The following is a 55613-nucleotide window of genomic DNA, read 5'->3' on the forward strand; positions in this document are numbered from 1 at the left end:
TTGGCGATGCCGACCAGCGGCACATCGGTGATGCCGAGCTCTTCCAGGGTCTCGCGCGCGGCTGTCAGCTGGCCCTGGCCGCCGTCGATCAGCACCAGATCGGGCCAGGCGGGCATGTCGGTGCTGGCCGGGGCTTGCTCAGGCGTGTCTTCAACGTCCTGGTCGTCTTCAGGCTCGGTGGCTGCCGCCTGCTGCGGACGGGCGTGTTCTTTCAACAGCCGGGAGAAGCGGCGTGTCAGCACTTCGCGCATCATGCCGTAATCGTCGCCTGGAACCAGATCTTCGGACTTGATGTTGAACTTGCGGTACTGGCCCTTGGTGAAGCCTTCCAGCCCGGCGACGATCATGCCGCCGACTGCGTTCGTGCCCATGATGTGGGAGTTGTCGTAGACCTCGATCCGGCGCGGCGGTGCCGGCAGGTCGAAGGCCTCGGCAACACCTTTCAGGAGCCGCGCCTGGCTGGAGGTTTCGGCAAGGCGCCGGCCAAGGGCCTCGCGGGCATTGGTCAGGGCGTGATCGACCAGTTCTTTCTTTTCGCCGCGCTTGGGCGCGTTGACCTCAACCTTGCGGCCGGTGCGCTCGCTCAAGGCTTCGGCGAGCAGGTCCTGTTCGGTGAGCGCGTGGCTGAGCAGGATCTGTCTCGGCGCGGGTTTGTCGTCATAGAACTGGGCGAGGAAGCTTTCCAGAATGTCGGCCTCTTCCAGCGACTTGTCGGCTTTCGGAAAATAGGCCCGGTTGCCCCAGTTCTGCCCGGTCCGGAAGAAGAAGACCTGGACGCAGGTCTGACCGCCTTCCTGGTGGATGGCGAAGACGTCGGCCTCCTCGACCGATTGCGGATTGATGCCCTGGTGGGCCTGGATGTGCGACAGGGCGGACAAGCGGTCCCGGTAGATGGCGGCACGCTCGAATTCCAGATCGGCAGACGCCGCTTCCATCTGTTCGGCAAGCTGCTTCTTGATCAACTGGCTGCGTCCGGAGAGAAACGCCTTGGCCTCGGAAACAAGACCAGCATAGTCCTCCGGATCGATCTCGCCGGTGCAGGGACCGGCGCAGCGCTTGATCTGGTATTGCAGGCAAGGACGGGTGCGGTTTTCGTAAAAACTGTCGGAACAGGTGCGGATCAGGAAGGCCTTCTGCAGCGCGTTGATGGTGCGGTCAACGGCGCCGGCGGAGGCGAAGGGGCCGAAATAGTCCCCCTTGCGCTTGCGCGCGCCGCGATGCTTGACGATCGCCGAGGACGCGTGATCGCCGGTCACCAGAATATAGGGGAATGACTTGTCGTCGCGCAGCAGCACGTTGAAGCGGGGGCGAAGCCGCTTGATCAGATTGGCTTCCAGCAGCAACGCTTCGGGTTCGGTCTGGGTGACGACGAATTCCATCGCGGCGGTTGCCAGGATCATGCGGATGATCCGGTTGGACTGGCCCTGCAGCCGTGTGTAGCTGGTCACCCGCTTCTTCAGGTTGCGGGCCTTGCCGACATAGAGAACCTCGCCATTCTCGTCGAGCATGCGGTAAACGCCCGGCCCGTTGGGCAGGCGCTTGACCTCGTCGGCGATGACTTCGACGCCCTTGCGCGCGGCCTCGGGGCTGTCCCCGGCCGCGGGCGGCTCTTCCTGGTGAGAATCAGACGTGTCCTGCATGTCTGCTATTTAAGCGTCTCTTCGCGAAGGGGAAAGGGCAGGGACGCGTGTGGCGCGGCCGGCGTTGGCGTCAGGCCGTGTGCCCGAGCATGTAGACGGTGGCAATGTAGAAGATATAGGCAGCAGTCATGGCAAGGCCGGAAATGCGGCCGAGGCAGATGCGTAAGCCGGCCAGAGCGGTCAACAGCACGGCGCAGGCGAGCATCACCCAGATGTCCAGCTTGAGCACTTCCGGCGGAACGTCGATCGGCACGACGACGGCGGTGATGCCGATGATCGCGAGCAGATTGAAGATGTTGGAGCCGATGACGTTGCCGATGGCGACGGCGCCATGCTGGCGGATCGCGGCCATCACGGTGGTGGCAAGTTCCGGCAACGACGTGCCGAGCGCGATTACGGTCAGGCCGATCACCGCCTCGCTGACGCCCCAGGCAGTGGCGATGGAGGTGGCACCGGTGATGGTGAAATGCGCGCCGAGCGGCAGGCCAACCAGGCCGAGGCCGATATAGATCAGCGCGATCCAGATGGAATCCGGCACATCCTCGACCTCGTCCAGCTCATCGTCTCCGCCAAGCTCGCAAGTCGGTTCAGCGACTGCGGCGCCGGCAGACGCGGCGGCAATGGCCTTTTGTTCCTTGCGGTGTTTCTGGGCAACCATGGTCGAAGCGGCCAGGAAGACGCCGAGCAGAACCAGAAGGATCAGGCCGGCCATCAGGTCGATCGGGGTGAAGAAACAAAGCGCAATGAAGGCCAGGGTCACCGCGACCATGAAAAGCGCGTTCCGGGTCGCGCCGTCTTCACCGCAAGGCGTGGCCGCAATCAGTGCCGGCAGGCCAAGGACAAGCAGAACATTGGCGATGTTCGAACCGACCACATTGCCGATCGCGATGCCGCCTGCGCCTTCCATCGCCGCTTTCAACGAAATCACCAGTTCCGGAGCAGACGTGCCGAAGGCGACAATGGTCAAGCCGATGACAAGATTGGGAATTCCAAGACGCTGGGCGACCCCCACAGAGCCTCTGACCAGGACATCGCCGGCAATAATCAGCACAACAAGTCCGCCTGCGAGGCTTATGTAGTCAAACAGCATTTATGAGTTCCGGTTCCGGTCTGATGTGATCGACGTGCACGTCTTAAGAGGATGGCCCAATTCCTGTTGGGCGCCTTATACGCAATAGATTGGTTCGGGGAAAGCCAGAGACAAGGATCTTTCTACCCGCCAAATGGATACGCCGATTGCAAATTGCAATGGCCTTAACAGGCTATTCAACCTGCCAGATTGTTGCCGCCATTTGTCACCAAATCTCCTAAGTCTCAATTCCGATCCGCCACAAACGCTCTCCATATCTCCTGACAGGGGGAGAGTGGGGACGCGGCTTAGCTCGTCCTGCTCGCAATGGGTCGGCCTTGGAAACCGGCCTTTCAGAAAGAGTATTGTGGATCTGGAGTATCTCTCATGAAACGTCTTGCACTTGCTGGCATGGCACTGACCGCCGCATCGGCCGCGACCGCGCCGGTGCTTGCAGCGGATTTGCCGCAGTCCCCGGCACCGGCCTATGAGGCGGTTCCGGCTCCGCAGCAATCGATTGACTGGTCCGGCATCTATGTCGGCGGTAATCTCGGCTGGAACTTCGGCAACTTCGACAATCAGTCCGGCAGCACCAGCCTGAGCACCAGCGCCAACGGTGTCGGTGGTGGCCTTTACACAGGCTACAATTTCCAGGTGACGCCGAATGTGATCGTCGGTGCGGAAGCCGACTTCAGTCTCACGGACCTGAAGGACTCGCGCACCAATGGCGGCTTGAATCTTGAATCCAAGTCCAACTGGAACTCCAATATCCGGGCGCGCGTCGGTTACAGCTTCGACCGCTACCTGGTTTATGGTGCCGGCGGTCTGGCCCTGGCCGATCTGGAACTTTCCGGCAACGGCGATTCCGATCGCAAGACAGCCCTTGGCTGGACGGTCGGCGCGGGCGGCGAGGCTGCCATCACCAACAATGTCAGCGCCCGTCTGGAATATGTCTACCAGGATTTCGGCAGCCAGGACTTCAACCTGAACGGAACCGGCGTCAGCTCGGAATTCAACAATTCCCAAGTCCGCATGGGCATTGGCTACAAGTTCTGATCAACGCCGCAAACGGCATTGCGGGCCCGGCACCTTCTGGTGCCGGGCTTTTTTGTGTTCAGAAACGTATTTTTGACGGCAGGCTTATGGGGCAGACGCATGTGCGGGATGCCGGGATGCAAACTGCATGGTTTGGAAGCCGCCGTGGAGATGGCGACCCGGGCCAGTCTTACTGCAGCAGGGCCGGGTCGTTGTCCGGCACGGGCGCCGGTGGTACCTTTGTGCCGGTGAAGGCCGGAACGGCGGCTTCGAAGGCATCCAGCCAGGCGACCAGTTTCGGATGCCCCGAGCGCCAGTCACCGCCGAACCTGATGTCCAGATAGCCGAGCGCGCAGGCAAGCGTCAGCGTGCCGGCGTCGATGTCGGCGGTCGTGGACGGTTCCGCCGGCACATTCGCCTCGAAATAGGCAAGGCCGCGCGCCATCTTGGCCGCCTGATAGGCGTCCCAGGCCGGGTCGCGGTACTTCGGCTCCTTGAAGCGCTTCTCATAGACCCGGAGAATGGCCGCTTCCATGATGCCGTCGGCCAGCGTCTGGTTGCGCAGCACCGCGAACCGGGCTTCACCCGCCGGGAACAGCTTTTCGCCACCGGCGAGGAAATCGAGATATTCCACAATGACGGCGCTGTCGTAGAGCACGTCGCCGTTTTCCAGGATCAGGGCCGGGATCTTGCCGAGCGGGTTTTGGCTGCGCAGGCTGTCGGAGGGATCGGCGGTGTTGGCGTCTTCGATCTCGATCCGGTCCTTGAGGCCCAGGATCGCCGCGGCGAGCTTGACTTTGCGGCCGAAGGGGGACGGGGGCGACGAGCGCAGTTTCAACATGATCAGACCTCCAGAAGGAAACGACGGGACGGGGGCGCAGCGCGCGTCAGCGGGCGCGGGGCGGGGGAACGGAGAGGCTGCCGGCCCGGCAACCGGAGCGGTCGACTTCGCGGCAGGCGCGGAACTCCAGATCCTTGGTCAGGCAGATCCGGACTTCTTCGAGTTCGCCGCGGTCGCAAGTGACCGCCATGGCGTCGTCGCTCAAGCCGGGATTTGCCAGCCGGAAGGCCTTTTCAACCGTCGCCGGCGCCGCCTTGCCACGCTTGTCGAGTGTGCGGAAGGCGCCTGGAATGGTGATCTTCTCGAAGGCTTCCCGGGTCAGTTCGAAATAGGCCTCCGGAGACAGTCCGGAGCAGGTGCCGTGTTTGCGCCACTCGTGAAAGACGAGGCTGTGGCTCGGCATGATGTCTTCCATGGAAGTGGCGATCCAGCGATCGATGCGCTGCGGCGCGCCGGGGCAGCTCTCCGGAAAACCGCGCTCATATTGCGGCCACAGGCCATGAACGACAAAGCGGAACGGCTTGCTGACATCGCACTGGTGAGGGTTGGCGTTGCCGCCTGCCTGCTTGCAATAGGTCGGCGACCAGGACAAGGCGAGAACGTAAAAGTCAAAGTCTCCGGCTTTGTCCGCGAACGCCGGCTGACCTGTCAACGCGGCCAGAATGACGGCGCAGCGGCTCCAGAAGCGGGTCGACAGCGCCATCCGGTGAAAACCTTTCGTCTGTGACGGTGTCAGTGAGGGCGCACGGTGCTGCAATGGGCGCCGTAGACGTGCCATTTGTCGAGCGGCGACAGGCAGGCCTCGACATTCCAGCTGACGCCGACAAAGCCGGCATGTTCTTCCACCATGTAGTGGACGGATTGCAGCGAGCCGTCGGACAGGCTGGCTTTGCCTCGGCAAAAGCGGCGCGCGACCGGGCTGATGCCGTTCTGCCGGTAGCGGACTTCGTTGATTTCGTCGACGCTCAGGATCGTGCGGCCGCCGTAATAGTCGCGGTTGGCCCGTGCGATCGATCCGGCAACTGCGCTTTTGACGGACGCGGCCGTGCAATCCGGAAGCCGGTTTTCACCGGAAAAGGAGAAATACACACGATGCTCGTCGGCCACGGCCGGCACGGCAAGGCTTGCGAAAACGGTCAGGGCCGACAGGCTCAAACGGGCAAAACGGGCAATACGCACGGCAGTAACTCCGGAAGGCAAACTGTGAGGGAGACGATGGGGGAGGCCGGTCTGAAGGTCAAGCTTCGATCCCGGCAAAAGTGACTTATTCGACGATCAGCTGTGTCACCGTAAAGCCGGCACCGGGACCCTGGTGCAACACATCTGCAAGCCACGGCAGGATGTGGCGCATTTCGTCGGCAAGCGTGAAGGGCGCGTTGACCAGCGTCATGCCGGAGCCGAGCATGCGGGTGTCGGGGCCGCTCTTGCCGGCATTGAGTTCCAGCGCAAGAACATCCCTGAGGCCCGCCGCCTCGAAATCCGCGTGCATCCGGCGGATCGCGCGGGCGTCCTTCAGCGGATACCAGAGCGCATAGGTGCCGCCCGGCCACTTCTTGTAGGCCTTGAGCACGGCATCGGTCATGCGGACAAACTCGTCGGTGACCTCGAAGGCCGGGTCGATCAGCACCAGCCCGCGCTTCTCCTTGGGCGGAAGAAAGCTGCCCATGGCCAGCCAGCCGTCCAGGTGGATGGTCTTGACCTGATGGTCGCCCGCATAACGGTCCGACAGGGTCTTGAAATCCTGCGGGTGAAGCTCGGTCAGGGTCAGGCGATCGGTCTTGCGCAACAGCTGGCGCGCGACCTGGGGTGAGCCCGGATAGACTTCGAGGTCATTGCCGGGGTTGAGATCCCTTACGACACCTAGCCAGGGCTCGAGAAGCTCCGCCACCGCCGCGGGCATGTCTGCCTCCAGAACCTTGGCGATGCCATGCTGCCATTCGCCGGTCTTGCGGGTTTCCTCGGATGTCAGATCGTAAAGCCCGATACCGGCATGGGTGTCGAGAATCCGGAACGCCTTGTCCTTGCGCTGGAAATAGACGATGAGACGCGCCAGAACGGCGTGTTTGAGGACATCGCCGATATTGCCCGCGTGATAGGCGTGCCGGTAGTTCATCGCGCTGTGCCAGTTGCCGGTTCTGCGGGGCGTTTCAGGTAAACCACGGCCTTGTCGCCGTGATCGGCCTTGCCGATTTCCTCAAAACCCAGGCGGCCGTGGAAGCGCATCGATCCGGGATTGGCCGGGCGTTCATTGACCTCGCACAGGAAGCTCTTTCCCGTGCCGGCATAATGCTGAAACAGGGCGGCATAGAGCGCGTCGCCGATCTTGCGGCCGCGCATGGCCTCGTCCACGCAGATCCGGTCCGTATAGGCGAAATTGCTCTCGCGCTCGCTCAGCCAGAGATAGTTGGGGCTGTCATAATCGACGCCGTCGCCCAGGCACAGCAGGAAGCCGGCCGGTGCGCCGTCGACTTCGGCCACGAGGCAGATCAGGGCGCCGTTGATCAGGTCGAGAAAGCCTTCCGCGGTGAGTTCACTCACCGCCGGAACGGCCGCGTTGTTCATGGTCAGCAGGGCACTGAGATCGCCGGGCAGAAACGGACGAATGGTCGAGGTCTGGGCTGAGGGCTGGTTGGACGCCATGAGTTCACCTGGTGGAATTGGGAGCAGCCTTATAGGCGGTGAGGCGGGTCGTGAAAAGCTTAACCGGCGGCTTCGGCAAAATAAACGAGGGCGCGGTATTTACCGCGCCCTGTCAAGCAGGTCATTGATACCTTTCAAAGGTCAGCCGGTCCGGCTTACTCTTCGTCGGGCTGTGTGTCCTCGGCGGGCTCGCTGCCATCCTCTTCGAGGACCTGCAGGTTGACAGCCTTCGGTCCCTTGCCGCGCCGGTCCGGCTCGGTTTCGAAAGAGATCCGCATGCCGCTGTCGAGGGCCGACAAACCGGACCGCTCGACGGCGGAAATATGGACGAACACGTCCGCATCGCCTTCATCCGGTGTGATGAAGCCGAAGCCCTTGTCGGACTTGAAGAATTTTACAGTGCCGGATTGACGCGGGCCACGTTCCACAGGCGGGCCGTCCCGGCGCGGGCGCTGCTGACCGTAGCCGCCGCCACCTTCACGCTGACCGTAGCCGCCGCCACCTTCACGCTGGCCGTAGCCACCGCCGCCTTCACGCTGGCCGTAGCCGCCGCCGCCTTCACGCTGGCCGTAGCCGCCGCCGCCTTCACGTTGGCCGTAGCCGCCGCCACCTTCACGTTGGCCGTAGCCGCCGCCACCTTCACGTTGGCCGTAGCCACCACGGCCGCCACCGCCTTCGCGATCACCGCCTCGGCCACCGCCATAGCCGCCACCGCCATAGCCGCCGCCGCCTTGACGGTCGCCGCCGTAGCCGCCGCTACGGCCGCCACCGTAACCACCGCCGCCGCCGCCGCCATCGCGATTGCCACCATAGCCGCCACCGCCACCGTCTCTGTCGTCGCGGCCGTAGCCGCCACCAAAATCATTACCGCGTCCGCCCCGGTAGCCACCATCCCGGCCGCCGCCATAGTCACCACCGAAATCGCTTCCGCCAAAATCACTGCCGAAGTCTTGCGGACCGCCAAACTCGCGCTTGCCGCCGCGCCGACCACGCGACCGCCGGTCCGAATCGCCATCGTGCATTACCAAATCACCCTAATCTCTGTGCCAGTCCGGCACATATCGACCAATCTCACCCGCCTTCACAGTCGAGTCACTTCACCCGGGCGCACCTTGTACGTCCGCTCAACACTCCAAGAGAGGTCAGCAACAAACATGCCGCATCCCCCTCCAGCCGCTGCGTTATCATCATAAGGTCGGCAGAGGCGAAATCGCAAGAGAATCCTTGGGCCCTGCCTCAATTCGAGGCGTTTTTAAGGGGCCAGGTGCTTGACCAATTGGACAAGTCGGGTTCGGTTGCGTCGCAGGTCGTTCTGGCTGCCTCTTCAAGCAGCACAAGCCCGGTGCCGTTCCAGACCCAGCGGTTCCAAAGGCCGCACTCGCCGACGCCCGAGCCCTTGAAGTAGGAGACGAGCTGCTGATCTGCGGGAATCCATCTGGCGTTGTAGATCAGATCCGTCGCAATCGGACCCTTTTCGGACATGCGGGCGACATGGACCTGGCGGGCCGCGCCGTCCTTGCCGGCCAAAACCGCAACATAGGGGCTGTTATAGGCGGTGGGGGCGCCGCACGGAATGATGTAGAGCGACGCGCTATCGGCGAGCGGCGCTCTGACGGCATTGAGGCTGGCAAAAATGGTTGGGTCGATATTGGAGCAGAGCCGGTTGGCGGACCAGACGGCGGCGACTTCCGGCGGCAATTGATCGGCACTCATAAGCGCTACGGCATGCGGGGCGTCCTTGGCCGGTTCCGTGCCGGGCGTGACGATGGCGGAGACCGTTCCGGTCCGGTCCTGCCGGTTGTCGAGCCACAACAGGCTGGCCTTCATGCCCTGAAGAGGCACCGGGACGGCAACCGGGTCCGTGCCACTGACGGACGGCAGGCCTACGGTCAGCTCCTTGCCAGAGCGCATGGCGTTCAGGAGGGTCAGGGTTGCGGGGCCGGTCGGATACCAGAAACCTTCGCCGCCCAGCGGCCGGAACCCGGCCGGCGCTTTGACCGCCGACTGCATTTCCCGGAGCTGTTCGATCGGCAGGGCCTCGATCTCCGTGCCGTCGACGCGGAAGGTCAACGTGCCGTCCTTGGGCAGTTCCGTGTTTGTGGTCAGGCGCACCAGCGGCTGGGCGTCTGCGTGCCAGTCCCGGACAATGCGCAGATCGACCCAGACCGACTGGCTGCGGGTGAAGGAAGAGGCAAAACAGACGCCCGTATTGCCGCAGTCGACCGTCCAGCTTTCAAAGCTGGGTACGGTTCTGCCGGGCTGCGCCAATGCGACCGCGGCGCTCAACAGTGCCACGGCGGCGGAGATCGGCAATGTCAACAGTCTTGGCGTCATAAGCTCCGGCTACCCGATTGTGTCTGGCATCTTCTCACAGGCCCTCTCATCTTGTACGAAATGCACGCGGCAAGGTGAAGCCGCTAGTGACCAGAAACACGACACCGGGTAGCGTTGTCCCGTATTTGTTACAAGCATCATTTGACCAATCCGGCCCGGGTGCCGCTGACGAGGAGGCGAACATGCCACAAGAAAACAACACTTCCGGCATGGACGGTTCCGCTGAAGGTGCGACGGAGGAGCAGCCGCCGATCCAGGTCATGGTGATCGTGGTGTCGGCCTTTCAGCAGAACTGTTCGCTGATCTGGGACCCGGCGACCATGCGCGGCACGGTGGTCGATCCGGGTGGCGACATCGACCGGATCCAGGCCGCCATCCAGAAACAGGGCGTGACGGTGGAGAAGATCGTCCTGACCCATGGTCATATCGATCACGTCGGCGGCGCCGCGGATCTCGCCGAGGCGCTGAAGGTGCCGGTCGAGGGGCCGCATGAAGACGATCGTCCGCTGATCGACCGGGTCGCCGAACAGGCGGCGCAATTCGGTGTCGACAATGTCAAGCCGGTGACGCCGGACCGCTGGATGGTGGAAGGCGACACCGTGGAGATTGCCGGGCGCAATTTCGAGGTGCTCCATTGCCCCGGTCATTCTCCCGGGCATCTGGTGTTCTTCGACAGGGAGCTGCGCTTCGCGATTTCAGGCGACGTGCTGTTTGCCGGTTCCATCGGCCGTACGGACCTGCCCGGGGGCGATCATGCCACCCTGATCAGGTCCATACAGGAAAAGCTGCTGCCGCTCGGCGACGATGTCGCCTTTCTGCCAGGGCACGGCCAGGCCTCGACCATCGGCCATGAGCGGGAAAACAACCCGTTCCTGGCTTAGTTGCTCCTCGCTCCAGGGATCAGAACAGGGCGCGGAGATCGTCGATCCGGTCGTTGACCAGCCAACCGTAATAGTTCTCCTTCGGCCAGCTCTGGCCACTGCGGCGGAATTTCGCGGCCCGGCTCCAGGGATCGCCGAGATTGTAGAGCGTGGCGGTCAGTCCAGGGTTTTTGGAGATATCGACCTTGCCGACCGACTTGTAGGCGGAGATGGCATCCTGAATGATTGCGGCCATGTAGTGCAGCGAGATATTCGGATCCATCGTGGCCTTGTAGACCTCTTTGGGGTTGGAGGCCTCAAGCTTGCGGTAGCTGCTCTGCCGCGCGACCCGGTCTGTCATTTTCAGGACGGTCAACGGGCTGAGCTGGCCGAGACCGAAGCTTTGCCCGGAAAACAGCGGCTGAAAGAAGGCTTCGTTGAAATTCTGCTTCGGGTAGCGAACGCCATCGACCTTGCGGCCGCGGAACTTGCTGTTCCAGACATTTTCATAGCAGGACCAGCGCCGGTCGCTGCTTTTCTGGATGTGTTCCTTGCGGCAGCGGTCGAATTGCGGCCGCTCGATGAACGTGTCGACATGTTCGCCATTGAGTTCGAAGTCAAAGCGGATGCCGGCATAGGACAGGGCCTTGACGTAATAGGACTGGGCGCTGTCGAGCGTGTCGTAATTGTAGGTGTGTTCGCCGACAATGGCGCCGACGATGTGGATCGGGTCGATGCCGTATTTGGAAGCGATGCGCTTGATGGAGCCCATCAGCTGGCGATCGCGCTTCAGAACAGCTAGAACCTTGTCGAATTTAGCATCATAGGAGGACTTCGATGCCGAAGTACGGCGCGACGACGCATATGGGATGCTCGGCTGAGACTTGTACCGGTTGCCTTCCGGGACGATGCGCACCGATTGGGCTTGCGCCGGAGCGGCTGTGGCCAGGGGCAGCGCAACTGGGCTGACCAGCACTGCGAAAAGCAGGCATCCTGTCACCAACCGGGTGGCGAAGTTAAGCTGATGGGTCTTCCTGCACATCATGACCGTTTTGCGCCTGGCTTTGTTGTGTGTGTGGCGCCGGACACATGCCGTTGCGCCAGCGAGCCATAGATGCCTCACATAGCTCGCCAATTGCGACTGTAAATAACTCATCTTTCAAAAAGCCCCCAGAAAAAACCATTGGCGCATCCAAGATGCAACCGGTTCCTTTTCCTAGGACGGAGCCATCAACAAAGAAGTGACATCTGTCACAGGCTCTCTTTTTTGTCCAATTTGCCGGGACTTCCCAAGCTGGAGGCGGGTCCCATACGCAGACGGACCGCCTTTGACACGCCGACAAAATCGTAAAAGGCCTTGTGCTCGCGCAGGCCGCAGAGTTCCCGCTGAATGGTGACATGCCACAAGGCTTCGCCGGCTTCCGCAAGCCGCATCTGCACGGCTTCCTCGGTTGTTCCGGCGTCGCTTTCTTCAGCTGCCAGGCGTGCCAGTGCTTCCTCCAGTTTCTTGTTGAGCCGTGCCAGCGTCCCGGCTTTTTCGCTGAAGATTTCATGTTCGAGCGCAGCCGCCAGCGGATCCTTGTCGGTCAGTTTCCTCAACTGAGGCGGGCGCACTGTCATGTCAAAGCCGGGGTCCTAAGCGGGGCACAAAGTGAGGTCTTTTTCGAAACGGATCAGGCCGATCAGCGCGGCCAGCTTCAACAGACAAGGTAACCCAGCATAGGTGACGCTCAAGAGAAAACTGAGCTCGATGGTCATGCTGGAACCGGGATGGTAGCCAAACAGTCCCAGAAGCGGCAGCGCCAGCCCGGTGGCGAGCGCCAGCGACGATTTCGACAAAAACGCCATGATCGAAAACAGACGCGCCGCGTCGCCCTGGCATCCATCGGCCTCGATATGATCCGCCAGCAGAGCAGGCGGCAGCGCGAGATCGGCGCCGAGCGCCAGGCCCGAGAGCGCGCAGACGGCCGCATAGGCCACAAGATCGCCTTCCTGCAGCAGTGCCGCCCAGCAAAAGGTGACGATGGCGGTGGCCAGCGACATCTGCCAGGTCCTGACCTTTCCAAATTTGCGGGCAAGTGCAGCCCAGAGGGGCATGGAGAGGGCGCCGGCCAGGAAATAGACCAGGAGAAACAAGCCAGTATAGGGTTCAGCACCGAGCCGGTCGCGGATGAAAAACAGCACAAGGACAGCGGGGATGGAACTGGCGAACGTGTTCAATGCCACCAGCGCGTAAAACCGGCACCGCCATCGGTTTTTGACCAGGCTCAGCCACCCGGTTTCACTCCGCTCGTTCTTGAGGCGCGTCAATGGCGCGATATTCATCCACCGGAGCAGCATCCAACAGGAAAGTGCCAACAGTGGCAGGTATCCCAGTGCCAGCCAGTGAAAGGCGGAAGACGGGCTGCCGATCCTCATCAGGAGGGGCGGCGTCACGGCCGCGACCAACAGGCCGAGCAAACCGAAGGCTTCCCGGCCGGCCGTCACGCGGGTGCGGTCGGAGGATGGAACCCGCCAAAGACCGCCAAGGGTCTGGAAGTTGATCGACACAATCGAAAACCCGGTGGTGCAGATCAGAACCGAGGCGGCAAACCAAAGCAGGGTCAGCGCGCCAGCCGGGTGAAACAGCATCCAAAAGCCGCCCCCCAACAATATCGCCCCGAAGACCAGAATGAAGCCGCGCCACTGGTGGAAACGGTCGCTCAGGCTGCCGATGACCGGATCCTGAAGCGCATCGACCAGACGCAGCAACAACAGCACTGCGCCAAGCGCAGCAACCGATTGCTGCATCGTTGAGGCGTAAAAGTCTGGTGCGTGCAAATAGATCGGCAAACCGGCGAAGGCGAGCGGGAAAGCCATGACACCGTAGGCCGCCAGCTGCTTCGCCTTCAAGGTGTTCCCAGCCAAAGTCCTGTCCGGATGCTCGGCGTCCTGTTGCGTGTCCCGAAAGGATAAACTCACGAACCGGTTCCGGTCAGACGTGCCCGCAACTGCGGGTTCCGGGTGTTGCTGCCGAGCCAGATCGCAAAGAATTTTCGGGTGAAGGCAGGGTCGGCGATCGTGCCGAGCTTGCGATTGCCACTATAAAAGACGGTGCTGCCATTCGAGGCACGGACGCCGGTCAGCGACTGACCCCTGGTGACGTTCGGAAAGATCGCCTGCATCTGCTTTCCCCAGCGGCTCAGCTGCCCGGCAGAGGCGCCTCCTTGCCGGCGGATCTCATCGACCGAGCTTTCCGCAATCGCCTTGCCTTCGAAATTGCGCAGATAGGTCAGTTTCAGGGCAAAGGGGGACGAGGCACTGTAGGTGCCGCCCGGTGCATAGAGTTCCGCGTCGAAGATCTTGAAGCCGAGATAGGTCATGCGGCCCTTGCCGACCAGTTCGGCCGAGGGAACGGATCTGGCCGCGGCCGCGAGATCCGCCTTGGCCGGACTTCCTGGAACGGCTGCTGCCAGCATCAGCGTCAGCAGCAGAGCAATTGTCGTTTTGGCGGCGGCCGGTGAGGCCACTTGAGACGTTGCCATATTTACCTCCGCAGGGCATCGTTTTTCATGTCACGCGGATTACGCGCGAGGAGGGGGGATGGATTGCCGTTGGAGGGTTGCGCACGAGAATGTGATCCCGGCAGCAGGCGCGCCGTTTGAACGCTCTTTCCAGTTCGTGCCGTTTCCTAATCGAGTGCTTCGGGTGTACCCGCAAAAAGTGCATCGGCAATACTGGCGAGGTTTCGCGTATTGGTAATTCTCTTCGCAGAATACATCATTTGTGAAAGGCACGTTGCGTAGAGGATTTTCAGCATTTTGCGCGTAAGACGCTCGCCAATTAAGACATTTTTTGGACAGTCCCCGTATAGATGAGACAAACCTTACTGGGGGATATTATGAAGTTCTGGCAATCTGTGAAATTCACCACCACGGTGCCAATTGTTGCTGTCGTGGCGGTCGCATTCGTCGCCTTTGCCTATATCACCTCGACCCAGCGTGTGTCGGCCGTGCAGGATGCCTTCGAACAGCAGATCAGCATGAGCGCCAACCTGACCAACCAGGCGCTCGGCAACGCGATCTGGGATTTTGACCAGGACCTCGCCAACAGCCTGCTGGCACCGCTTCTCGACAACAAGAATTTCGACTGGGCGGTGGTGCAGGAGACCAATGGCAAGGTGTTCGCCTCGTTGTTGCGCGACGAAGCAGGCGACGCGGATGCGATGGTGGCCCTCATTCCTGAAACGATGCGCGGTGAGAATGCCAGCGAGAAAACGGCGTATTTCACCGACGCGAGCTACCAGATCGGTATCAAGCCGATCACCCGCAGCGATGGCGACAAGGTCGACACCCTCGGTTACATCTATGTCGGGTTCGATCTTTCCGGGATTGAAGCCGCTCGTTCGGAAGCATTGATGACCGCTCTGGCGATAACGCTGGTCGCCATTGTTGCCGTGTCTCTCGTTCTTGTGGCCCTGATCCGCCGCATCACCGGCCAGATCGGAAACCTGTCCGAGACCATGACCGTGCTTTCCGGCGGCAATTACGACATCAACATCCCCTATGTCGAGCGTGTCGACGAAATGGGCCAGATGGCGCGCACCGTCGAAGTCTTCCGCGACAATGGTCTGCGCCAGCGCGAACTGGAAGACGAACAGCAGCAGAACATGGAAAACGAGCGCCGCCGTCAGGCGACGCTGGAAGAACTGATCTCCGGTTTCCGGGACGACAGCCAGCGACTGCTGCAGCCCGTTACCCAGTCGACCGAGAACATGGGCAGCATTTCCTCGATCCTGATGGATCTGTCGACCAGCAACACCGAACGTACCGCATCCGTGGCAGCCGCAACGGAACAGGCCTATGCCAGCGTTCAAACCGTGGCGTCGGCTTCTGAAGAGCTGTCGGCCTCGATCGGCGAGATTTCCCGCCAGATCGCGGAAACCAGCGAAGTGGTCTCCACGGCCAATGCCAAGGCGACCTCCGCCAACGAGCAGGTTGCCAGCCTGGCCTCCTCGGCGCAGAAAATCGGTGCGGTGTTGCAGCTGATCCAGGACATCGCCGAGCAGACCAATCTCCTGGCCCTGAACGCCACCATCGAGGCAGCGCGCGCCGGTGAAGCCGGCAGGGGCTTCGCGGTTGTTGCCGCCGAGGTGAAGGAACTGGCGACGCAGACGTCCAAGGCAACCGAAGAAATTTCGGCGCAGATCAACGCGATTCAGGGCGCTTCGTCGGATTCCGTTGAGGCGATCGAGGAAATCGCCAACATCATGGTCAAGGTGAACGAGTTCACCACCTCGATCACCGCCGCACTCGAGCAGCAGGGTTCCGCAACGACGGAAATCAGCAATTCCATCCAGGAAGTTGCTTCCGGCACCCGCGAGATCAGCGAGAACATGATCGGCGTGAAATCCGCCGTGGACGAGACGTCCCAGTCTGCCGGCGACGTGTCGCGGACCTCGTCGGAAGTCGCGGACAACACCCGCCAGCTGGCAGAGCGGATCGATGGTTTCCTCAACCAGGTTGCTGCTGCTTAAGTCCTTGGCAGGCTTAAAAAAATAAACCCCGCGCCACTCGCGCGGGGTTTTCTTTTGCCGATTGGACGCCGACTTCGCCGCAACGTCATGTTTCCTTCGATTTCGCGATGCATTATAGTGGCTGAAAACGCAGGCCCAGCCGGAGCGTAGCTCCATGTGTCTCCTTGAGACCGCCAACGGACAGGGCCGCAGACAACATGGCCGGAGGAAAGATCCGGCAGATCCAATCAAGACAGGTGACTTCGCGCGCTGCGCGACCTGAGGCGACCGCTTGGGCCAGTGCTATGAGCAACATTGATCTGAAACCGAAACTGAAGCAGAAGACCAAGGTCCAGCGACCGAAGCTGTACAAGGTCATCCTGCTGAACGACGATTATACGCCGCGCGAATTCGTCGTTTTGATCCTGAAGGCCGAATTCCGGCTGGACATGGCCCAGGCGGAAGTGGTGATGCTGACCGCCCACCAAAAAGGGGCCTGTGTCGTCTCCGTCTATCCGCGAGACGTCGCCGAGACCAAAGCCACTAGGGCGATCGATGCCGCCGGTCAGCTCGGCTATCCGCTGCAATTCACCGTCGAGCCGGAATAGATTTTCCAAATTTTGGTTGCTGAACTGATCCGATCCTCGTCGGATCACGCTTTGCGCGAATGCACCGACCTTCCGCTCCCGCTCCGGCCAAGCAAATCGCGAGCCGGGATCGGGGGCTTCTCACGCCTGTTGATGGTCCCCACTTCTCAGCAAATCTCTTGGCTCCCCGATCTCGGATCTTCGCTGCGCTGCGTCCGGGATGACGGCTTGCGAGGTGATCGCATGGTTTTACCTGCGCGGCGTCCCGGCGCGCACTGGCACGAATTCTGCTGATGATGCAATCAGATGCTGCATTTATCGGGAATTGTGCCAATATGAAACATTGTGCAAATTCAGTTGCTCCGAAACAGAACATTTCCTTTCGCAAGGTTGTCGTAACCGGCGGTCTGGGTTTTATCGGGTCGCGTGTTTTCAAGCGGATTGCCCGGATGAACACCGTCGAACAGGCGGTCGTGCTGGATTGTGTTTCCTATGCGGCTGATTTCCGCAGACTGGCCCCGGCCAGTGAGGCGGGCGACCTGCCTGTCATCCGCGGCGACATCCGCTGCGAAATCGATGTGGCCGCAGCGCTTCATGAAGCCGACGCCGTCATTCATCTGGCCGCGGAAACCCATGTGCCGCGCTCCTTTTCCGAGCCGGAACATTTCTTCGACGTCAATGTCAACGGCACAGAGACCTTGCTGAAAGGCGCTCAGGAGGCCGGTGTGAAACATTTCATTCACATCAGCACCGATGAGGTCTATGGCCCGGTGACCGACGATGTCCGAGAGAACGCCCCATTGCGGCCGACCTCGCCCTATGCCGTCTCCAAGGCCATGGCGGAAGAGGCGGTGATGATGGCTTCGCAAAACGGACTGAAGGCCACCATTCTGCGGCCGACCAACGCCATCGGGACCGGACAACACCCGGAAAAATTGTTTCCGCGCTTTGTGATGCGCGCCCTTCAGGGACAACGGTTGACCATTGAAGGCACAGGCAGACAGGAGCGGACGTTCCTGCCGGTCGGCGATCTTGCTGCGGCGATCGGTCTGATCCTGAGTAACTCGGGCGAAGACCGGCTGTCGATCTTCAACGTCTCCGGCGAGGAGGATCTGTCGGTGCTGGAGGTGGCGCGGCGCGTCTTTGAGGTGACCGGCAAGAACACCGGACTTCATTTCGTACGTGACCGGACCAGGAACGATGCGGCCTATCGCATCGACGACACAAAGCTTCGCGGTCTGGGCTACCGCCAGAAAAGCGCCGTCGATCAGGAGCTCAAGGCCATTCATGCGGAATTCAGCGCGCGGGTCCGCCGTCAGGCGGGGCAGTCACAAGCAGGGGCGGCATGATGCTGGACAGGCCGGTTGGGCAAGAGCCGATCCGCTTTCACGCCCCCCATATGCCGCCGTCCACCTATGACGCGGTTGCCTCCGCGCTCGGCAGCAAACACCTGCGCGCCGGTGGACGCTTCTCCCGCAAGGCCAGAGCACTTGTCGGTGCCCATGTCGGTCATGACCGGGTGTTCCTGACCAATTCCTGCACCTCGGCGCTCGAGGTCGCGGCTCTGGCGCTTGATCTCGGTCCCGAGGACGAGATCATCGTTCCGTCCTTCACCTTCTGCGCCACGGCGACCGCCTTCGCGCGCAAGGGCGCGCGGATTGTCCTGGCCGATATCGATCCAAATACCATGATGGTGAGCGCGGAGACGATTGCGGCGCGGATCACCAACCGGACCCGCGCCGTGGTGGTGGTACATTACGGCGGCGCAGCAGCGCGGATGGACGGGATCACCGCGCTGTGCGCGCACCACGGCATTGCCGTTGTTGAGGACGCCGCCCAGGCCTTCGGCTCGAAACAGACCGGCCGGGCGGTCGGCACGGCAGGGCTCTTTGCTGCCTATTCCTTTCATGAAACCAAGATCATCAGCAGCGGCCATGGCGGCGCCCTGGTGGTGAACAGTGACAAACCGGTGCTGCGGGAGCGGGTCGAGGAGCTGTTGGCACGTGGCACCAATTATCCCGCTTTCGCGCGCAGGGAAGTCAGCCACTATGAGTGGACGTCAGTCTCCTCCAGTTTCGAGATGCCCGACCTGAACGCGGCACTGCTTTACGGTCAGCTCAAGCACACAAGGGAAATCCTTTTCAAAAGCCGGGCTATCTGGGCCTTTTACGAAAAACGGTTGAACCGGCTGCCCGTGACCATCCTGCGTCCGGATGAAGCGACACAGACGAACGGGTATTCCTTTGCCTTTCTCTGCGCCGACAGGAGTTGTGCGCGGCGCATTCTGGAAAAAAGCGAGCAGCTCGGATTGGGCCTGCAGTCGCATTACAAACCCCTGCATCTGTCGCGATTTGCTGGCCAGATCCTGGCGGGCCATTGTCCCGCGGCGTCTGACAGCTGGGAGCGGCTGATCCGCCTGCCGGTGCACATGGACCTTTGCGCCGAGGACGCCGGACGGATCTGCGATTTCCTGACGTCCGAATTGGGATGAACTGCCTTATTCGCGGTGTTTTTCCGAGCCCAGCCGCTTAAGCAAAAGAGACGCGGTTCCCAGGATCAGGTGCAGATTGGCGCGCGCCGTTTCCTGGCGAAAATAGGCTGTGTCGAGCGCCAGACGGGTCGGCAGGATATCCCGTGCATAGGCTGTTTCCGGATCGGCCGCATTTTCCAGCAGTCGCACATTCTTCATGGCCCAGAGCGTGCCCGGACTGAAAAGCCCGGGCATGTATTCCAGCGACCTGCGCATCTCGTCATCATAAGAGCGCGCGACGATGCCGGGATCTTCAGGCCGGGGGCCGAAAAACGTCATGTCGCCGGATAAGATGTTGAAGAGCTGCGGCAGTTCATCGAGCTTGGCATTGCGCAGAAAACGACCGAGACCGGTTACACGGTCGTCGCCTACCGCCGCGATCGGGCTGTCTCCCGGCTGTTTCGTTCGCATTGTGCGGAACTTCACCATGCGAAACGACTGACCGTTCCGGCCGACCCGCCGGGCGAGGTAAAACGGCGGTTGCCGGTCGGCAATCCAGACCAGCAAGGCCAGCCCCGCGAGGAGCGGCGCCAGCAGAACCAGCAGGGTGGCGGCGGAGACCTGTGTCGCAAAAGGCATCATGGAACGGCTGAAGACAAGGGATCGAACGGCGGGATGAAAAACAACGGCCCCGGTAAGGTCTGCCGGGGCCGTTTCGAATTTTCAAATGGGGCCGGATCGGCCCCGGCCTCGGGGTCAGTCGCGCAGCTTGACGATCTTGTCGTCGCCGCCGCCCGGTGCATCATCGCCCGGGCCGTTGTCATCGTCGGAGCCGTCGGCGTCGATGTCCATCGGCTCGAATTCCGTCGGCAGCGGCTCGGTGATACCGAGTTCTGCCGCCAGATCGTTGCCTTCGGTCAGGCCGAGCTCTTCCGCAGGGCCCCGGCCTTCCATGGCCATCTGATAATTGGCGATGACGGATTTGAGCTGGACGATCTGCTCGTTGGCGGTGTCGACCTGGATCTTGTAGCGCTGCAGGCGCTTGTTTTCCTCGATGAGGTCTTCCAGGTTGTCTGCGAATTTCTGGTTCTGATTGCGCTGGTGGTTGAGGTCGGTCAGGGCCGAATTGTAGCGCAGGTTCACCTCGCGCAGCTTGGCGGTGGTCGCCATCAGCTCGTTGCGGTCCTTCTCGTGGTTCTTCTGGGCGCTGTCGAGCAGGTGTTCGATTTCCTGCATGCGCTTCAGAAGATCGCGGCTGCGCTCTTTCAGCGCGGAATTCTCGCGCGCCATTTCCTGCAGCGACTGGGCGCCGATGCGGCGCTGCGACGACAGGTTCTCGATTTCGGAATTGAGCGCATAGACCTCGTTGTCGTGCTTGCGCTGTTCTTCCTCCAGGCGGGTCTTGGCATAGACCAGTTCCTGGTTGGCTACGTCCAGATGGGACTTCAGGTCGATATTGTCGTTGCGGAACTCGCCGAGCTCGCGCTTGGCCGATTCCAGTTCGCTGGTGACCTGGTTGTTCTTGCGGACCTCGTCCTCGAGCAGCTTGGCGCTTTCGGAAAGGTTCTGCTGCAGTTCCTTTTCCCGGTGCCGGACGGCTTCCAGGTCCGAGCTCAGGCCCTCGGCGTGATTTTCCAGGGTCTCGAACTTGGCCTTTAGGTCGTTGAGCTTGCCGCTGAGATCGGCAACTTGCGAATTGGCCTCGACCAGCTTCGCGCTCTGGAGGCGGTATTCCTCGTTGACCTTCTTGTTGTTGTCGCGGATCGAGACAATGTCGTTGCGCGCGGTTTCCAGCGCGGTGCGGGTCTCGGTTGCGCGCTTGCGCAGGGAATGGACTTCCGCCTGGGCGTCTTCCAGCTGGGTGGTCAGCGTCTTCACCTTGTGCTCGGCATCGAGCAGGTCGGTGGAGATCTTGGCGTTTTCCGATTTCAAGCGAACTTCGGTTTCGACGCTGGAACGCGAAGCTTCCAGGAATTCCGACATCATGCGGATCGAGGTCTGGCTTTCCGCGGCAAAGGCCTGCATCTGCTCGAAGGTCTGATTGAGCCCGCCGACCCGGGATTTCAATCCGTCCAGCAGGTTCATCTTTTCCTGCATCTTCAGGGCGAAAGGCGACAGGTGCTCGACATTGGTCTTTTCGGGCGCCACAACGGCGTCCTGCACTTCGTTTGCCTCTGTCCCGGTCTCGACCCGCTGCTCCTGGCCGTCACCCGGGCGCGAGGATTTCGAGAAAATGCCCATTCCTGTCTCCTGACTTCCGCGCCGGCGCCGCCCGGCGAGAGATACGCAATACGTTTACGCTTTTTTAACCCATAAGGGCAGCCGGGTTCAACGACTCAGCGTACATGGCCGCCACAATACATTGGGAAGTGTTACCCCCAAAAGACAGATATCCCCGGCATTTTAGCGGAATTGCGCCTATGGTTAACGGCGTTCACCCACTTAAGCGTGTCGGAAAAAAATCGCATTCTTTGCTTGTGTCGTCCTGTCGGGGAGGTGGTGCCGCATTCACAGTTAAACTACGACGTGAAAATTCTCGGATCTTTTAAGAAATTCATAAGTAGTGTTACTGCAAGTCATTGATCTTTTTCTAGTTCGACGGCATCCTTTTTAAGTTGCTGGTTCCGTGTCAGGAGACCCGCCATGAATGAGCTTTCTCAACGACTTGAATCCTGCCGGCGAAAATTCGGTCATTGCCCGAGATGCATGCGCGTCGCATTCTGGGTAGCTTTCGCATGCCTTGGCGGAATGGCGCTTGCCATAGCGGCCGGTGCGGCCCAGGTGGCGGTGCTCCTCGGCCTGGCGGGCCTGGCGCTCGCGTTCCTCAGCCTGGCGCATATCATGAGTTACGCCCTGCGCAGGACACGGATGGTTGCGCGCGCTGCCACCGGACGCATCGTTCCGGTCGGGGATCACGCCGTTCTGCCGATCCCTGCAAGGGCTTCCGTCGCAGGGCTCTCACGGCGCCGGATGATGACGCTGATCTGCCATTATGCCGGGCTGGCGGCCATGGCTTCGATCGGTCTGCCGACACGTGCCCGGGCCGATTGCGGCGATTGCGCCGCCACCTATGGCTCCGGCTATCTCGACTGCATTACCTATTACTGCAACGACATCGGCCAGACCTGCTGCCCGCCAGGCTATCCTTATCTGAACCATTGCGATTGCACCTGTTACGACGGCACAGGCTTCGACTGCGGCAGCTATTCCAACTGCAATTACTGCGGTTAATAGCGGTGTCCGGTTGACGGCGCCGCTTGCGCGCGCCTGAAATGGGGACCGGCGCCTATGCGCTTTCCCTAGATCCCGCCGGAGGACTTCATGCGACTCCTTTTTGCACCGACCCTGCTTTGTCTCGCCCTGGGCTGCGCGCCCGCATCCGCCTATCAGCAGTTCCTGACCTACCGGATCGCCGGCAAGGACATTCTGTCGGTTACCCTGGCGCCGCATGTCGATGAGGATCCAGCGGCCATGACGCTGAAGCTGCGCCCGGGGGCAAACCAGGCGGACGAGATCCTGATCGAGTCCGACGGCGGCCTCGATGATTGCAGGACGGAACTGGAGTACATCATCGGCTCCAAGGACGGTTATGCGGAGATCGTCATCGACGTGAACGCCCAGACCATGAACGGTGTCCTGGTCCTGCAATGCGCGACATTTCAGGGGCTGTTCGGGGAGTGAGGGGGCGGCGGTAATGCCGGATCAAGGGACTGCCGCGCTGGCAATCTCTTCAGCGGTCATCCCCGACGTGCGCAGTGCCGGGATGACCGCGGTAAGGAGGTCAGGCGTGCCCTCCTCACGGCAGTCATCCCCGATAAGCGGAGCGCAGATCGGGGACCCATTGGTTCCTGAGACTTGGAGAACGCGCAGGGCGCGCGGATCGGTACTGCACCATACAGATTACCTGCCGGAATGCGACGTGGAATGAGTCCCGGCTCAGGGCCGGGATGACCATGGAGGGGAAGCGGGCTCTTTGCCCTGAGCAGTCAACCCGCAAAACCGCAAATCCCTCAATCGCCCATTTCGTCGATGGTCCAGTTGAGCGGCCAGCCTTCGGGCGGGCCTGTGACGCCGTCGCAGCTGCTCTTTTCCAGATATTCGACTAGAATGTAATTGCCGCTCTCCGCCTCGACCTCGTGGCGTTCGAAAGTGCCGCAATCGTAATTCGGCGAATAATAGGTGGTGCCGGTGACCTGGCCGCTGGAAGGGTCATAGAAGAGATTGTTGACCAGCGCATGATTGGGCTGGTTGAAGCCCGGTGGGGTCTCGAATTCCTTCCACTCGTCCAGCGACGGATTGAAGGGAATATGGGTCGCCATGTAGTAGGGCACATTGGCGTCGGCCATCTGGCAGGGCACGATCCAGGTCTCCACGTCGCCTTCGGCAAAATAGGTCGCGCCGAAGGCCGGGACGGTCTCTTCCAGCTGACAATCCAGGGTGCGATAGCCCATCATCTGGATCTCGTCCGGGATTTCGTTCACCGCATAAACCTGCCCCTGCGGGCCGCGATCGAGGCCGCTGTTGTTGGTCTCCTGCGACGGCATGATCGGTGGCGGCAGATCGTCCACCGGGGCGGCCGCCGCTGAGTCTGAAGCCGTATCCGGTGCGGGGGCGGGCGGTGCCGCCGCCGGAGCCGAGGCGACGGAAGGCGCCGCGATGCCGGTGCTTTCCCCGGCGGGCAGGCCGCCCCAGGCAACAATGGCATCGGTGCGGCCGATGCGGCCCTGCTCGCTGTCGATCTTCAGAAGTGCGTGAGTGAGACCTTTCAGCGAGATTTCATAGGTCAGCGTGCCGGTGCTGCCGCCGAATTCGATCTGGATCGCAGCCTCTTCGCCCATGCGCAGCTTTTCCATGAGGTCCCGGTCGGCATCGCCGCCGAAGGTCATCTCGTTGCCCTTGTAGACCTTCGAGACCTTGCCGAAATAGCCGTAATTGTCCTCTTCCAGGCTTTCGATCTCGATGCGTGCCGGCAAACCTTCCGACAGCGTCGTGGTCGGGTCGAAGGTGACATAGACATCGCCGTCCGCCTTGGCGCTGCGCTCGATCTTCAGGCGGAAGTCTTCGCCGTTGGAGGCGTCGCCCTCGGTCTCCGCGATGCAGTAATTCTTGGCATTGCAGGAGACCGACCAGTCACCGAAACCGGTCCTGGCCAGTTCGGCCGCGGCTGGGGTGACCGTCAGTCCTCCCATCAGAACAGATAAAACAAATCGCATAAGCACCCTCTTCCCCGGACGGTGCCGTTGGCGGCGCCGTCAGATCTCAACCCGGACCGTATCGCCGGTCCTCTTTTCCAGATTAGTCAACCGTTACAATGGCGTGGGCTTCGGGGAAGTCAATGAATACCTTGGAGGCAGGAAAGCGTTTCTGACCTAGCGTCATTTTGTGCGGGGGGCGGGTTTTCCGTGTAGACTACCGGTTCGTGGACTGAAGCGAAACCAAAAGCGTGGTGCTCATGAAACCTGTTCTTGTTCGTCTCTTGCTGCCGCTGCTCGCCGTCCTTCTGGCCGCGAGTGCCGCCCAGGCCGCCAGCACCGCGCTGATCATCGGCAACTCGGCCTATCAGGACGTGACCCCGCTCGACAATCCGGCGAGCGACGCGGCGCTGGCCTCGCGCACGTTTGCGGCGCTCGGCTTCGACACCGAGGTCGTTCTGGATGCCGACGCGGCGGCGATGCGCGCCGCCCTGGCGGCGTTCAAGGCAAGGGCTGCCGGGGCCGAGGTTGCCGCAATCTTCTATGCGGGCCACGGGGTGCAGGCCAACAACGTCAACTACCTGCTGCCCACAGACACCGGTGCGGCCACAAAGGAACAGTTCGAACAGACGGCAATCCGGATGGAGGAATTTCTGGACGCGCTCTCGGCCACCAAAGGGGTCAAGCTGCTCATCGTCGATGCATGCCGCGACAATCCCTTTGCCGCCGCCCGCGCCCTTGCCAGGGGTTTCAAGAGCGATGCCAAGGGCCTGGCCCGGGTCAATCACCAGCTCCAGGATCTGATGGTGGTCTATTCGGCCCAGCCCAATCACCAGGCGCTTGACGGGGAGGGCGACAACAGCCCCTTCATGGAGGCCTTTTCGGCCGTAATGACCGCCAAGGAAAACGTCCGCCTCACCGAGGCGCTGATCGACATCACCAACTTTGTGCGCACCAAGACGGCCGACAAGCAGCTGCCCTATACCGAAGGCACGCTGTCGGTGCATGTCCAGCTGACACGGCAGGAACCGTTGCAGACGGCAGCTGAACCGTCGGCCTGTCCGGCGGATGGCGAGGTCCTGTCCTTGCAGGATCTCGAAGACTACATGGAGTTCGACGACGGACCACCGGGCCTGGTGGTGAGCGATGCCGGCAAAAACCTCCTGGAACTTTGCCTGAAGGACGGCGCGATCCTGGTGCATGGCAGTTATGACGAGCGTTTCTCGCCCGCCGATCTGCGCAACAAGGAAAACGAGGGGGCCGGCTATTATTTCAAGACCGCCGACGGCGGCGATGCCCATCTGTGGTTCTATGCCGACGACGACGCCGAGGCCCCGGCCCAGCTCGGCATTTACGTGAACGGGGACGAGGTCACCTGGATCACCACCGGCTGGGTCTTCTGATTTTCTGATCGTGCGCGCGCGAAGAGCGCAGAAGTTTTTCCGAGCCCTGGAACAAATGCGGGTGGCGGTTGTTTACCAGATGGCAGCGTCCTCTCCGGTGCGCTCCGGAGAGGAAATTCAAATGACGCCGAAATTGCTCAAGAATTCGACCGCGCTGGCACTGGTCAGCCTTCTCTGCCTGCCCGTTCCGCACACCGCATCTCTGGCCCAGCAAGCCGACGTGGATTGCGCCACAAATCCCGGCCGGGAAGGCTGCCCGCCAGGCGCTGCGGCTGAAGGAGCGGTGGAGCAGAGCGAACCGGTGACGGACGCGGCCGGGCAAGGGCAGCCTCCGGCGGAAACGCCGGAGGCTGATCTCCCCTCCGAGGCGGCTCCTGTAGAAGAGGCGGCGCCCGAGCCGCAACCGGCTGCCGAAGAACCACCGCAGGCAGAAGCAGCGGCCCCTGCTACCGAGCCGCCCGCCGCGGAAATCCCGGAGCCAGCGGAAACGCCGGCGCCCGCCGAGAGCGTGCTTGAACCGGAGCCTGCACCTGAGGTGGAAGATGCGGCGCCTCCCGCAACCAACGACACCGCACCTGCCGAAGCCCCGGCTGCCGAGGAGATAGTGCCGGAGGCCCAGGAAGAAACCGCGGCCCCCGAAGCCCGTGAACCGGAAACACAGGAGCCCGCAACTCTGGGAACGGAAGCTTCTGCCCCTGAAGCCCCGGCGGAAAAGCCCGAGGCGCCGGCCGTGGAAACGACGCCTGAAGAAAAACCGGCGGCCACGCTGGAAGCACCTGCGGAAGCCCCCGCCGAGAAACCCGGGTCCTCGACCGAAGAGACGGTTCCCGACGAGAAGCCGGCTGCGGAAGAAACCCAGTCCGGCCAGGCGGACGGCGAGCAGCCGGCCGGAGAACCGGAGACACCCGCTGAGGCCGCTCAGTCCGAAGAGCAGCCGGCGGCTGCGGCAGAGCCGGAAGAGCCGACCGAGGCGAATGCCGAAGTGACCGGGGAGCCGGGTGAGCCGATCGAGGTGCAGCAAAGCGCAGAAGCAGAAGAACCGGCTGCCGTGGTCGACGATGATGCCAGCGAGGCGCAGCGCGCCGAAATCCGGCAGCGGGAGGAACGCCGCCGCGACGAGGCCCGGGACCGCCGTCTGGAGCTTCTCGGAGCCGCCGCGGTCGGCGTCGGCATCGGCATGCTGATCCCGGCGCTTGGCGGCAAGGTGGTCGAGGACCAGGGCGACCGCATCATCGTGGAACGGGACGGCGAGTATTACGTACGCAAGGATGAAAACAGCCTGCTGCGCTACGGTGACGCGGAATTCAAGGCGGAGCGCCTGCGCGGCGGCCGCACCCGCGAGACGGTGACCCGGCGCAATGGTGTCCGCATCGTCACCATCCGCGACGAGGGCGGTTACGTTCTCTACCGGTCGCGCATCCTGCCGGATGGCCGGGAATTCGTCCTGATCGACAACCGCGGCCATGACCGCCTCCGCCGCAACTGGGACCGCGAACTGCCGCCGCTGGACATCGGCATTCCGCGCGAGCGTTACATCGTTCCGGCCGGCCGGGCAGACTATGACCTGATCTACCAGACGTTTGCCGCACCGCCGGTGGAGCCTGTCGAACAGGCCTATTCCCTGCGCGAGGTGCGTGAAAGCGAGCGGCTGCGCGACAAGATGCGCCGGGTCGACCTGGACACGATCACCTTCGACACGGGCAGCGCCGTGGTGCGCCGCAGCCAGGTTCCGCTTCTGGAGGACATTGCCCGCGCGTCCGTCGCGCTTATCGAGCAGGACCCGACCACCGTTCTTCTGGTGGAGGGCCACACGGACGCGGTCGGCTCGGACATTTCCAACCTGGCGCTGTCCGACCGCCGCGCGGAGACCGTCGCCCGCATTCTGGCGGAAGTCTACGACGTGCCGCCGGAGAACATGGTCGTCCAGGGTTATGGCGAGGATTACCTGAAGATCGACACGCAGGCCGCGGAAGAACGCAACCGCCGCGTGACGCTCCGCAACATCACGCCGCTTCTAAGCGCGCGCAAATAGGCAACGGACAGCGCGGTGCCGCACAAGGCGGCACCGCGCCTCGATCTGGTTGCGGTGCGGGCCGACCGTGTTGTGGCCGGCTGAAACTGGCTTCAGTGGATGGATGCGCTCCTGTCACATCTGACATTGACATTCTTCACCGGCCTCGCTCATGTGAGCGCGCCGGACCGGCCGGGCAGCCAGAGCGCCGGGACGGCAGAAAACAGCGAATTCGACAAGCGCTCCCAAGGGCAGGGGCCGCGTTCGGACCACAAACAGAATTTTTCGGAGGCCATCATGCGACTGACACCCCCATCCCTCATCGTGTTCCTGATTTCCCTGGCGCTGTTCGTCGTCGCCGTCCTGCCGATGCTGGGCGTCGCCATCCCGAGCATCGGCATCTCCACGATCCACCTCCTGATCGGCTCCTGGGCCGTACTGGCGGCCGGGGTGCTGTTCAAGGGGATCTGAGGCAGGAAATGCGGAGCTCGCTGCGCTCGCGCTGATGCGCTGGTTTCCGGATCGGCGCGCAACTTCGCTGCACTTGTCCGGAAGGACGGAGTGGGTGGGAAGAAACGCTACTCCTCCAACGTCCTTCCGGATGGTCTGCAGCGGATGCTGCATGGCCATATCGGGAGCTTGTGCCCGGCTTAAACGGGCATCCAGCGCTTGAGAGTGAGCGCAGCGAACGCCTTATCCAAATCCCGTTGCCGTCAAATCACACCAATCGGGATTGCCGCCTTCGATCAACTCGATCTTCCAGGCCCGCTTCCATTTCTTCAGTTGTTTCTCCCGGGCAATCGCGTCACTGACGAGATCAAACGCCTCCGCATAGACAAGCCGTCTGACGCCATAGGTGCTGGAAAAGCCGTCAACCAACCCCTTCTGATGCTCGAACAATCGCCGAGGCAGGTCGCTTGTCACACCGACATAAAGTGTGCCGTTCCGTTTCGAGGCAAGGATGTAGACATGGGCGGGCATTCTGCAATCATTTCGCGAATAGCTAGATTGTGCAATCTGAATTGCATTTTCTGCCCTTGCAGCAACTCCACCCCCTCCACCGTCATTCCGGACGGTCTGCAGCGTCAGCTGCATGGCCAGATCCGGAACCCAGACATCTTTCGCGCCAAAGACGCGTCCTTCTTCAATTTGAAGAGATTGATTGGATTTGGAGTTCGCTGCGCTCACACTGACGCGCTGGGTTCCGGATCGGCGCGCAGCGTAGCTGCACTTGTCCGGAATGACGGGAGGAGAGACAGAACACCACCCTCTCCTCCGTCATTCCGGACGGTCTGCAGCGCAGCTGCATGGCCAGATCCGGAACCCAGACATCTTTGGCGCCAAAGACGCGTCCTTCTTCAATGTGAAGAGATTGATTGGATTTGGAGTTCGCCGCGCTCACGCTGACGCGCTGGGTTCCGGATCGGCGCGCAGCGTAGCTGCACTTGTCCGGAATGACGGGAGGAGAGACAGAACACCACCCTCTCCTCCGTCATTCCGGACGGTCTGCAGCGTCAGCTGCATGGCCAGATCCGGAACCCAGACATCTTTCGCGCCGCAGGCGCGTCCTTTTTCAATGTGAAGAAGCTGATTGGTTTTGGAGTTCGCTGCGCTCACACTGACGCGCTGGGTTCCGGATCGGAATGGAGCGGGCTGCACTTGTCCGGAATGACGGTGGAGAGCGAGGGACTCCCGCTCACCCGTTCAGCCAGATCACCCCGGCAATGATCAGAACGAAAACCACGGCAATCGCCACCAGCGTCTGGGTGTCCGGGCCGGGGCTTTTGCCGGGCGGCGGGCGGAAGAATTTCTCGTCCGGGTCCTCGTTCGGATCGGGTGCCGGTTCCGGCCGGGCCTTCGGCTTGACCAGCTTCAGCACCAAAAACAGGAACAGGATCGCCGTGACGATCGCCATGAGCGGCCCGACGGTCACGGCGACCCCCATGGCGATGCCGCCATTCATGTCCCGTCCCTCGATCGCGACGAAGATCGGATAGGCGGTGAAAAACGCGCCGACATAACCGACAACGGCCCCGACAATGGCACCCAGAATGGCCAGGATGGCGCGCATTTGTTGGTCTCCCCCAGTAACTGCGAGAGAAGGTTAGCCTGCGAAGGGGAGGCTGCAAAGCGGGTTGGTGCGACGATGCGGTCGAGCCGGTTTCATTGAAGGCATAGGCTGCGCCAACCCTCTGACGTCACCCCGGACTTGATCCGGGGCCTACTCGTTGCCAGAGCCTAAGCCGGTTCCTACCGCCCCGGTCGCCCACTCTTCTTCGGCCGGCCGCGCCGCCGTTTCTCCTCCGCCGGATCCTCGTAAGACCCCGCCCCGATCTTGCCCCGCACCACCGGTTTCGGATCGTCGGAACCCAGCGGGACTTCCGTCCGGCCCACCGTCATCTCGTCCAGTGAATTCTTGCGCACCCTGGCGCTGGGGGCGGGCAGGGCGTTCTTGTCCCTGGCGGCTTTCGCCTTGTCGCGGGCGGTGAGTTTTTTCTTGCCGCTTGCCCCTTCCTTGGTGCCGCCGGCGCCGAATTTGCGGTCGCCCCTGTAGCCGCCGGACTTGCCGTCGATGTCGGACTGGCGCGCCATGGCGTCGTCGGCCACCGCCAGTTCGGTTTCCTGGAGGCGCTTGATCTCGTCGCGCAGGCGCGCGGCGGTCTCGAAGTCGAGATCGGCGGCGGCGTCGCGCATCTGTTTTTCCAGGTCCTCGATATGGGCGGCCAGATTGTGGCCGACCAGCGAGCCCTGCTCGGCGAAACCGGCATCGACCGTGACATGGTCCTGCTCGTAGACGCTGTCGAGAATGTCGGCGATGTTGCGCTTGACGCTTTCCGGGGTAATGCCGTGTTCGGCATTGTAAGCCAGCTGCTTCTCGCGGCGGCGGTTGGTCTCCGCGATCGCCCGCTCCATGGAGCCGGTCATGTTGTCGGCGTAGAGAATGACCTTGCCGTCGACGTTACGGGCGGCGCGGCCGATGGTCTGGATCAGCGAGGTTTCGGAGCGCAGGAAACCTTCCTTGTCGGCGTCCAGAATGGCGACCAGGGCGCATTCGGGAATGTCGAGGCCCTCGCGCAGCAGGTTGATGCCGACCAGGACGTCGAAGGCGCCGAGGCGCAGGTCGCGCAGGATCTCGATGCGCTCCAGCGTGTCGATGTCGGAATGCATGTAACGCACGCGCACGCCGTTCTCGTGCAGGTATTCGGTCAGGTCCTCGGCCATGCGCTTGGTCAGGGTGGTGACCAGCGTGCGGTAGCCCTTGGCCGCGACCTCGCGCACCTCGCCCAGGAGATCGTCGACCTGGCTGGTGGCCGGGCGGATGTCGACCGGCGGGTCGATCAGGCCGGTGGGCCGGATCACCTGCTCTGCGAAGACGCCGCCGGACTGGTCCAGCTCCCAGGAGCCGGGGGTGGCCGAGACCGCGACCGATTGCGGCCGCATGGCGTTCCATTCCTCGAAACGCAGCGGCCGGTTGTCCATGCAGGAGGGCAGGCGGAAGCCGTATTCGGCCAGCGTCGCCTTGCGGCGGAAGTCGCCCCGGTACATGGCGCCGATCTGCGGAATGGTGACATGGCTCTCGTCGGCGAAGACGATGGCGTTGTCGGGCAGGTATTCGAACAGGGTGGGGGGCGGTTCGCCCGGCTTGCGGCCGGTGAGGTAGCGCGAATAGTTCTCGATGCCCTGGCAGGAGCCGGTCGCCTCCAGCATTTCCAGGTCGAACATGGTGCGCTGTTCCAGGCGCTGCGCCTCCAGCAGGCGGCCGTGTGTGTTGAGCTCCTCCAGCCTGTGCTTGAGCTCTTCCTTGATCGACTTGACGGCCTGGTTCAGTGTCGGCTTGGGCGTGACATAGTGCGAGTTGGCGTAGATCTTGACGCTTTTGAGCTCGCCCGACTTCTGTCCTGTCAGCGGATCGAACTCGGTGATCGACTCGATCTCGTCGCCGAACATGGAAATGCGCCAGGCCGTGTCCTCATAGTGGGCCGGGAACAATTCGATCGTGTCGCCGCGCACCCGGAAGGTGCCGCGCTGGAAGGCGGCGTCGTTGCGCTTGTATTGCAGGGCCACCAGGTCGGCGATCAGCTGGCGCTGGTCCATGCGCTCGCCGACCTCGATGGCGAAGGTCATCGCGGTATAGGTTTCGACCGAGCCGATACCGTAGATGCAGGACACGGACGCAACGATGATGACGTCGTCGCGCTCCAGCAGCGAGCGGGTGGCCGAGTGGCGCATCCGGTCGATCTGCTCGTTGATCGAGCTTTCCTTTTCGATATAGGTGTCCGTGCGCGGCACATAGGCTTCCGGCTGGTAGTAGTCGTAATAGGAGACGAAATACTCGACCGCGTTGTCCGGGAAGAAGGCCTTGAACTCGCCGTAGAGCTGGGCGGCAAGCGTCTTGTTGGGCGCCAGGATCAGGGCCGGGCGCTGGGTGCGTGAAATCACCTGCGCCATGGTGTAGGTCTTGCCCGAGCCGGTCACCCCGAGCAGCACCTGGGTCTGCTCGCCGCTGTTCATGCCCTCGACGAGGTCGGCGATGGCGGTCGGCTGGTCGCCCTTGGGTTCGTACTCGGATTTGAGCACGATCGGCACGCCGCCTTCGGATTTTTCCGGCCGTTCCGGCCGGTGCGGCACCCACAATTCGCCGTTCTTGTGCAGCGGGTTGCCGCTTTCGATCAGCGCCGACAGGGCTTCCACGGTGGCCGTGGCGCCCTGGTTGCCGGTCAGTTCTCCGAATTTAGATTCCTTGGCCTTCTTCTTGTTGGCCTTCTTGTGGGCCTTGAGCTCCGCCTCGAGCTTTTCCGCCTCTTCAAGCGTCATGTCGAGGCCGGCGACCGGGTTGAGCCCGCCGGACGCGCGTTCCCGGGCACTGTCGGCCTTGCCGATGGAGGTGCCGCGCGCCGACTTCGTCGGCTTGCTTTTCTTTGCGCTCACGGTCGCACCGGCCTTGCGGCCTGACCTCCGTGTGGGCGCGCCATCAGGCGCGGCGCCCGCTTGGGCTTGCGGGCCTTCGGCCCGGTCCTCTGTGTCCTTGCCAGCGGCCTTTGCCGCCTTCTTCGGCGCAGGCTTGTCGGCTTCCTCGGAGATTTCGGCGGCCCAGTCGCTGATCGAACCGCTCAAGGGCGCGCCGGAAAGCGGTTTCTGCGGGGCTTCGCCGAAGCCGTCCGGGGAAGACGTGTCATCGGAGGAGGATTTGGTGGGGCGCTTGCTCATGGCCGCAATATGGTCCGGTTGCGCGCGCGAGGAAAGGGGGTGGTTGCGGCTTTGTTCCGCTTAAAGGCACTTCCTGTCACTCTGCTGACAGAACGGTGTCAGGAGGGGGCTCGTTCACTTGAGACGGCCTGACTTTCCTAGAGCTGCAACCCTAATTCAATCATTAGCTGTATTTTCTCATTCTTCTCTTTTTGTTGATATTGTTGTTGCCTTCGATTTAGGATGAATAATTAATTTTCTGCAAACATTGCGCGAGTGGCCGAGTTGGCAGAGTGAATTTAGTGGGGCACATTAAAAATGGGATGTATTCAAGCGCAAGATGCGTTTGTGACATGGGCAAATGCAATAATACGAAACCTTCGTTCGGCGATCGCTATTGTCAGTTGTTTGGCGATTGGACTTGCGTCTTGCACCACATACAATGGTGTGGCCGAATTTGAACTCTATCGGCGGGCTTTTGATCAGTCTTACCAAACCGGAAATGCAATTCTGGATATTCTGGCGGGCCAAGAACGAAAAATTTTCCTCAATGCCCATCCGCCACAGACTTCCACCTTCAACCCGGACAATGCATCCTATTATGTCGATACTGTCGATCCTCCTGGGACCGCAGCCTTTCGGAGAGCACTCGAAAGCGTCAAGACATATAACGACATTCTTGCCGGACTGGCATCTGGCGAAGTTGTGGAGGCTTTGTCAGGAAAACTGCTCGGGCTCAACGAAACGCTGAATTCAGCTGCTGCGGAAACGAAAGCGCTGCTGAACAGCTCGCAACGTGCGAACATTGTTCAGGCAACTGGTTCGATAGGTCAACTGGACGCACGCATAAGGGCTGCCTCCGAGGTTGCCAAATTGGCACTCAAATACAAGTCGCGCGAAGACTTCAGGCGCTTCGTCAGAGAGTATAATCCGACCGTTATTGAGATCCTGAAGTCTCTTCGTGACGGTACGAGGATCATCTTTCCTTCTTTGACCCGTAGCGCACTGAATTCCATCGCCGGCGTCAACCATCAAAAAGTCTCTGCCTACCGGAAGCTTCTTGCCGATTGGGTGATCAGCTTGGATGCAACGATGGCGGCGTTGAAGCGGGTCTCTGTTGCCATTGAGGCCAATGCGTCTCTCGACAGTACGATATCCGCTTTCAGTAAATCAGCAATCGAACTTCAGATTGCGTCGGAGGCAGCTCGAAAGCATTTGGCGGAGGTCGCTGCAAATTAGTTTGTTTGATCATTTTTATGGAGGAGCGGTGTTATGTCATCGGAATTGGCAAAGATTGACCAGGCTCTTGATGAGTTGAGGGCGGCATATGCTGCCGCAGCAGGCAATGCGAGCGTGCAAGCGGAGGTGAAATCCCGGTTCGACAAGGTCTTCCAACAAAGAGACCGTTATCTGATTGCGGAGCTTAACCGCCGAGCGGCCGTACTCAACGCATTGACCTCCCAGCTGGAAGAAGCGGTCATGCTCATCCAAACACATATCGCAAATTTCCCGATTGGGGGACTATTGAGCGTCCTGAAAGACCTGGGAGGTGGTACTGCTGAGGGGCAGCATTCAGGTGCGGGACAGCCGGTTGGCAGTGCCTCCAATGGACAAGCGATCAGCAGCGCCGGCAGTCAATCCGGTGCTGGCGGGAATTCCGGTACGGGGGCTCCATCAGTCAGCGCAGGTAGTACAGGGGGTCTTATAAGCGTTTCTGTCTCGCCGACTGATTTCGATGCGCTCTGCCGGGTCGCGCAAAGTGAGGTCGGCGGATTTATCAAGTATGGCAACTCGGAACTCAAGGGCGGTCTGGCCGCGGTGGTCGATACGATCATCAACCGGGTAGCGCACAAACAATACCCCAATTCAATACAAGGAGTTGTCGATCAGCCTTGGCAGTTTTCCGCGATCAACAGCACGGGCAGCTGGACAGGGTTACCTGTGGCTAACGCAACCGTCACTGAAATCGTTGCAGAACATCTAAAGTATCGAGTGAATGGCGGTGCTTGCACCGTAAAAGGCGCGACCCATTTTCTAAATCCTTATACTTCCAGCTCAACAGCGCTCGCGCAGTGGGGAAATCATGTCAAGGAAAACCCTGTCGCGGTCTGGGGGAATGATGCCGAGAAATTCGTGCACTACCACGGATTTGCACCGGGAACACCACGCACGCGTGATTATCTGCTTTCCTATGAGGGAAGTTCGTCCGGCTTTACGGCAGCGGGCGCGTCGATTGGGCAAGCGCAGGCAGTCGGGTCGCTGGCGGAAAAAATTGCGACAATCTGCAACGAGGAATTGGCCTATTTTGGAGACGGGAGCAAGAAGGAAGGAGACAACCCGCAATACCTGCGGGTTGGGGAATACTGGGCTTCAATTGGCCTTCCCTACGACGGTAGAACTCAAATCGTCAATCATGCCACCGGCAAATCACATAACCCGCCCTGGTCTTCTGCTTTTATCAGCCATGTTCTGAAAAAGGCCGGTGCTGGCGACGGGTTCAAATACAGTCAGGCTCATTGCCACTACGTCCAAGACTTCATTAACGGGCGCCCCAATGGCGTTTACGAAGCCATGCATCCCGATCACTATGCTCCCAAAATCGGCGATATTCTTCACTACGGCAGAGGGGATGCAAAACAGCATGACTACAATGCTGCCAGAGGAGACTATCTGGGGGATAGCTTCTATTCGTCACATTCGGACATTGTGGTCGACGTCGATCTCGCGAGCGGCAAAATCACGACGGTCGGTGGCAATGTAAGCAATTCGGTGAAAACCAAAACAATCAATATTGGTACCGATGGGAAACTGAAGCCCCGTAGAGAAAACGGCTCCGACTATCCTTGGATTGCTGTTCTCAAGCTGGTGAAATAGGCGCGGAGGGTGCATTAGCCCGATCGTTTGCCGCAGATGGATTTCTCAAACAAAAAAATCGGCCCGCAAGGTTGGGTGATGTGCGCGCCGATGGAAAGTTGGACAGTGCCTCCGGAGCCGGGGGAGGTTCCGGAAGGCGGATCGGGTGGGCCGGGTGTGGACCCGGGAATCTAGTCGATGTGTTCCAGGGCGGTAGCGACGAGGGCGCCGGTTTCGCTGGCGGTGAAGATGACCAGGACTTCCATCCCGATCATAAGCTCTTCCGGTGCGATCTCGTCGACAAGCTGGAACTCGGTGCCGTCCTCCAGCGCGAAACGGCTGTTGAACGGGTCGATGGACAGGATTGTGCCGGCGACTTCATCGGCGTGAGCATGCGTGGCGCCGACCGGAGGCAGATTGGTCAGCAGGCAGGCCGTCATCAGCGCGATGAGCCATTTGGTCATCTGGTGTTTTCTCCAATGGGGAAGCGGCGAACCGGTAGCCGGTGGGGGGCAGGCCGTCCAGTCGCCGTTTCACCGGTTACGGCTGGATTTCGACAGAAAGAACGGAAGCGACGCCGTCTTCGGTGCCTTCATAGGTGATGGTAACGGTTTCTCCGTGAGACAGGTCTTCCGGGATGAAGATGTCTTCGGAAATACCCTGGAACTGAGACATGTCGCCGAGCACGAGGGTGCGGCTGTCCGGATCCCAGCTGTCTACGGTGGAGGTCACGCTGTCGGCGGCTGCCGGCAGCAGGCCGATTGCGAGGAAGGCAGCACCAAGAACAAAGCCGCGAAGGGCCATGGCAAGTATCCTTTCAAGGACGATAGATGTTGGAGTGCAGAGGTGTCGCGGCCATGACCCGAAACGTCATGACGGCTTGGGTTCTCTATCCATCTGGTGTCTTTTGGAGCCTTGGAGGCGGATCGCCAAAAGCATTGCCTGGTGAGTGGCTTACGCGGAGCGCGCTTGACCCTGCTGACGTGGAATTAGCGCCCGGATTGCGGCGGAAATTTGTCCACTGTGACATTACTTGAAAATATTTGTTAGAGTACTTGAGATAGCCCAGATTCAATGGTCCCGCGCAAGGGCATGTAAAGCATTGCTACGCGTGTTGCGTGATTCTCCCAATGTTTTGACGAGCCGTGAAATGGTATAATGAGAGCCATCCGAGAAGGGGAGAAGTAAAAGACATCTTGCGCGGAGGAGGCGAAAGATGAGCATGAGACATTTCCTGAAGGCAGCGATGCTTGTGAGTGCCATGAGCTGTGCATTGCCGGCGGCCGCGGACCCGGCCGACCGGAACAACCAGACGGATCTGACGGCGGCCCGGATTGTTCTGGCCAGCCTGCACCGGGATCTCACAGTACCGGTTCTGCCGAACCTGTCGCCATGGGTTTCCAGCCGGGAATTCGTTGAGGAGCCGAAAGCGGAGCCGGCCCCGCTGCTGCAATTCGCCGGACGCTGCGGTTCGTCGGACTATTATTGCGACTCGCCCGGCTACACCTATTGCTGCGGCAACTCGACGGACGGGTTCTATTGCGCGGCGGATGTGAACGGGTGTTAGGCGCGCGCGACTAGCGGCATTCGCATACCGACATCTGGCCCTGGATCGTGGTCTTCCACTGACCGGACCAGCTGAGACCGTTGCCAAAACAGATGCCTGGGCACTTGTTCTGGGCATCGGCATTGTTCCAGATCGGCCCGGCCTCGATGGCTTTGCCGGAGCTCGTCGATCCGGAGCCCCCTTTCTCGCAGGAGCAGACCGACATTTCGCCCTGTCTGGTCGTGTGCCACTGACCGTTCCAGTTCGCCCCCAGACCGCCACATACGCGCGGACATTTGGATTGGGCGTCTGCATTGTTCCAGATCGGCCCGGCTTCGACATTGTAGGAGGCCGCCTGAACCGGTGCGGTGACGGCGAGGGACAGGATGAGAGCGAGGGAGAAAGGAAGTCGCATATCGAGCGTCCCTGAAATTGAAGCGGGAGATCCAGTCTCGCCAATCGCTCGCGCTCTGTCGAGAGGCCGATGCCATTCGAGCCGGTTCCCCTCACTCCCCCCGTGGATACCGCTGGCCTTCCTCGACCTCGTTCAGGTCCATGTGGTTGCGCATGTAGCGTTCGGAGGCCTTTTGCAGGGGCTGGTAGTCCCAGGGGAAATAGGCGCCGTTGCGCAGAGCCTCGTAGACGATCCAGCGCCGCGCCTGGGATTGGCGGACCTCTGCGTCATAGGCCGCCATGTCCCATTGTTTGCCGGTCATCTCGGCAAAGCGCACAGCGGTGTCGGCATGGACCGGGTCGGCGGCCAGGTTGGTGAGCTCATGCGGGTCGTTCTCGAGATTGAACAGAAGCGGCGGGTCCAGTTCGCAGCGTGTGTATTTCCACGGACCCTGGCGGATGCCGACAAGCGGCGCGTAGGAGGCTTCGGCGGCATATTCCATCAGCACCGGGGCGGTCCGGTCCGTGCCGCCAGCCAGCGGCACCAGCGACATGCCGTCTGTCCAGGGCATGATCTCGCTCATATCGATGCCGCCGAGCTCGCAGACCGTCGGCAGCACGTCGAGCGTCGAGACCGGGGTGGTGATGTGCGCCGGGGCGAGGTCTTTGTCTGCGATCATCAGAGGCACGCGCGAGGAGCCCTCGAAGAAGGACATCTTGAACCACAGGCCGCGTTCGCCGAGCATGTCGCCGTGATCGGAGACGAACAGGATGGTGGTGTCGTCGGCCAGGTGCATGGCCTCGAGCGCATGCAGGATCTCGCCGATCTTGTCGTCCAGGTAGGAAATGTTGGCGAAATAAGCGCGGCGCGAACGGCGGATGTTGTCCTCGGTGATGGTGAAGCTGCGCCAGTCATTGGCGTCGAAGATGCGCTTCGAATGCGGATCATGGTCGTCATAGTCCATGGCCGGGACAGGCGGCAGCAGGTGTTCGCAGTCCTCGTAAAGGTCCCAGTATTTCTTGCGGGCGACATAAGGGTCGTGCGGATGGGTGAAGCTCACCGTCAGGCAGAAGGGGCGGTCATATTTGCCGCGGCCGTAATCATGCAGCTTGCGCACGGCCTGGAAGGCGACATCGTCGTCATATTCCATCTGGTTGGAAATCTCGGCGATGCCCGCGCCGGTGACCGAGCCCATGTTGTGATACCACCAGTCGATGCGCTCGCCCGGTTTGCGGTAATCCGGGGTCCAGCCGAAATCGGCCGGGTAGATGTCCGTGGTCAGACGTTCCTCGAAGCCGTGCATCTGGTCGGGGCCGACGAAATGCATCTTTCCGGAGAGGCAGGTGGTGTAGCCGGCCCGGCGCAGATGATGGGCATAGGTCGGAATGTCGGACGCGAATTCGGCGGCATTGTCATAGACGCCGGTGCGGCGCGGCAGCTGGCCCGACATGAAGCTGGCCCGGCCCGGCGCGCAGAGCGGCGAGGCGGTGTAGGTGTTCTCGAAGCGGACAGAGCGGCTGGCGAGTTTCTTCAGGTTCGGGGCGTGCAGAAAGTCGGCCGGACCATCGGGAAACAAGGTCCCGTTCAGCTGATCGACCATCAGTATCAAGATGTTCTTGCGCTTCGCCATGCTGCACCTCCACTGCCGGAAAGACCTGTTTCGTGAGTGTTAGCTTTTTTTTGATTGAGCGATCAATTAAAAACGTCATAGTATGAAAAACAGACGTCGTCCTGTTGGTGAGCTACTGGCAGGGCATTTGGGCGTTCAGGGCAGATTTCTTACGCGTGATCGCTTTTCTCAGCGTCATTTTCGAATGTGAAACACCAACAAGAGGGGACATGAAAATGGGAAATCTTATCAAGCCGAGCTTGCAGGGCGGGGTCTCGCGCCGCAGTATTCTTCAGGGCACGGCGGCCATTGGCGCAACGGCTTTTGCCAGCCAGTTCGGCATCAGTCCGGCGGCAGCCCAGCCCAAGAAGGGCGGCACGCTGCGCATCGGCATGGCGCATGGCAACACCAACGACAACTACGATCCGGGCACCTGGGACAATGCCTATGTTCAGGTCTTCGGCACGGCGCGTAACGGCTATCTAGTCGAAATCACGGCAGATGGTTCGCTGACCGGTGAAGTGGCGGAAAGCTGGGAAGCCTCGCCGGATGCAAAAACCTGGACCTTCAAGATCCGTAAAGGCATCGCCTACCATGACGGCGGCACCGTCACGCCGGAAGACGTGGTCGCGTCGATCAACTATCACCGCGGTGAGGACAGCACCTCGGCGGCAAAACCCTTTGTCGATCCGATCGAGGACATCTCCGTCGACGGCGACAATGTCGTCTTTACCCTGGAAGCCGGCAACGCTGACTTCCCGTTCGTGGTCAGCGACTATCACCTGCCGATCCTGCCGTCGAAGGACGGCAAGATCGAGCCGAGCAACGGCATTGGCTGCGGTCCTTACAAGGTCACAAACTATACGCCGGGTTATATCGCGGAACTGACCCGCAATCCGGACTACTGGAAAACCGACCGGGCCCATTTCGACGGTGTTGTGCTGATGGCCATTGTCGATCCCGCCGCGCGTCAGGCCGCCCTGATGACCGGCAATGTCGACGTCATCGACGGCGTTGACCTGAAGACGGTCGCCCTGTTCCAGCGCGCGCCGAATGTCAGCATCCTGTCGACGACGGGAACGCAGCACTACACGTTCGCGATGGACACCCGGGCCGCGCCTTTCAGCGACAACAATGTCCGCATGGCGCTGAAACACGCGATCAATCGCCAGGAACTGGTCGACAAGATCCTGTTCGGCTACGGGTCCGTCGGCAACGACCACCCAATCAGCCCGTCCAATCGCTTCTACGCGGGAGATCTGGAACAGACGACCTATGATCCGGACAAGGCAAAATACTACCTGAAGCAGGCGGGACTCGACTCGGTCAAAGTTCAGCTCTCCGCGGCCGACGCCGCCTTTGGCGGTGCAGTCGATGCGGCCGTTCTCTTCTCCAGCTCCGCTGAAAAATGCGGCATCGACATCCAGCCGGTGCGCGAACCCAATGACGGTTACTGGTCCGATGTCTGGATGAAGAAGCCGTTCAGCGCAGTCTATTGGGGTGGCAGGCCGACGGAAGACTGGATGTTCACCGTGGCTTACGCCTCGGGTGCGCCGTGGAATGACACGTTCTGGGAAAATGAACGCTTCAACAACCTGCTGGTGACCGCCCGCTCCGAGCTGGACGAAGGTAGACGCGCGGACATGTACCGCGAGATGCAGAACCTTGTGCGCACGGATGGCGGCGTGATCATTCCGATGTTCGCCAGCTATGTGATGGCGCATACGGACAAGGTGCAGCATCCCGAAAAGGTTGCCGCCAACTGGACGCTTGACGGCTTCCGTGCCGTCGAGCGCTGGTGGTTCGCCTGATCGGGACCATTCGGCAGAGATAAACCGAAGCCGGGCCTGGCGATCCGCCTGGCCCGGTCAGACAAGATCCAACTCTGCTCACACCGAGCGTGTCCTACGGCCAGCGGTCCAACCTCCGCTGGCCGATTTTTTTGCTTGACCTGGAGTGCACTCCAACCGGTAGGTGAGGGAAATCGTTCCGTTCGGAGACAGACATGCGGATTGGCGATCTTGCCGAAAAATCGGGGCTCAGCACCGATACACTGCGCTACTATGAGAAGATCGGCCTGTTGCCGCGTCCTTTAAGGGATGGCGGCGGGCGGCGGGTCTATGATGCGGCGATCCTCCGCTGGATCGACTTCCTCGACCGGCTGAAATCCACCGGCATGGGCATCAAGGACCGGCTGCGCTATGCGGAGCTGCGCGGCAAGGGCGTGGCGTCGCTGACCGAGCGCCGGGAAATGCTCGAGGCGCACCGGGGGAAAGTGGCCGATGATATCGGCCGGCTGACCGAGATGCTGTCTGTTCTGGACGATAAAATCGACCTCTACAGAAGGATGGAAGCGGGCGAGACCGTCGATCCGGCCTTCGAGAACTGCGCCCGGACCGAACACGGCGCACCGTCCAGACAGGAACAAAACCATGAGCACAGCCCTGGAACGCGGCCGCGCGCTGACGCAGAAGCTTAACCCCGATCTGGAGAAGATCCTTTCGGATCGCTATGACGGCCTCTTGCCGGAGTTCAGTGAAAGCCTGATCGAATGGGCCTATGGCCGGCATTATGCCCGTCCCGGTCTCGATCTGAAAACCCGGCAATTGTGCACCATCGCCGCCCTCACGGTATTGGGCGGTCAGACAGGTCCGCAGCTCAAGATCAACATAGAACACACTCTGGCGGCCGGCGCCGGCCGGACCGAGATTGTCGAGGCAATCTGGCAGATGGCGGTCTATGGCGGTCTGCCGGCGGCCATCAACGGCCTCAATGCGGCGCGAGAGGTGTTCGAGGCTGAGGACGGGAACGTGACCGCTACCGCCCAGTAATTAAACCGGCAGGGCGTGGTGGCGGCTCAGGCCGCCGCGACATCCTTCAGGAACCGGTCGATACGTGTCGTGACCTCGGCCAGCTGGCTCGTGGCGGCGCCGGCAATGTCTTCCACCGCCTTGGCAGACTGGCTGGTCTCGTTGGACCCGCGCGAGACATCACCGATGTTTTCTGAGACGCTGGCGGTCTGGCCGGCGGCCTGGGAAACACCACTGGAGATTTCCGCTGTGGCGTCCGCCTGCTGCTCGACCGAACTGGCCATGGCGGCGGCTGTCTCGTTGACCGCCTCCATCATGCCCATGATCCCGCTGATCGCCTCGACGGCGGCGTTTGTGGCCTGCTGGATCTCGCCGACCTGGCTGGAGATCTCATCGGTGGCCTTGGCGGTCTGACCCGCGAGCGATTTGACTTCCGAGGCGACCACCGCAAAGCCCTTGCCGGCCTCACCGGCGCGCGCTGCCTCGATCGTGGCGTTGAGCGCCAGAAGGTTGGTCTGCTCTGCGATTTCCTGGATCAGCTGAACAACGGCGCCGATGCGCTCGGCGGCGGCCGAGAGGCCTCGGATCTGTTCGTTCGAGGTCTTGGTGGCCCCGGCCACTTCCTCGACACGGGTGAGCGTGTCACCGACCTGGCGGCCGACCTCCTGGACCGAAGCGCTCAGTTCCTCGGTGGCCGCTGCAATGGTCTGGACATTCTGGCTGGCCTGGCTGGACGCAGTGCTGACATCCTCGCTGCGGGTGGTGGTGGTGCGGGCGATTTCGGACAGCTGCTCGGCGGTGTTGTCGAGGTCATGCATGTTGCCGGTGACCGTGTCGAGCGCGGCTTCGATGTCCTGGCGGAAGGCGGCGACCAGCGCATCGACCGTGTCCTGACGCCGGCGCACTTCTTCCTGGCTGGCTTCGGTTTCTTCTTCCAGACGCAGGCGCTCGCGTTCCCGGTCACAGAAGGTTGCAACGGCCTTTGCCATATGTCCGATCTCGTCCTTGCGCACGGCGGCCGGCAGGTCGAGCTCGGTCTCACCGTCCTTCAGTTTCAGCATGGCGTCGGTCAGGCTACGGATCGGCCGCACGATGGCGATCGTCAGCAGGACGACAAAGGCAACGCCGAGGGCAATGGCGAGCGCGAGGGTCAGGGAGATCTGGGTCTGTGCCGCGGCGGCGCTGGAAACGGCGGTTTCACCGGAAGAGGCGCTGATGGTTTCTGCCTGCTGGGTCAGGGTCGCTGCGGCGGTGGCGAAATCCTGCTGGCTGATCAGCAGAGCGGCCGTTGCCGACTTGACGTTCTCAAACGCCGCGCCCAGTTCGGGCAGGTCGCCATTGCCTGCTTCAACAAGCGTTTTCAGCGGGCCATTCAGCAGATCGGTCAGAGCCTTGTCGGCCGTGTTCTTGCTTGCGGCCTTGCGCACCGTATCGAGAGCCTCCAGCTCCGTGCGCGCGTCTGCCAGGTAGAGTTCGAAAGCTTGTGCCGCCTCATCCGCCGGTGTGTTCAGGTAATCGGCATAGGCACTGCGCACACCCAGGACGTTGCGCGCCACGCTCTGCGTGTAATTCGACAAAAGCGCGATGTCCGCGGAGGCCTTGTCGAAATCACGCAGCTCCTTGGTCAATGCATCGATCGGTTCTTCCGCGGCCTTGATGATGCCTTCGGTCAGGGCGACCAGCTCCAGCGTTGCCGGTTTTATACTTTTCTCCCAGGCGTCCGCGTCCGCTGCCTTCAGATGGTCTTTCAGTAGCTTGGCGTAGCCTTTGGATCCCTTTGTCAGGGCCTTGACGTCGTCCTTGAGTTTCTTGGTTGTCACGGTTCTCCGGACTGCCTTGGCATCCTTCTCGAGGTCCTTCACCCGGTCGCCAAGGGCCTTGGCCAGGGCCTTGTCGGGATTTGCGGCGAAAGCCTGGGCTTCCTGTGCCAGCACAATGGTGGCAATGCGCATGTCGCCAAGGCGCGGGGCAACCTTGGACAGATCATTCATCTTGCCCTGGTTGATGTTGACCAGGGCTGACCGGTAGGCGGCAAGTTTCTTGAATTCCTCAAACGCCTGATTGGTTGTCGCCACCAGGGACGCCGTCAGCGTATCGAGGCTGGCGGCCGCCGCGTCTCGGTCGGTTCGTTTCAGGCGGAGGCCGGAAAAGCTGTCGTTCAGGTTGGTCACGATGGTTTCCAGCTCCGCCGCGGCCTGAGGCCGGTCTTTGGCGAGCTGACGGCTCTCGGTTGTGATGGAGGCGATCTCTGCGACCACGGCGTCGGCGGCGGCGCTGCTGCCGTCCCGGCTGAATGTCTGCGCATGGATCTGCAGCTGGGGCACGCTGCCCAGCAATTCATTGGCCGCCTTTGCAGTCGTGACGGAGCTTTTAACCTGAGACCCGGCGATCAAACCACCGGCGCCGACACCGAGCGCGCAGAGCAGCATGGCGCCGAAGCCGATCTGCAGCTGTGTCTTGATCGGCCAGTCCAGGAACGGCCGCTGTTTGGGAGGCGTCTTGCCCCAGCCGGTCTTCTCGGCTGAGACCTGATTCTTTGTCTTCCTGAAGGGAAGCTTCACGAACGTCATGCTGCTGCTCCGGACGGTGTGTCGTCGACGTCAGTTTGCCGTGAAACACTTAAGAAGACCCAAAGGAAAGGCGCTTTAAATATAGGCGGAGTGCTGAATATTTGTTGGGCAAGTTGATTGTTGTTAAGTCTAGATCGGGGTGTGGCTTGAGATTGCGTTCTCTTCTCCCCTCTATTTATGGGGGTATCGTTCGTCATTGTGTCATCCGGTTCGGGTTCTCCGGAGGAAGCCTGTTCTTGTGGGCAACAAGCGCTTCCTGGAGCCGATCTGTGAGGGCCTTGTCCATTTCCGGGTTACAGGCAAGCGACAGGTCGACCTCCTGAACGGTAAGGACAGTCTTGACCTCGATACCGGCTTGTTCAGCGAGATAGGGTGTTGAGATCAGTCCCCCAAGCCAGAGCCTGATATGACCCTTTGCCAGCATGTTCGCGTTCAACCCGTCCTGGTCCACGAGCACCAGGTGCGGGTGGCCGGCTTTCTCCAGTTCCAGCGTGCTGGTCCAGCCGGCCACGGCCCCGGTGTAATATTGAAAGCTGTCTTCAACCGAAGACAGAGTGATCTCGCTGTCTTTCAAGGCAAAGAGTGCGAAGCCATCGATTTCCAAAGGTCCGACCCAGGTGAAGTTGGGCTCGCGTGAAGCCGTACGCCAGAGCGCCAGGAAACAATGGTCGGCATTGTTGCGAACAGCATTCAGGCCGCGCTTGAACGGCCTGAGGTGAAGATCAACGTCGATGCCAGCGGCATCGGCGATCTGTCTGAGCAAGTCCGTCGCCGTGCCAAGAATCTGGCCACTCTCATCCTGAAAATAGAGAGGTTTGTAGTCTTCGGTATAGACGACAATCTTTGATTGAGAATGCTCTTGTGAAAATGCAAGGTTCAGTCCCGCGCAAGCCAGTAATCCTGTAAGAATTACAGACAAGGCTGCACGCATGGGACATCCCCCTCGTCTTCTTGGCCGATTTTAATTCGCCAAGACTGGTCTATCCATGCTGATTATATCCGCATACAAGTTTATGAAAAGTATTAGTCGTCAGACCAGTTGCCGCTTTCGGAGTGATCGCTGTGCCCCAGGTCCTTTTCCGGCCATAGCTGATCGCGCAATCTCTGTTTCAGGGTCTTCGCTTCGGGAAAGCCACCATCGATTTTGCGGTCCCAGACCGTCTTGCCGTCGCAGGTGATGGTGAAGATGCCACCCGTGCCGGGAACAAGCGTGACTGCGCCGGCTTCTTCGGAGAACGTGGACAGGATCTCCTGGGCCATCCAGGCCGAGCGCAGCAGCCAGTTGCATTGGCGGCAATAGGTAACGATGATATGCGGGGCGGGGATGTTGGTCACGGCGTCCAGCCTTTTCATTTTGAGACATGCCGCTTGTGCCACAGCTTCATCCCGATGTAACCGCTGCTTTCGCCGCGCATCCCGAACTCTACAATCTGTGCGGCAGGCCCATAGAAGCTGATGCCCAGTCAGGCCTGACCAACCGGGTGTTCCGCGTTGGGGCGGAACGGGGCGTTTTTTTTCTGCGCTTACCCTGCCCGGAGGCGGCAGGCGTGATCGACCGGGTGGCGGAAGCGCATAATCTGAACCTTGCCTCAGCAAATGAGCTGGCCCTGCCACCGATCTATTGCGACGTTGCGAGCGGCATCCTGGTGACCCGGGCGGTTACGGTTCTGGAACCGCCGCCGGCGGACCTGCCTGAGCAATTGGGGGCAGCGCTGGCCAGGCTGCACACGTCCGGGACACGCTTTCAGGGACACATCGATCCGCAGGCAATATTCCGCGCTCAGGCGGCGCGGCTGCCGCTGTCCAGCACGCTCTCGGCGGAATGGAGGGAGCTTTGCCGGACGATCGAGGCCTTGGCAGAGGCCAAGAGGCCGGACACGCTGCTGGTGCCGAGCCACGGCGATCCGTCTCCGGGCAATTGCCTGCCTGTTGCGGGCGGGGTCTGGCTGATCGACTGGGAGTATTCGGCCATGGCCGTTCCGGCCTGGGACCTTGCTTATGCGCTTGTGGAACACGATTTTGGCGAGGTGGAAGAAGGCTCGTTTCTGAAAAGCTATTGCATGGCCGGGGCGGCCGACCTGTGCCCCGCGTCGGCCCAGCTTGCCCTGATGAAGGCACGGTGTGACGCGGTGTCCGCGCTTTGGGCCTTTGAGCAGGTGGCTGCGGGACGGGACCGGAGCGTCTTCCTGCCTTTTGCCAGAGCGCGGCGGGATCGCGCGCTCCGCCGATTGCAGGACTTTGCCGGCAGATCAGTCGACCTCTGGCACCTGTGACGGGTCTGCGAGACACTGCCGGTAGCGATCGCTCATCTGGCCGCGCAGCACCGGGTCGGTGGGGTCCTGCCGCAGGGCTGTCCAGATGTTATCGGATTTGAGGTGGTTGAGCGTGCAGGCGCAGGTGCTTTCGCAGGTAGCGGCGGTTCCCAGATTGGTGTGGCAACTGACCGAACAGCTGCGCATGAAGGCAAATTCGGGGGCCAGAGTGACGCTTGCCCAGACCAGGCCATAGAGCGCAGGCTGGTGCAGAAGATAGATGATCAGGGAATGACGGCCGCAAAAGCGGGTGGCAATGCCCGGCCACCCCGAGAAACGCAAATGCGCCATCAGCTCCCAAAGGCCCAGTCTGCGGGCGGTACTTGAAAAGGCGAGCCCTGCCAGCGTCACGCCCGCCCAAGGAGCCAGCGGCACGTAGTCGACGCTGCCGAAATCCGGCAGCCCAAGTCCGGTCCACAGCCAGACCTGGCCGTCGAAGACGGACGAGGTCGCCCAAAGCGGCGATGAGAGTACCAATGCCGATGCTGCAATCACCGACCACAGCGGCAGGCGGGCAAAGGGCAGGGCAATAAGACTGGACAATGCGATGCAATGCAGGATGCCGAAGCGGACATAACTGTCGCCGAAGGTGAAATAGGTCACGAGCGAGACGGAGACGGCCGCGGCGACAATGACGGCCAAGCGGCGCCAGAAGGCGCGCCAGCGAATGCCGTTATGATGGGCGAGATCAAGGCTGACGCCGGCGAGAAACAGGAAGCTGCCGGCGATGGAGCCGGCAAAGATCCGCCAGTTGGCGCCTTGTGCGACAGGCCAGTCGACAAGGCCGAACCACGAAAGATCCCAGGAAAAATGGTAGATCGCCATAGCGACGACAGCGAGGCCGCGGGCGAGGTCGATCACGGCCAGACGCGTTGCAGGCATCTCTGGGTCTTTCCGATTGGGCTTGAGGTCCGGCGAATGGTGCGCCCGTCCATGAATGGCCGCGGCGAAAGAGCCGGATGCGAGGCTAACTGCTGAAAGCGACGACCAAGGCGGTGATCAGCGCCGAAGCGGCTATCATGGCGCCGACAAAGGGCCAGGGGGACGGACGGTGAGCGGTAAATAAATCTTGGTTCGCCGGGTCTTGCAGCATTGCCCTCAACTCCCAGGATCGGCGCACGCTCTTCCCGGAGGATCGAAAGCACGCCGGTCGTTTCAAAGTGAGAGAGCGCATTTCTGAGCCAGGTCTTTGCGCCCGGCGGGTCAGACGTCGCTCTCATCCCAACCAACAGTTTGGCAAGACTGCGGCAAACGCCCGGCGCCGAAAAGATGGTAAATCATTTCCTAACCGGTTTTCCCAAGGAAAGCGTCAAGTTGTGGAGGAACCGGCAAAGTTTTCCTGCTCTGCTTGACGTTTCAGAACGTGTTGAAAGTCCAGGTGTGGAAGCCGCCGCTCAAAGGTCCAGCGCGTCGAGGCCGGCTTCCAGGTGATCCGCGAGCAGCGGCATGCCGAGAAGGTATTTGGCGGTGGGACCGACGGCGCGTTCACGTGCTTCGTCCACAGCCTGGTCGAAGTCCTCGGCATCGAAATCGCCGCGGCCGATCCAGGTGATCGCCACCAGCTCCGCGGCTTCGTCGACATTCAGGTCTTCAATCAGCTCACGCAGCTCTTCATCGGACAGATCGTCGTTTTCTTCTTCCGCGAGGCCATCGTGATTGTGGCCTTCCTCCAGAGAGTCTGCATCGAACTCGACGTCACCCTCGTGGCCGTCCTCAAACGTGTCCTGCAGGGACGAGGCAACAGCGCGGGCTTTCTGCGCAAGCAGGCGGATCGTGTCTGCGGAAAGGGTAAGGTTGATGTCCATTGCTGCCTCCGACAAACCTGACTTATCTTTATCGATCCACTTTTGGCCGTTGGCAATGGTCATGATGCGAATTCCCTTTCCGCTGCCTCTGGGGCTTTCCCCAGGGTTATCCCCGATATTCCGTCGCCGTGAACGGGATTTGAGTTAATTTCTCAGAAGCAGCCCCGGCGTGTGGCATCCGGTCTTGCGGCCGGAAGCCTCCGTTGCTTTACTTGAACGGCAGACACAGTCCTGTCCTTGATCGGGATCAACGCAAGACCGGTGCGGGTGGCAAGCCGCGCGGGCGGATTTCAGGCGAGGCGGGGAATGTTATCCGGGGGCGGACCGGGCACTCGAGGCTCGGCTTTCATGCAGACCGCATGAAGCCGGGCCTCGGCTCCTTTGGCAACAGCAAACCTGTTTCCGGTGGGGGCGGGCGGTCAATGGCCCCAGTGTTGCAGCGGACCTATTTGCCGGAAGTCGGTCCGGGCACCTGGCTTTCAGCGACCGGCCGGTGATGGGCATTCGCGGCGTTGGACGGGTTGGCCATCACGGCCGCGGCGACCAGGGCGGTCGCCAGCACAATGCCGAGCAAAATCGCCTGCAGCAACGGACGGGCTTCATGCAGGTCGCTCTTATGGGCGCTTTTCCCGCGGGAATTTGGCGTTTCGGCTTGGGACATCGTTGAGATCTATCTGAAAAGTCGTGTTTGTGTGGCAGGTGTGCCTGAGACCGGAGGGGCTCCGGTCCCGATACCTCAGTCGGCCTGGCCGGGAGCGGCGGTCAGATCCCGAAACAGGCGCAGGCCAAGCTGGCGGGTCAGGGTGACCATGGCCGCAAATGCCAGCAGGGGCATGGCGAGCGACGGTGCCATCGCCGACATGAGCATCAAGACACCCATGGCAAGCACAAACAAGATTGCCAGTGGGAACGTCACGTTCAACGCCTTGGGCGCTTGCAGGTCATTCTGTCTGTCCACCATCGGGGCCTCCATCCACTTTGGATAGCCTCAATGTCGGTTGCAATTGCGCCTGGACGCGGACGTGAATCGGACATGCGCAGTGTGATTTCGTGACCATTTTGCGGCAAATGCGAGCGGTTGGCGTTGAGGTGTCTTGCGGTTCTTTACAGGTTGTGCCGAGTCTTCCCAGTTTGAGGTAGAACTGCCTCTCCCAATGAGAGAGAGCTCATTTCTGCTATGTGCGAATGCCTGGCCGACAAGTGAGGAAAACGGGCAGGTAACCCGGTACTGACCCAAAGGATGAAGTTCCTTAACGGACAGAGAATTGGACTGTTCGGCGAAAAATTTATTTCCAATTTTCACAGTTAAAGAATGGTTAAAGTAAAAATACAGCTTTAAACATATTTTGAATTTACATCATTCGGCTTGCTGAATTTGACAATGCTCCAAGATTTTAAGGCTCGATTTTAGTGTTTGTTTGGACTTTCCACCGATACTTTGGTTTGGGAGAGACTTTGGCCGTGCGGACCTCGCCACGGCCTCACAAACAGACCGGGCAGAGAATGACAAGCAACGCAGCTCAGAGCGCAATGGCTGAAAAGCCGACCGACCCTGTGGCAACGCCGGAGCCGTCAAAAAAGCAGGCCGGCGAAACCCCGGCGCTGTCGCTGGCCGGCCTTCAGTTCTTCATTGCCGATATCAGCAAGAAGACCATCCTCTGGCACGAAATCGGCTCGCAGAATTTCAACAGCGAGGTCAAGGATTTACAGGAAGCGCCCTCCAACGAGGCGCTGAGGCATCTGTCTCCGGAAGACCGCAAGACCATTCTGCACCTGGTGCAGGGCGCCATTCGTGAGGGCCAGGCCGGTCCGTTCGATGTCGGCGGCGGCCCCGATCACCGCATTCCCGGCATACCGATTGTCTCCTATCGTTACGAGTTGCCCGACGGGCGTGTGCTGGCGATCTGTTTTCCGTCGATCGGCGAGAATGACGACAATCCGGGACGGGTCGCGCTCGGCCTGGCGCCGATCCTGCAGCATTTCGTGGCCTCATCGACCCGCGTCGTGCTGCTGGTCGACAATTTCGGTTATGTCCGGTTTGCCAGCGACGGTTTTCTGAAGACTTTCCAGATCGAGGATTCCCGCCTGATCCTGGGGCGGAACATTGCCCATATTCAGGGCCGTGTCGGCCGCACGATCGTTTCCCTGGCGCTGGCTGCGCTCACACGGCGCGCAAGCGCAACCGGCAGCGGCAAGTTCCTGCTGGCAAGTGGTGAAGGCACCGACCTCAAGTATGAGGCCATGTATTTCCGTGTCGGCGGCACGGTTGGCGGTGTTCTGTTCTCCGCCGGGCACATGGGCGGAGACGTCGACTTCACCAAGGTGTTCGAGGTTTGCAGTTCGCCCATTCTCGTGGTCAACGCAAAGTCGCGCATGATCATTGCAGCCAACAGCGCCGCGATGAAGACCTACCATCTGAAGCACGATCTGATGGAAAGCAAGCCAATCACGGAATTGCTGCTGCATGCCAGCAACTACACCGAGCTGGTCAATTCGGCCAAGCAGAAGTCGGAAGTGCCGGTTTCCGTTCCGGTGACGATCCTCAACGGCCAGACCAAGAAAAAGCGCTTTAAATGCAGCCTGATCGACGAGGACACGAAAGAACCCAAGCTGGTTCTCGAAGCCCGGATGTGACAGGCGACCGGACACGGCAGCGTCTGTGACAGGGCGGACGAGAAAACTGCTTTGCCAGCTTGATTGAATCACCCATTTGGTCTTGTTTTCCGCAGCGCACGGTTCTACGGTCCGCGCGCTGTTATTCCCCGTTTCCCCTTGGAGGACATTATGGGCTTTCTTGCTGACGCATTGGCGCGTGTACAACCTTCTGCGACCATCGCCGTCACCAACAAGGCGCGCGAGCTGAAAGCCGCAGGCCGTGACGTGATCGGCCTCGGTGCTGGCGAGCCGGATTTCGATACCCCGGACAACATCAAGGCGGCCGCCATCGCGGCAATCAACGACGGCAAGACCAAATACACCGCCGTCGACGGCATTCCGGAGCTGAAGGCCGCCATTGTCGAGAAATTCAAGCGGGAAAACGGCCTCACCTACGCGACCAACCAGATCACCGTTGGCACGGGCGGCAAGCAGGTGCTTTATAATGCCCTGATCGCCACGCTGAACCCGGGCGACGAGGTCATCATCCCGACGCCTTACTGGGTCAGCTATCCGGACATGGTGCTTCTGGCGGGCGGCGAGCCGGTGATCGTGGAAGCCGACAAATCGACGTTCAAGATCACGCCGGAAGCCCTCGATGCAGCGATCACCTCGCGCACCAAGTGGCTGATCTTCAATTCGCCGTCCAACCCGTCGGGTGCGGCCTACACCGAAGCCGAACTGAAGGCGCTGTGCGAGGTTCTTAAGAAACATCCGCAGGTCTGGATCCTGACCGACGACATGTATGAGCATCTCGTCTATGACGACTTCCAGTTCACGACACCGGCACAGGTCGAGCCGTCGCTTTATGAGCGTACTCTGACCGTCAACGGCGTCTCCAAAGCCTATGCCATGACCGGCTGGCGCATCGGCTATGCCGGTGGCCCGGCCGACCTCATCAAGGCGATGGCCAAGGTGCAGTCCCAGTCGACCTCGAACCCTTGCTCCATTGCTCAATGGGCGGCGGTCGAGGCGCTGAACGGCCCGCAGGACTTCATTCCGAAGAACAACGAGATCTTCAAGGGCCGCCGCGATCTGGTCGTGTCCATGCTCAACCAGGCCAATGGCATCACCTGCCCGGTGCCGGAGGGCGCCTTCTATGTGTTCCCGTCCTGCGCCGGAACCATCGGCAAGACCGCACCGTCCGGCAAGGTCATCGAGAGCGACGAGGATTTTGTCTCCGAACTTCTGGAAGCCGAAGGTGTCGCCGTGGTCCATGGATCGGCTTTCGGTCTCGGGCCGAATTTCCGCATTTCCTACGCAACCTCGACCGAGGCCCTTGAAGAAGCCTGTACCCGTATCCAGCGCTTCTGCGGCAATCTGAAATAGACTTTTCCGGAACAGACCGGAGGAAAGGGCGGCTTCGGCCGCCTTTTTTGTTGTGCGGAATGACGGGCTGAGGCTTTGTCATCCTCAGCCGGAGGAAACGCATTGGTTGGTCCGCCTCCGGTTTGCAGCTTTGCCGCAAGCGCTTATCTTGTGCGTGGTTAGGCGGAGGAAAGATGATGGCACAATCCCGGCAGACGCAGCTCATTCTGGATCTTCTTGAAGGTCTGCCCTCGATCGGCTTCATTCTGCTGTGGCGGCAGACAGGGGATCTGGAACTCGCCGGCTGGATCGGCAGCGGGTTGGCTGCGACCGTGTTCGCCGCTTTTGCGCTGTTGAAGGGACGCATGCATCCGGTGCTGCTGGGTGTGAACTGCCATATCTTGCTGGTGACGCCTTTGATCGTCGGTCTTTTCCGGTTCGGCGGCAGCGAGATTGCCACGCTGTTGGTGCCCTATTCCTATGGAGCCGTGCTGTTGACCGTGACACTGGTCGGGGTGCTGCTGACACTTTTTACCCGCTCGGGCTTTGCCGGCATTCCGGAACTGACCGCAAGGTTGAGGTTGCGCCTCTCCCTGATGATGATTGCCGTTTCGGCGGCCGGAACCGCCTGGGCGCTGTCCGCGCCGGACAAGGCCTTGCTGCCTGTGGTGGCAACGCTGACGCTGCTGATCGTCGGCCGCCGGTTTCTGTTGGCGCGCTGGGCGGATGGTGCGGCGGGCGCCGTGGTGCTGGCGGGGAGCGCCCTGGCCGGCACCGGGCAGCCGGATAGCCTTGCTTGAAGTGCCCGTGCCGTGAATTTGTCGCGATCAGTGTCTAATCACGAGAACGGCATGGGATGTCCTCACGCCGTTGCCGAGAGACTGGGAGTTTCCGTCATGCATTTTCTGAAGCCTGTTTTTACCGCCGTTCTGCTGACCGCAGCGACACCTGTCCTGGCCTCGGACGACACACCGAAAGTCGAGATCGGCATGCTCAAATGCCTGGTGGAGGGCGAGCACAGTTTCATCGTCGGCTCTTCCGCGACGCTCGGCTGCAGCTTCGATCCGGCCGATGGCGGCGCGGTCGAATATTACCGCGGCAAGGTTCGGGACTACGGTCTCGACATCGGCAAGACCGAAAGCGGCACGTTGGCCTGGGGCGTTCTGGCGCCGTCCGCGAACCGCAAGCCTGGTTTGCTTGCCGGCACGTATGCCGGCCTGACCGCCGGAGCCAGTGTCGGCGCGGGAATCAAGGCCAATGCCCTGGTCGGCGGTTTTGACCGTTCCATCGCGCTCAATCCGTTCAGCCTGGAAAGCCAGACCGGCACCAACCTGACCCTTGGTGTCAGCAAGCTGACCCTGGAGCAGATCAACTAAGTTTTGGCCAAAAAAGTGCAGCTGGCCGATCCTTCGAGACGGGCCTTTGGCCCTCCTCAGGATGACGTTTTTGGGTGTGGCGAGTCGGGCTTGTCAGCAACCAGGAGCGTCATCCTGAGGAGCCGCGCAGCGGCGTCTCGAAGGAGCGGCCACTTGTTGCGAGCAAATGCCTTCTTCAGTTTTCGGTCTGGCAGGCTTCGTCCGCGCCCGGGCAACGGCCCCCGCTGGTATCAGGCCGCGTGTTGTTGCGGTTGATCTGGTCCGTCCGGTTCAACCTGTTGGCGTCGTCGATCCTCTGCCGGGTGGAAAAATCCGACTGCTGGCGGTTGAGGTTCCGGTTGAGCTGCTGTTGTGCTGTGGGCAACCGGTTGGGGGTGGCATCGGACAGCCCGCGCAGGGAATTTGTCTGCGCGCAGACCGGGCCGGAAAGTAGGCCGAGCAGAAGAGCGAGCGCCGCCAGCTTTGGGCGGGTCCTTCCCCGGAACATCGAGATTGGATCGAAGGTCATGCTGGCAAGGGTAGCGCAGTGGCGGGCCAAGTCCACAGCTGATCCTGTGCGGCGGCCTTTTCAGGTGCCGCTGCAGAGAATTTTGCGGCCTCGCCAAGACATTGAAGTCTGAAGAAAAGCCTCAAGAAACCGATCCGGCAAAGAACTGAAATGCTGCGCTGCCGCGTAAGATTCCCTTGCGTTCGAGCGAGCATCGGCGCGACCATGGATGACCGCCCCTGGTCGACAGGCCGACTACGCAGGGTCAGGGCACCCAGGTGCCGGATCTCAGGCCTTCGATCCCATCCGGGCGAGACGCGGCGGGCCCGCGTCTTCGGAACGAGCTGAGCCATTTGGCACATTTGCGCCCAGCCTGTTCCCTTCGCCGGCCGAGCCGCGTTGTTACGAGGAAATCCTCGAGCAAACGGGAGGCTCAGTATGGCAATCACGTCAAATGGAAAAGGAACCTCTGCCGGCGGCACGCCGCGCTGCATCGCCCTTGTCGGGCCGTTCGGCAGCGGCAAGACCAGCCTGCTGGAGGCTTTGCTGGCGCGCACCGACAAGGTGGCCCGGCAGGGAACCGTCGCCGACGGCAACACGGTGGGCGACGGCTCGTCGGAGGCGCGGGCGCATGGCATGAGCGTGGAGCTGAATATTGCGGATGCGGAATATCTTGGTGACCGGTTTGTCTTTGTCGACTGTCCGGGGTCTGTTGAATTCCTGAGCGAAATGGACGGAGCGCTGAGCGGGGCGGACCTTGCCGTGGTTGTGGCCGAAGACGATGAGCGCAAGGTTCCGGCCTTGCAGCTGATCCTGAAAGCCCTTGAAGCCCGCGCCATCCCGCGGGTTTTGTTTTTGAACAAGATCGACAAGAGCACCCGCCGGGTGCGCGACGTGCTCGGCCTGTTGCAGCCGGCCTCCGCCGTACCGCTTGTGCTCCGGCAGATCCCGATCTGGGAAGACGGCCACGCGACCGGCTTTATCGATCTCGCCCTGGAGCGGGCGCATGTTTATCACGAGAAGGAGCCGAGCACGCAGATCGACATGTCCGATGAAGACCGGACCCGCGAACATGAAGCTCGGTTTTCCATGCTGGAGCTTCTGGCTGACCATGACGACGACCTG

Annotated in this window: 54 protein-coding genes (2 of these 54 cut by a window edge); 23 read left to right on the plus strand and 31 right to left on the minus strand. The window is 61.1% G+C overall.

Annotated elements, in window-relative coordinates:
• Both uvrC and M0H32_RS10530 read right to left on the minus strand, forming a co-directional pair.
• Window positions 1-1640: the 5' portion of an excinuclease ABC subunit UvrC gene (gene uvrC / locus M0H32_RS10525; RefSeq protein WP_248153652.1), read on the minus strand. 337 nt of this gene lie to the left of the window's left edge; 1640 of the gene's 1977 nt are visible here — the first part of the coding sequence; the start codon lies at window positions 1638-1640; the stop codon falls past the left edge of the window.
• Window positions 1641-1710: 70 nt separating this feature from the next.
• Entirely contained in the window at window positions 1711-2730 is a 1020-nt protein-coding gene (locus M0H32_RS10530) for a calcium/sodium antiporter (protein WP_248153653.1), read from the minus strand.
• 366 nt (window positions 2731-3096) lie between these two features.
• On the opposite strand from M0H32_RS10530, the gene M0H32_RS10535 reads away from it, so the two are divergent.
• On the plus strand, window positions 3097-3765 hold the full coding sequence (locus M0H32_RS10535) for an outer membrane protein (RefSeq protein ID WP_248153655.1): 669 nt from the start codon (window positions 3097-3099) through the stop codon (window positions 3763-3765).
• A gap of 169 nt (window positions 3766-3934) precedes the next feature.
• Here M0H32_RS10535 and M0H32_RS10540 read toward each other — a convergent pair whose 3' ends face one another.
• The 7 genes from M0H32_RS10540 to M0H32_RS10570 form a co-directional block, all read right to left on the minus strand.
• On the minus strand, window positions 3935-4585 hold the full coding sequence (locus M0H32_RS10540; RefSeq protein ID WP_248153656.1) for a glutathione S-transferase family protein: 651 nt from the start codon (window positions 4583-4585) through the stop codon (window positions 3935-3937).
• 46 nt (window positions 4586-4631) lie between these two features.
• A complete protein-coding gene (locus tag M0H32_RS10545; protein WP_248153657.1) occupies window positions 4632-5288 on the minus strand; it encodes a ribonuclease T2 family protein in 657 nt (218 codons plus the stop codon).
• Window positions 5289-5317: 29 nt separating this feature from the next.
• Complete coding sequence (locus M0H32_RS10550; RefSeq protein WP_248153659.1) at window positions 5318-5764, minus strand: cytoplasmic protein; 447 nt, start codon at window positions 5762-5764, stop codon at window positions 5318-5320.
• Between the two features lie 85 nt (window positions 5765-5849).
• The gene (locus M0H32_RS10555; protein ID WP_248153660.1) at window positions 5850-6698 is read right to left on the minus strand and encodes a 23S rRNA (adenine(2030)-N(6))-methyltransferase RlmJ; all 849 of its coding nucleotides are present in this window, start codon (window positions 6696-6698) and stop codon (window positions 5850-5852) included.
• The gene (locus M0H32_RS10560) at window positions 6695-7225 is read right to left on the minus strand and encodes a GNAT family N-acetyltransferase (protein ID WP_248153662.1); all 531 of its coding nucleotides are present in this window, start codon (window positions 7223-7225) and stop codon (window positions 6695-6697) included. The genes M0H32_RS10555 and M0H32_RS10560 overlap by 4 nt, the downstream gene beginning before the upstream one ends.
• A 155-nt stretch (window positions 7226-7380) precedes the next feature.
• The gene (locus M0H32_RS29465; protein ID WP_282449318.1) at window positions 7381-8247 is read right to left on the minus strand and encodes a cold-shock protein; all 867 of its coding nucleotides are present in this window, start codon (window positions 8245-8247) and stop codon (window positions 7381-7383) included.
• Window positions 8248-8461: 214 nt separating this feature from the next.
• A complete protein-coding gene (locus M0H32_RS10570) occupies window positions 8462-9559 on the minus strand; it encodes a DUF1176 domain-containing protein (protein ID WP_248153663.1) in 1098 nt (365 codons plus the stop codon).
• 209 nt (window positions 9560-9768) lie between these two features.
• On the opposite strand from M0H32_RS10570, the gene M0H32_RS10575 reads away from it, so the two are divergent.
• On the plus strand, window positions 9769-10440 hold the full coding sequence (locus tag M0H32_RS10575; protein WP_282449328.1) for an MBL fold metallo-hydrolase: 672 nt from the start codon (window positions 9769-9771) through the stop codon (window positions 10438-10440).
• Between the two features lie 19 nt (window positions 10441-10459).
• Here M0H32_RS10575 and M0H32_RS10580 read toward each other — a convergent pair whose 3' ends face one another.
• The 4 genes from M0H32_RS10580 to M0H32_RS10595 form a co-directional block, all read right to left on the minus strand.
• Window positions 10460-11464 carry a DUF1402 family protein gene (locus tag M0H32_RS10580; protein WP_248153664.1) on the minus strand — a complete coding sequence of 335 codons (1005 nt, stop codon included), beginning with the start codon at window positions 11462-11464 and terminating at the stop codon, window positions 10460-10462.
• A 206-nt stretch (window positions 11465-11670) separates the two neighbouring features.
• The gene (locus M0H32_RS10585; RefSeq protein WP_248153667.1) at window positions 11671-12039 is read right to left on the minus strand and encodes a DUF6665 family protein; all 369 of its coding nucleotides are present in this window, start codon (window positions 12037-12039) and stop codon (window positions 11671-11673) included.
• Window positions 12040-12054: 15 nt separating this feature from the next.
• Complete coding sequence (locus M0H32_RS10590; RefSeq protein ID WP_248153668.1) at window positions 12055-13380, minus strand: MFS transporter; 1326 nt, start codon at window positions 13378-13380, stop codon at window positions 12055-12057.
• A complete protein-coding gene (locus M0H32_RS10595) occupies window positions 13377-13943 on the minus strand; it encodes a chalcone isomerase family protein (RefSeq protein WP_248153671.1) in 567 nt (188 codons plus the stop codon). Before M0H32_RS10595 ends, M0H32_RS10590 begins: the two co-directional genes overlap by 4 nt.
• Before the next feature lie 356 nt (window positions 13944-14299).
• On the opposite strand from M0H32_RS10595, the gene M0H32_RS10600 reads away from it, so the two are divergent.
• The 4 genes from M0H32_RS10600 (at window position 14300) to M0H32_RS10615 (ending at window position 18991) form a co-directional block, all read left to right on the plus strand.
• Window positions 14300-15934 carry a methyl-accepting chemotaxis protein gene (locus M0H32_RS10600; protein ID WP_248153673.1) on the plus strand — a complete coding sequence of 545 codons (1635 nt, stop codon included), beginning with the start codon at window positions 14300-14302 and terminating at the stop codon, window positions 15932-15934.
• A gap of 284 nt (window positions 15935-16218) precedes the next feature.
• Window positions 16219-16521, plus strand: coding sequence for an ATP-dependent Clp protease adapter ClpS (clpS, locus tag M0H32_RS10605; protein WP_248153676.1), 303 nt, complete (start codon window positions 16219-16221; stop codon window positions 16519-16521).
• Window positions 16522-16835: 314 nt separating this feature from the next.
• Entirely contained in the window at window positions 16836-17849 is a 1014-nt protein-coding gene (locus M0H32_RS10610; protein ID WP_248153678.1) for an NAD-dependent epimerase/dehydratase family protein, read from the plus strand.
• On the plus strand, window positions 17846-18991 hold the full coding sequence (locus tag M0H32_RS10615) for an aminotransferase class V-fold PLP-dependent enzyme (protein WP_248153681.1): 1146 nt from the start codon (window positions 17846-17848) through the stop codon (window positions 18989-18991). The genes M0H32_RS10610 and M0H32_RS10615 overlap by 4 nt, the downstream gene beginning before the upstream one ends.
• A 6-nt stretch (window positions 18992-18997) precedes the next feature.
• Here M0H32_RS10615 and M0H32_RS10620 read toward each other — a convergent pair whose 3' ends face one another.
• Together M0H32_RS10620 and M0H32_RS10625 are read right to left on the minus strand one after the other, a co-directional pair.
• Window positions 18998-19612 carry a sugar transferase gene (locus tag M0H32_RS10620; protein ID WP_248153682.1) on the minus strand — a complete coding sequence of 205 codons (615 nt, stop codon included), beginning with the start codon at window positions 19610-19612 and terminating at the stop codon, window positions 18998-19000.
• Window positions 19613-19726: 114 nt separating this feature from the next.
• Complete coding sequence (locus tag M0H32_RS10625; protein WP_248153685.1) at window positions 19727-21211, minus strand: coiled-coil domain-containing protein; 1485 nt, start codon at window positions 21209-21211, stop codon at window positions 19727-19729.
• A 507-nt stretch (window positions 21212-21718) separates the two neighbouring features.
• Here M0H32_RS10625 and M0H32_RS10630 point away from each other — a divergent pair.
• Together M0H32_RS10630 and M0H32_RS10635 are read left to right on the plus strand one after the other, a co-directional pair.
• Complete coding sequence (locus M0H32_RS10630; RefSeq protein WP_248153687.1) at window positions 21719-22201, plus strand: hypothetical protein; 483 nt, start codon at window positions 21719-21721, stop codon at window positions 22199-22201.
• Between the two features lie 90 nt (window positions 22202-22291).
• Window positions 22292-22651, plus strand: a complete 360-nt coding sequence (locus M0H32_RS10635) for a hypothetical protein (protein WP_248153689.1) — start codon at window positions 22292-22294, stop codon at window positions 22649-22651.
• A 329-nt stretch (window positions 22652-22980) separates the two neighbouring features.
• On the opposite strand, the gene M0H32_RS10640 is transcribed toward M0H32_RS10635, so the two are convergent.
• Window positions 22981-24183 carry a DUF1176 domain-containing protein gene (locus M0H32_RS10640; protein WP_248153690.1) on the minus strand — a complete coding sequence of 401 codons (1203 nt, stop codon included), beginning with the start codon at window positions 24181-24183 and terminating at the stop codon, window positions 22981-22983.
• Window positions 24184-24422: 239 nt separating this feature from the next.
• On the opposite strand from M0H32_RS10640, the gene M0H32_RS10645 reads away from it, so the two are divergent.
• The 3 genes from M0H32_RS10645 (at window position 24423) to M0H32_RS10655 (ending at window position 28047) form a co-directional block, all read left to right on the plus strand.
• Window positions 24423-25565 carry a caspase family protein gene (locus M0H32_RS10645; RefSeq protein WP_248153693.1) on the plus strand — a complete coding sequence of 381 codons (1143 nt, stop codon included), beginning with the start codon at window positions 24423-24425 and terminating at the stop codon, window positions 25563-25565.
• A gap of 121 nt (window positions 25566-25686) precedes the next feature.
• Entirely contained in the window at window positions 25687-27597 is a 1911-nt protein-coding gene (locus M0H32_RS10650) for an OmpA family protein (protein WP_248153695.1), read from the plus strand.
• A 99-nt stretch (window positions 27598-27696) separates the two neighbouring features.
• On the plus strand, window positions 27697-28047 hold the full coding sequence (locus M0H32_RS10655) for a hypothetical protein (protein WP_248153697.1): 351 nt from the start codon (window positions 27697-27699) through the stop codon (window positions 28045-28047).
• 222 nt (window positions 28048-28269) lie between these two features.
• Here the strand turns inward: M0H32_RS10655 and M0H32_RS10660 are convergent, their stop codons facing one another.
• The 3 genes from M0H32_RS10660 to uvrB form a co-directional block, all read right to left on the minus strand.
• On the minus strand, window positions 28270-28557 hold the full coding sequence (locus tag M0H32_RS10660) for a GIY-YIG nuclease family protein (protein ID WP_248154047.1): 288 nt from the start codon (window positions 28555-28557) through the stop codon (window positions 28270-28272).
• Between the two features lie 715 nt (window positions 28558-29272).
• On the minus strand, window positions 29273-29647 hold the full coding sequence (locus tag M0H32_RS10665) for a hypothetical protein (protein ID WP_248153699.1): 375 nt from the start codon (window positions 29645-29647) through the stop codon (window positions 29273-29275).
• A 179-nt stretch (window positions 29648-29826) separates the two neighbouring features.
• On the minus strand, window positions 29827-32784 hold the full coding sequence (gene uvrB, locus M0H32_RS10670) for an excinuclease ABC subunit UvrB (RefSeq protein WP_248153701.1): 2958 nt from the start codon (window positions 32782-32784) through the stop codon (window positions 29827-29829).
• 297 nt (window positions 32785-33081) lie between these two features.
• Between uvrB and M0H32_RS10675 the strand changes: the two genes are divergently transcribed.
• Window positions 33082-34002, plus strand: coding sequence for a hypothetical protein (locus M0H32_RS10675; RefSeq protein ID WP_248153703.1), 921 nt, complete (start codon window positions 33082-33084; stop codon window positions 34000-34002).
• A 33-nt stretch (window positions 34003-34035) separates the two neighbouring features.
• On the plus strand, window positions 34036-35637 hold the full coding sequence (locus tag M0H32_RS10680; protein WP_248153705.1) for a DUF2272 domain-containing protein: 1602 nt from the start codon (window positions 34036-34038) through the stop codon (window positions 35635-35637).
• A 170-nt stretch (window positions 35638-35807) separates the two neighbouring features.
• Here the strand turns inward: M0H32_RS10680 and M0H32_RS10685 are convergent, their stop codons facing one another.
• Both M0H32_RS10685 and M0H32_RS10690 read right to left on the minus strand, forming a co-directional pair.
• Window positions 35808-36080: a DUF1344 domain-containing protein gene (locus tag M0H32_RS10685; RefSeq protein WP_248153707.1), complete on the minus strand. Its 273-nt coding sequence runs from the start codon at window positions 36078-36080 to the stop codon at window positions 35808-35810.
• 76 nt (window positions 36081-36156) lie between these two features.
• Window positions 36157-36420, minus strand: a complete 264-nt coding sequence (locus M0H32_RS10690) for a hypothetical protein (protein WP_248153709.1) — start codon at window positions 36418-36420, stop codon at window positions 36157-36159.
• A gap of 412 nt (window positions 36421-36832) precedes the next feature.
• On the opposite strand from M0H32_RS10690, the gene M0H32_RS10695 reads away from it, so the two are divergent.
• Window positions 36833-37183: a hypothetical protein gene (locus M0H32_RS10695; RefSeq protein WP_248153711.1), complete on the plus strand. Its 351-nt coding sequence runs from the start codon at window positions 36833-36835 to the stop codon at window positions 37181-37183.
• A 10-nt stretch (window positions 37184-37193) separates the two neighbouring features.
• Here the strand turns inward: M0H32_RS10695 and M0H32_RS10700 are convergent, their stop codons facing one another.
• Together M0H32_RS10700 and betC are read right to left on the minus strand one after the other, a co-directional pair.
• On the minus strand, window positions 37194-37577 hold the full coding sequence (locus M0H32_RS10700; RefSeq protein ID WP_248153713.1) for a mannan-binding lectin: 384 nt from the start codon (window positions 37575-37577) through the stop codon (window positions 37194-37196).
• Window positions 37578-37668: 91 nt separating this feature from the next.
• Complete coding sequence (betC, locus tag M0H32_RS10705) at window positions 37669-39186, minus strand: choline-sulfatase (RefSeq protein WP_248153715.1); 1518 nt, start codon at window positions 39184-39186, stop codon at window positions 37669-37671.
• A gap of 215 nt (window positions 39187-39401) precedes the next feature.
• Here betC and M0H32_RS10710 point away from each other — a divergent pair, with 215 nt between their 5' ends.
• The 3 genes from M0H32_RS10710 to M0H32_RS10720 all read left to right on the plus strand — a co-directional run bounded on the left by M0H32_RS10710 (window position 39402) and on the right by M0H32_RS10720 (window position 41996).
• The gene (locus M0H32_RS10710) at window positions 39402-40976 is read left to right on the plus strand and encodes an ABC transporter substrate-binding protein (RefSeq protein ID WP_248153718.1); all 1575 of its coding nucleotides are present in this window, start codon (window positions 39402-39404) and stop codon (window positions 40974-40976) included.
• A gap of 194 nt (window positions 40977-41170) precedes the next feature.
• Complete coding sequence (locus M0H32_RS10715; RefSeq protein ID WP_248153720.1) at window positions 41171-41644, plus strand: MerR family transcriptional regulator; 474 nt, start codon at window positions 41171-41173, stop codon at window positions 41642-41644.
• A complete protein-coding gene (locus M0H32_RS10720) occupies window positions 41598-41996 on the plus strand; it encodes a carboxymuconolactone decarboxylase family protein (RefSeq protein WP_248153723.1) in 399 nt (132 codons plus the stop codon). The genes M0H32_RS10715 and M0H32_RS10720 overlap by 47 nt, the downstream gene beginning before the upstream one ends.
• A gap of 26 nt (window positions 41997-42022) precedes the next feature.
• Here the strand turns inward: M0H32_RS10720 and M0H32_RS10725 are convergent, their stop codons facing one another.
• The 3 genes from M0H32_RS10725 to M0H32_RS10735 form a co-directional block, all read right to left on the minus strand.
• Entirely contained in the window at window positions 42023-44545 is a 2523-nt protein-coding gene (locus tag M0H32_RS10725) for a methyl-accepting chemotaxis protein (protein ID WP_248153725.1), read from the minus strand.
• Between the two features lie 193 nt (window positions 44546-44738).
• The gene (locus tag M0H32_RS10730) at window positions 44739-45476 is read right to left on the minus strand and encodes a substrate-binding periplasmic protein (RefSeq protein ID WP_248153728.1); all 738 of its coding nucleotides are present in this window, start codon (window positions 45474-45476) and stop codon (window positions 44739-44741) included.
• A 92-nt stretch (window positions 45477-45568) separates the two neighbouring features.
• The gene (locus M0H32_RS10735; RefSeq protein ID WP_248153730.1) at window positions 45569-45898 is read right to left on the minus strand and encodes an Rdx family protein; all 330 of its coding nucleotides are present in this window, start codon (window positions 45896-45898) and stop codon (window positions 45569-45571) included.
• A gap of 8 nt (window positions 45899-45906) precedes the next feature.
• On the opposite strand from M0H32_RS10735, the gene M0H32_RS10740 reads away from it, so the two are divergent.
• Window positions 45907-46818, plus strand: a complete 912-nt coding sequence (locus tag M0H32_RS10740; RefSeq protein WP_248153733.1) for a phosphotransferase — start codon at window positions 45907-45909, stop codon at window positions 46816-46818.
• Here M0H32_RS10740 and M0H32_RS10745 read toward each other — a convergent pair.
• The 4 genes from M0H32_RS10745 to M0H32_RS10760 form a co-directional block, all read right to left on the minus strand.
• A complete protein-coding gene (locus tag M0H32_RS10745) occupies window positions 46795-47739 on the minus strand; it encodes a heparan-alpha-glucosaminide N-acetyltransferase (protein ID WP_248153735.1) in 945 nt (314 codons plus the stop codon). The genes M0H32_RS10740 and M0H32_RS10745 overlap by 24 nt on opposite strands.
• A 512-nt stretch (window positions 47740-48251) precedes the next feature.
• Window positions 48252-48662 (minus strand): DUF3775 domain-containing protein, encoded by a 411-nt coding sequence (locus tag M0H32_RS10750; protein WP_248153738.1) that lies wholly within the window; start codon window positions 48660-48662, stop codon window positions 48252-48254.
• A gap of 445 nt (window positions 48663-49107) precedes the next feature.
• The gene (locus tag M0H32_RS10755; RefSeq protein ID WP_248153740.1) at window positions 49108-49323 is read right to left on the minus strand and encodes a hypothetical protein; all 216 of its coding nucleotides are present in this window, start codon (window positions 49321-49323) and stop codon (window positions 49108-49110) included.
• A gap of 75 nt (window positions 49324-49398) precedes the next feature.
• Window positions 49399-49623: a hypothetical protein gene (locus M0H32_RS10760; RefSeq protein ID WP_248153743.1), complete on the minus strand. Its 225-nt coding sequence runs from the start codon at window positions 49621-49623 to the stop codon at window positions 49399-49401.
• A gap of 542 nt (window positions 49624-50165) precedes the next feature.
• Between M0H32_RS10760 and M0H32_RS10765 the strand changes: the two genes are divergently transcribed.
• The 4 genes from M0H32_RS10765 (at window position 50166) to M0H32_RS10780 (ending at window position 54001) form a co-directional block, all read left to right on the plus strand.
• Entirely contained in the window at window positions 50166-51296 is a 1131-nt protein-coding gene (locus M0H32_RS10765; protein WP_248153744.1) for a hypothetical protein, read from the plus strand.
• Window positions 51297-51446: 150 nt separating this feature from the next.
• A complete protein-coding gene (locus M0H32_RS10770; RefSeq protein WP_248153746.1) occupies window positions 51447-52646 on the plus strand; it encodes a pyridoxal phosphate-dependent aminotransferase in 1200 nt (399 codons plus the stop codon).
• Window positions 52647-52819: 173 nt separating this feature from the next.
• Window positions 52820-53425, plus strand: a complete 606-nt coding sequence (locus M0H32_RS10775) for a hypothetical protein (protein ID WP_248153748.1) — start codon at window positions 52820-52822, stop codon at window positions 53423-53425.
• Between the two features lie 96 nt (window positions 53426-53521).
• Window positions 53522-54001 (plus strand): DUF992 domain-containing protein, encoded by a 480-nt coding sequence (locus M0H32_RS10780; protein ID WP_248153749.1) that lies wholly within the window; start codon window positions 53522-53524, stop codon window positions 53999-54001.
• Window positions 54002-54176: 175 nt separating this feature from the next.
• Here M0H32_RS10780 and M0H32_RS10785 read toward each other — a convergent pair whose 3' ends face one another.
• Window positions 54177-54545, minus strand: coding sequence for a hypothetical protein (locus M0H32_RS10785; RefSeq protein ID WP_248153750.1), 369 nt, complete (start codon window positions 54543-54545; stop codon window positions 54177-54179).
• Between the two features lie 381 nt (window positions 54546-54926).
• Between M0H32_RS10785 and M0H32_RS10790 the strand changes: the two genes are divergently transcribed.
• Window positions 54927-55613: the start of an elongation factor G gene (locus M0H32_RS10790; RefSeq protein ID WP_248153752.1), read on the plus strand. The gene runs 1377 nt beyond the window's last position; the window shows 687 of its 2064 coding nt (coding positions 1-687); it begins with the start codon at window positions 54927-54929; its stop codon lies off the right edge, out of view.

The organism is Roseibium sediminicola (assembly GCF_023156505.1).
GTDB lineage: Bacteria > Pseudomonadota > Alphaproteobacteria > Rhizobiales > Stappiaceae > Roseibium > Roseibium sediminicola.

What these genes read in the sequence shown, in the direction of transcription:
- M0H32_RS10730 (WP_248153728.1), bottom strand. Translation starts at nt 45,476, where the DNA reads ATGCGTGCAGCCTTGTCTGTAATTCTTACAGGATTACTGGCTTGCGCG.
- M0H32_RS10720 (WP_248153723.1), top strand. Translation starts at nt 41,598, where the DNA reads ATGAGCACAGCCCTGGAACGCGGCCGCGCGCTGACGCAGAAGCTTAAC.
- M0H32_RS10570 (WP_248153663.1), bottom strand. Translation starts at nt 9,559, where the DNA reads ATGACGCCAAGACTGTTGACATTGCCGATCTCCGCCGCCGTGGCACTG.
- M0H32_RS10780 (WP_248153749.1), top strand. Translation starts at nt 53,522, where the DNA reads ATGCATTTTCTGAAGCCTGTTTTTACCGCCGTTCTGCTGACCGCAGCG.
- M0H32_RS29465 (WP_282449318.1), bottom strand. Translation starts at nt 8,247, where the DNA reads ATGCACGATGGCGATTCGGACCGGCGGTCGCGTGGTCGGCGCGGCGGC.
- M0H32_RS10600 (WP_248153673.1), top strand. Translation starts at nt 14,300, where the DNA reads ATGAAGTTCTGGCAATCTGTGAAATTCACCACCACGGTGCCAATTGTT.
- M0H32_RS10535 (WP_248153655.1), top strand. Translation starts at nt 3,097, where the DNA reads ATGAAACGTCTTGCACTTGCTGGCATGGCACTGACCGCCGCATCGGCC.
- M0H32_RS10620 (WP_248153682.1), bottom strand. Translation starts at nt 19,612, where the DNA reads ATGATGCCTTTTGCGACACAGGTCTCCGCCGCCACCCTGCTGGTTCTG.
- M0H32_RS10560 (WP_248153662.1), bottom strand. Translation starts at nt 7,225, where the DNA reads ATGGCGTCCAACCAGCCCTCAGCCCAGACCTCGACCATTCGTCCGTTT.
- M0H32_RS10610 (WP_248153678.1), top strand. Translation starts at nt 16,836, where the DNA reads ATGAAACATTGTGCAAATTCAGTTGCTCCGAAACAGAACATTTCCTTT.
- M0H32_RS10540 (WP_248153656.1), bottom strand. Translation starts at nt 4,585, where the DNA reads ATGTTGAAACTGCGCTCGTCGCCCCCGTCCCCCTTCGGCCGCAAAGTC.
- M0H32_RS10700 (WP_248153713.1), bottom strand. Translation starts at nt 37,577, where the DNA reads ATGCGACTTCCTTTCTCCCTCGCTCTCATCCTGTCCCTCGCCGTCACC.
- M0H32_RS10680 (WP_248153705.1), top strand. Translation starts at nt 34,036, where the DNA reads ATGTCATCGGAATTGGCAAAGATTGACCAGGCTCTTGATGAGTTGAGG.
- M0H32_RS10630 (WP_248153687.1), top strand. Translation starts at nt 21,719, where the DNA reads ATGGCGCTTGCCATAGCGGCCGGTGCGGCCCAGGTGGCGGTGCTCCTC.
- M0H32_RS10685 (WP_248153707.1), bottom strand. Translation starts at nt 36,080, where the DNA reads ATGACCAAATGGCTCATCGCGCTGATGACGGCCTGCCTGCTGACCAAT.
- M0H32_RS10530 (WP_248153653.1), bottom strand. Translation starts at nt 2,730, where the DNA reads ATGCTGTTTGACTACATAAGCCTCGCAGGCGGACTTGTTGTGCTGATT.
- M0H32_RS10625 (WP_248153685.1), bottom strand. Translation starts at nt 21,211, where the DNA reads ATGGGCATTTTCTCGAAATCCTCGCGCCCGGGTGACGGCCAGGAGCAG.
- M0H32_RS10665 (WP_248153699.1), bottom strand. Translation starts at nt 29,647, where the DNA reads ATGCGCGCCATCCTGGCCATTCTGGGTGCCATTGTCGGGGCCGTTGTC.
- M0H32_RS10580 (WP_248153664.1), bottom strand. Translation starts at nt 11,464, where the DNA reads ATGATGTGCAGGAAGACCCATCAGCTTAACTTCGCCACCCGGTTGGTG.
- M0H32_RS10735 (WP_248153730.1), bottom strand. Translation starts at nt 45,898, where the DNA reads ATGAAAAGGCTGGACGCCGTGACCAACATCCCCGCCCCGCATATCATC.
- uvrB (WP_248153701.1), bottom strand. Translation starts at nt 32,784, where the DNA reads ATGAGCAAGCGCCCCACCAAATCCTCCTCCGATGACACGTCTTCCCCG.
- M0H32_RS10690 (WP_248153709.1), bottom strand. Translation starts at nt 36,420, where the DNA reads ATGGCCCTTCGCGGCTTTGTTCTTGGTGCTGCCTTCCTCGCAATCGGC.
- M0H32_RS10750 (WP_248153738.1), bottom strand. Translation starts at nt 48,662, where the DNA reads ATGGACATCAACCTTACCCTTTCCGCAGACACGATCCGCCTGCTTGCG.
- betC (WP_248153715.1), bottom strand. Translation starts at nt 39,186, where the DNA reads ATGGCGAAGCGCAAGAACATCTTGATACTGATGGTCGATCAGCTGAAC.
- M0H32_RS10675 (WP_248153703.1), top strand. Translation starts at nt 33,082, where the DNA reads ATGGGATGTATTCAAGCGCAAGATGCGTTTGTGACATGGGCAAATGCA.
- M0H32_RS10760 (WP_248153743.1), bottom strand. Translation starts at nt 49,623, where the DNA reads ATGGTGGACAGACAGAATGACCTGCAAGCGCCCAAGGCGTTGAACGTG.
- M0H32_RS10660 (WP_248154047.1), bottom strand. Translation starts at nt 28,557, where the DNA reads ATGCCCGCCCATGTCTACATCCTTGCCTCGAAACGGAACGGCACACTT.
- M0H32_RS10595 (WP_248153671.1), bottom strand. Translation starts at nt 13,943, where the DNA reads ATGGCAACGTCTCAAGTGGCCTCACCGGCCGCCGCCAAAACGACAATT.
- M0H32_RS10575 (WP_282449328.1), top strand. Translation starts at nt 9,769, where the DNA reads ATGGACGGTTCCGCTGAAGGTGCGACGGAGGAGCAGCCGCCGATCCAG.
- M0H32_RS10640 (WP_248153690.1), bottom strand. Translation starts at nt 24,183, where the DNA reads ATGCGATTTGTTTTATCTGTTCTGATGGGAGGACTGACGGTCACCCCA.
- M0H32_RS10740 (WP_248153733.1), top strand. Translation starts at nt 45,907, where the DNA reads ATGCCGCTTGTGCCACAGCTTCATCCCGATGTAACCGCTGCTTTCGCC.
- M0H32_RS10695 (WP_248153711.1), top strand. Translation starts at nt 36,833, where the DNA reads ATGAGCATGAGACATTTCCTGAAGGCAGCGATGCTTGTGAGTGCCATG.
- M0H32_RS10545 (WP_248153657.1), bottom strand. Translation starts at nt 5,288, where the DNA reads ATGGCGCTGTCGACCCGCTTCTGGAGCCGCTGCGCCGTCATTCTGGCC.
- clpS (WP_248153676.1), top strand. Translation starts at nt 16,219, where the DNA reads ATGAGCAACATTGATCTGAAACCGAAACTGAAGCAGAAGACCAAGGTC.
- M0H32_RS10745 (WP_248153735.1), bottom strand. Translation starts at nt 47,739, where the DNA reads ATGCCTGCAACGCGTCTGGCCGTGATCGACCTCGCCCGCGGCCTCGCT.
- M0H32_RS10555 (WP_248153660.1), bottom strand. Translation starts at nt 6,698, where the DNA reads ATGAACTACCGGCACGCCTATCACGCGGGCAATATCGGCGATGTCCTC.
- M0H32_RS10725 (WP_248153725.1), bottom strand. Translation starts at nt 44,545, where the DNA reads ATGACGTTCGTGAAGCTTCCCTTCAGGAAGACAAAGAATCAGGTCTCA.
- M0H32_RS10710 (WP_248153718.1), top strand. Translation starts at nt 39,402, where the DNA reads ATGGGAAATCTTATCAAGCCGAGCTTGCAGGGCGGGGTCTCGCGCCGC.
- M0H32_RS10770 (WP_248153746.1), top strand. Translation starts at nt 51,447, where the DNA reads ATGGGCTTTCTTGCTGACGCATTGGCGCGTGTACAACCTTCTGCGACC.
- M0H32_RS10755 (WP_248153740.1), bottom strand. Translation starts at nt 49,323, where the DNA reads ATGTCCCAAGCCGAAACGCCAAATTCCCGCGGGAAAAGCGCCCATAAG.
- M0H32_RS10635 (WP_248153689.1), top strand. Translation starts at nt 22,292, where the DNA reads ATGCGACTCCTTTTTGCACCGACCCTGCTTTGTCTCGCCCTGGGCTGC.
- M0H32_RS10615 (WP_248153681.1), top strand. Translation starts at nt 17,846, where the DNA reads ATGATGCTGGACAGGCCGGTTGGGCAAGAGCCGATCCGCTTTCACGCC.
- M0H32_RS10765 (WP_248153744.1), top strand. Translation starts at nt 50,166, where the DNA reads ATGACAAGCAACGCAGCTCAGAGCGCAATGGCTGAAAAGCCGACCGAC.
- M0H32_RS10655 (WP_248153697.1), top strand. Translation starts at nt 27,697, where the DNA reads ATGGATGCGCTCCTGTCACATCTGACATTGACATTCTTCACCGGCCTC.
- M0H32_RS10585 (WP_248153667.1), bottom strand. Translation starts at nt 12,039, where the DNA reads ATGACAGTGCGCCCGCCTCAGTTGAGGAAACTGACCGACAAGGATCCG.
- M0H32_RS10775 (WP_248153748.1), top strand. Translation starts at nt 52,820, where the DNA reads ATGATGGCACAATCCCGGCAGACGCAGCTCATTCTGGATCTTCTTGAA.
- M0H32_RS10715 (WP_248153720.1), top strand. Translation starts at nt 41,171, where the DNA reads ATGCGGATTGGCGATCTTGCCGAAAAATCGGGGCTCAGCACCGATACA.
- M0H32_RS10645 (WP_248153693.1), top strand. Translation starts at nt 24,423, where the DNA reads ATGAAACCTGTTCTTGTTCGTCTCTTGCTGCCGCTGCTCGCCGTCCTT.
- M0H32_RS10650 (WP_248153695.1), top strand. Translation starts at nt 25,687, where the DNA reads ATGACGCCGAAATTGCTCAAGAATTCGACCGCGCTGGCACTGGTCAGC.